Source organism: Plantactinospora endophytica, from assembly GCF_016862915.1.
GTDB lineage: Bacteria > Actinomycetota > Actinomycetes > Mycobacteriales > Micromonosporaceae > Plantactinospora > Plantactinospora endophytica.
In genome coordinates this window covers 1-44,578 of sequence record NZ_BONW01000040.1, presented here as the reverse complement: position 1 = coordinate 44,578, position 44,578 = coordinate 1, and the positions used below count along the sequence as shown (strand labels likewise).

Below are 44,578 nucleotides of genomic sequence, written 5' to 3'. Positions count from 1 at the left end.
GGAAGAAGGCCGAAGAGGGGAAGAAGGCCGAGGAGAGCGCCGAGCGCGCCGAGAAGCCCGAGTACTCCGGCGGCCACGAGAACGCCAGCGGGGAGTACAACGGCGGCGGGGACTACAAGAAGGAGAACGAGTACCAGGACTTCCTGCGGTACAAGGAGTACCAGGACTACCTCGAGTACCGCCGCTACAAGGAGAAGAAGTACGAGCCGGCCCCGGCGGAGAACGGGGCGTCCGGCACCGGGTCCGCACCGTCGGCCGCCGAGGGCGCCCCAGCGGCACCCGGCCCGTCGGCCGACGCGGTACCGGCGCCGTCGCCGGCGCCGTCCGCCAGCGGCCAGCCGCAGGGCTACCAGCCGCCGGCCGGGCAGCAGGCACCGGCAGCGCCGAACGGCACCGGCGGGATGACCCGGGCCGACGGCGGGCACGGCTGGGAGGAAGGCAAGAAGGCCGAGGACCCCAAGCACGGCTGGGAGAAGGCCGAGGAGAGCAAGGGCGGCTGGGACGACAAGAAGGCCGAAGACTCCAAGCACGGCTGGGAGAAGGCCGAGGAGAGCAAGGGCGGCTGGGACGACAGCGGGAAGCCCGAGGAGAAGAAGGCCGACGACAAGAAGGCCGAGGAGAGCAAGCCCGGCTGGACGGAAGATAAGAAGGCCGAAGACTCCAAGGGCGGCTGGGACGGCAAGAAGGCCGAGGACCCCAAGCACGGCTGGGACGGCAAGAAGGCCGAAGACTCCAAGGGCGGCTGGGAGAAGGCCGAGGAGAGCAAGGGCGGCTGGGAGAACGGCGACAAGAAAGCCGACGAAGGCCAACACGGCTGGGACGGCAAGAAGGCCGGCTTCGAGTACTGGGCCAGCGTCACCATCCCGTGGGACGCCAAGCCGGGCACGTACGAGCTCAAGGGCTCCTGCGGCGAGGGTGAACTGATCGTCGTGCCGACGGGCTGGGTCGACGGCGGTGACGGCGGGGCGACCTCCGACGACAGCGGCCGCCTGGCGGCGGCGGGTACGGGCATGCTCGGGTTGGCCGGGCTCGGCGGACTGGTGCTGCTACGTCGGCGCCGTACCGATGAGTCAGCAGCCTGACGCGACGGCGAGCGGTGTCGGCGGCCGTCACGGGAGACCGTGGCGCGTCGCCGGCGCCGGCCTCGTCGCGCTGCTCGCCCTGGTCGGTGCCGGTCTGATCGGTGCCGCACTCAACTCCCCTGATCCGCTCCGACCGCCGCAGCCGAGCGCCGGTGCGGCGCCGGACCGCCCGGCGGCGGTCAATCCGGCGACCCGCCCCGACCTCGACGCCCCGTCGCCCACGCCGGACGCCAGTGGTGGCGCCAGCGCGACGCCCGTACCGGCCGGGAGGGTGCTGACCAGGTCGGAGCCGATCAAGATCATGATCTCCAGGATCGGCGTGGACGCGACGATCATGCCGCTCGGACTCAACTCGGACGGCATGGTGCAGGTACCGCCGCTGGCCAAGGCGGAACTGGCCGGCTGGTACCAACTGGGTCCGACTCCGGGCGAGCCCGGCAACTCGGTGATCGTCGGCCACGTCGACTCGAAGGAGATCGGGCCGGCGGTGTTCTTCCGGCTCGGCGCCCTGCTGCCCGGGGACACCATCGAGGTGATCCGGCGGGACGGCAGCCTCGCCACCTTCGCGGTGGACGGCGTGAAGTCGTACCCGAAGCGCGCCTTTCCCACCGAACTCGTCTACGGCCCGTCGGAGGCTCCCGGGCTGCGCCTGGTGACCTGCGGGGGCGACTTCGACGAGCGGACCGGCTCCTATCCGGACAACATCATCGCCTTCGCCAAACTCGTCGGGTAACCGCGACGGCGACCATCCCGGCAGGTCCGGGCCTCGGGGGACAGCGGCGTGCCGCTGTCCCCCGGTCGTTCCGCGCGCCGACGGCATTGCCGATCCGGACATCCCTGACGTGAATGGCTCTCTACCACTCGAAGACGAGCTTTCAGAAGAAATACTCATAATCACGACATCAGTTCACAAACTAGCTAGCGTCGGCTCTGGCTCGGCGGGCCGTCGAGCAACCGAACGGGGAAGGAAGTGACGACATCTCATGGGTAGGAAGTTGTTGGGGAAGGTGATGGCCGCCGCCGGTCTGGGTGCCGTGTCCCTGCTGATCTGTGCGCCCGGAACCGCGCTTGCGGACGACGCCCCACCGAAGCAGGAGAACAAGGGCCGCATCTACACCGTGCCGAAGGGGGTGAAGCCGGGCCACAAGTTTAAGATCATTCTTGAGTGCGATCGCCCGGTGGAGCGGCCCTGGGTTTCGTCGAAAATCATCGGCAAGCTCTCGCTCAAGCGTGTGGCCGAGGACAACGTCCGGGTTCCCGAGGCACCACCCGGAAACGACGACCGGACCGACGGCGGCACGCAGCCGTCGCCTCCGCCGGCCAGCGGACAACCGGTGCCCCCGAACGGCGAGCGACAGGCACCACCGGCGGGCGGCGAGCAGTCGGCGGCACCCGGGGACACGCAGCCGGATGGCGCCGACACCGGGGAAGGTGCGGACACCGAGGAGGGTGCCGCCACCGAGGAAGGTGCCGACGAGCAGGTCGAGGGCGGCCAGGGTGCCCGGGCCGCGTACGGCGCCAAGGTCGTGTACTGGGCCTGGGCCAAGGCGCCGAAGGAGACCCGGCCCGGGCAGTACAAGGCGTCGGGCGAGTGCAACAGCACCGGCCGGATCGTGGTGCTGCCCCTGGGCTCCGTACCCGGTGGTGACGGTGGCGCCGCCAGCACCGACTCCACCCGGACCGCCGCCGGTGCGGGTCTGCTGGGAGCCGCCGCGATCGGTGGCTTCCTGCTGATCCGTCGGCGCCGTACCGATGGCTCACCCGCCTGACGTGCCGACCAGGCGCGCCGGCGGCCGACACGGGCAACCGTGGCGTGCCGCCGGCGTGACCCTGGTCGCCGTGCTCGCCATCGGTGGAACCGCGCTGCTCACCGCCGGTCTGAACCCGGCACCCACGCAGCCGCCGCAGCCCGCCGACACCGAGGCCGGAAGCGCCGAGGCGCTGCCACGGCCGGCGTGGGCCCGGGAGCCGACGCCCGGCCCCGGTGCGGCGGGCAGCGGCGGACCGGGGGCCGGCCAGCCGTCCGGACCGGTGGAACTGGCCCGGTCCGAGCCGGTCCGGATCAGCATTCCGAAGATCAGGGTGAACGCGAAGATCATCTCGCTCGGGGTGAACGACGACGGCACCGTCCAGGTGCCCCCGTTGAAACAGGCGCAGCTCGCCGGCTGGTACAAGCTGGGGGCCAGCCCCGGCGAGTTCGGCAACGCGGTGGTGGTCGGCCACGTCGACTCGGCCGCGACCGGCCCGGCGGTCTTCTTCCGGCTCGGTTCGCTGAAACGCGGCGAGCGGATCGAGGTCACCCGGAAGGACGGCGGCGTGGTCCGGTTCGCGGTGGACGCGGTGAAGTCGTACCCGAAGGCCGCGTTCCCGTCCGAGCTGGTCTACGGCGCCACGGACGCCGCCCGGCTCCAGGTGGTGACCTGCGGCGGCACCTTCGACCGCAAGAAACGCAGCTACCGCGACAACGTCATCGTGTCCGCCACCCGGATCCCCTGACCGGCACCCCGACGGCCACCGACGATCGGCCGGCGCGGAGCGTACCGGACCGACCGAGGCCGGACCGGTACGTCGCCGAGGTGTCCCCGGTCAGCCGGCCGCCGAGGTCCGCACCAGGGTACGGATCTGCCGCAGCAGTACGGAGAGCGCGGCCAGGTCGGCCCGGGACTCGTCGAACTCCCCCATCGCCTTGCGGGTACGCCCGATCGAGATCGAGTTGGACCGCTCCCACTCCTGCACCCGCTCGTCCGCTGGCAGGTCGGCGGAGGTACCGCCGAGCACCTCGGCGGTGAGCGCGGCCAGTGCGGCGTAGAGGTCGTAGCGCAGCGCCATCCGGGCCAGCGTCTGCCAGCGGTCCTCCCGGGGCAGCAACGAGATCTTCGACAGCAGCGAGTCGACCCGGAACCGGTCGGAGAGTACGAAGTAGACCGAGGCCACCTCGCCGACGTCCCGGCCGGTCGCGGTCGCCGTCTCGACCACGTCGAGCAGCCCGAAGCTGTACATCAGTCGGGTGGACCGCTCGGCCAACTCCCGGGACAGCCCGCGCCGTTCGCACAGGTCGACGTGCGCCTCCAGCGCCTCGCGTTCGCCACCGTAGAACAGGTTGCCCAGCTCGGGCAGGAGCCGGGAGATCCCGTCGCGCAGTCGGGCGATCTCGGCCGGTACGTCGATCGGCGAACGACGGTTCGTCACCAGCCAGCGTACGGCCCGGTCGAGCAGCCGCCGGGTGTCCAGGTAGACCCCGGTCTGCACCTCGGTCGGTACCCGGTTGTCCAGCGCCTCGACGTCGTCCCAGATCTCCCGGAGCCCGAAGACCTCGCGGACCACCACGTACGCCCGGATCACGTCCGCCGGAGTCGCGCCGCTCTCCTCCACCACCCGGTAGATGAACGAGATGCCGCCCCGGTTCACCGCCTCGTTGACCAGTACGGTCGTCACGATGTCCCGGTGCAGCCGGTGCTCCGGCATCCGGTCGGCGTACCGCTCGCGCAGCGGGGTCGGGAAGTAGCCGGTCAGCACCTCCGAGGTCCACTCCTCGTCGGGCAGCCCGTCGGCCAGGATCTCCCGCTCCAGCACGATCTTGACGTACGCGAGCAGCACCGCGAACTCCGGCGCGGTCAGCCCGGTGTCGGTGCGGGTGGCCAGCTCCTCGTCCGGCGGCAGCGCCTCCAGCTCCCGGTTGAGGTGGCCGGCCCGCTCGAAGTCGGAGATCATCCGCCGGTGCACCGGCAGCAGCGACGCCGCCTGGGCCAGTGCGTTGCCGATCGCCCGGGCCTGGTCGTAGTTGTCCCGGAGCACCAACTGGGCGACCTCGTCGGTCATCTCGGCCAGCAGCGCGTCCCGGTCCGGCACGCTCAGCTCGCCGTCGGCCACCGCCGCACCGAGCAGGATCTTGATGTTGACCTCGTGGTCCGAGGTGTCCACCCCGGCCGCGTTGTCGATGAAGTCGGTGAAGATCCGGCCGCCCGCCTGGGCGTACTCGATCCGGCCGACCTGGGTGAAGCCCAGGTTGCCGCCCTCGCCGACCACCCGGGCCCGCAGGTCCTTGCCGTCCACCCGGATGGCGTCGTTGGACTTGTCGCCGACCTCGGCGTTCGACTCCGAGGACGCCTTGACGTAGGTGCCGATGCCGCCGTTCCAGAACAGGTCGACCGGGGCGGAGAGGATCGCCTTCATCAGCTCCTGCGGCGACATCGACTCGACGTCGGCGCCGAGGTCGAGCACCGCGCGGACCTGCGGGCTGATCGGGATCGACTTCGCGGTACGCGGATAGATCCCGCCGCCTTCGGAGAGCAGCTCGGCGTTGTAGTCGGCCCACGACGAGCGCGGCTGGTCGAAGAGCCGCCGACGCTCCGCGTAGGACGATGCCGGGTCGGGGTCCGGGTCCAGCACGATGTGCCGATGGTCGAAGGCGGCCACCAGCCTGATGTGCTCGGAGAGCAGCATCCCGTTCCCGAAGACGTCGCCGGACATGTCGCCGACCCCGGCCACCGTGAAGTCCTGGCTCTGGGTGTCGATCCCCATGTCCCGGAAGTGCCGCTTCACCGACTCCCAGGCGCCCCGGGCGGTGATCCCCATCTTCTTGTGGTCGTAGCCGGCCGAACCGCCGGAGGCGAACGCGTCGGCCAGCCAGAAGCCGTTCCGGACCGAGATCTCGTTGGCGATGTCGGAGAAGCTGGCCGTGCCCTTGTCCGCCGCCACCACCAGATAGGGGTCGTCGGCGTCGTGCCGAACCACGTCCTCCGGCGGCACGATCTGCCCGCCGACCAGGTTGTCGGTCACGTCCAGTAGGGCCGAGATGAAGCCCTGGTAGCAGGCGACCGCCTCGTCCCGGTCGCCCGGCTTCTGCTTGAGCACGAAGCCGCCCTTGGCACCCACCGGCACGATCACGGCGTTCTTCACCATCTGCGCCTTGACCAGGCCGAGCACCTCGGTGCGGAAGTCCTCCCGCCGGTCCGACCAGCGGATACCGCCTCGGGCCACCGGCCCGAACCGCAGGTGTACGCCCTCGAAGCGCGGCGAGTAGACGAAGATCTCGTACTTCGGCCGGGGCGCCGGCAGGTCCGGCACCGCCTGCGGGTCGAGCTTGAACGCCACGTACGGCTTCGGCCGCCCGTCGGTGCGCCGCTGGTAGAAGCTGGTCCGCAGGGTCGCCTGGATCAGCGTCAGGTAGGAGCGCAGGATCCGGTCCTGGTCCAGGCTGCTCACGTCGTCGAGCTGCTGGTTGATCGAGGTGACGAGTTCCTTGCTCCGCAGGTTGCGTTCCTCGGCGGAGTAGCCCAGCGTCGGGGAGAACCGGGTCTCGAAGAGTTCCACCAGCGAGGCGGCGAGCTGCGGGTACGCGATGAAGGTGGACTCCATGTAGTCCTGCGAGAAGACCGTGCCGGCCTGCCGCAGGTACTTCGCGTACGCCCGCAACACCACCACCTGCCGCCAGGTGAGGCCGCCGCGCAGCACGAGTTCGTTGAAGCCGTCGACCTCGGCCTCGCCGCGCCAGGTGGCGGAGAAGGCGTTCTCCACGTGCGGGCGTACCTCGGCCAGGTCCCGGGCGCCGTCGGGCAGTTCGAGACCGAAGTCGTAGAGGTAGATCCGGCCGTCGATCCGCTCCACCTCGTACGGGTGCTCGTCGACCACCCGTACGCCGAGCGAGTGCAGCACCGGCAGGACGGCGGAGAGCACCATCGGCTCGCCGTACCGGTAGACCTTGAACCGGACGTCCTCGACGGCGGTGGCCGGGGCGGGGCCACCGGGGCGGGCGGCCTGCTGCTTGCGGAACATGTGCATCTCTAGCTGGCCGGGCTCCTCCAGCAGTTCGAGCTTGGCCAGGTCCTTCATCGCCTCGTACGGGGTGTGCCCGTCCTTGTAGCCCTCCGGAAACGCGTCGGCGTACCGGGTGAAGAGGTGTTTGGCCTGCTCGTCGCCGAGCTTGCGCTCCAGCACCAGCCGGTAGTCGTCGTCCCAGAGCCGGGTCGCGTCGGCGAGTTCCTCGGCGAGCAGGTCCGCGTCCACCTCGCCGGGCGGGCTGGCCGGGTCGGTCCGGACGATGAAGTGCACCCGGGCCAGCATCGACTCGGTGACCCGGGTGGTGTAGTCGACGCCGATCCCGTTCAGCTCGCGGAGCAGGATCTCCTGCATCCGCAGCCGGTTCTGCGTGGTGAACCGGTCCCGGGGCAGGTAGATCAGGCAGGAGATGAACCGGCCGTACCCGTCGCGGCGCAGGAAGACCCGGAGCTGGCGGCGACCCGCCATCCGGAGTACCCCGACGACGGCGTGGTACAGGTCGTCGGTCTTGATCTGGAACAGTTCGTCCCGGGGATAGGTCTCCAGGATCTGCAACAGGTCCTTGCCGGAGTGGCTGCGCGGGCTGAGCCCGGACCGGTCCAACACCTCGGCGACCTTCCGCCGGACCACCGGCAGCTCCCGGACGCTGGTCCGGTACGCCGCCGTGGCGAGCAGGCCCAGGAAGCGCCGCTCGCCGACCACCTCGCCGCGCTCGTCGAAGATTTTGAAGCCGATGTAGTCCAGGTAGGCCGACCGGTGCACGGTGGCCCGGGAGTTGGCCTTGGTGATGATGAGCAGCCGCTTCTCGGTCACCTTCTGGTGCGCCTCGGGCGTCATCGAGGAGAGTGCCCGGGGCGTGGTGGAGTCCTGCCGCAGGATGCCCAGCCCGGTGCCGAGCACCGCCTCCAGCGCCGACCCCTGCGCGGTCTGGGTCAGCCGGTATTCGCGGTAGCCGAGGAAGGTGAAGTGCTCGTGCGCCAGCCAGCGGAGCAGCTCCACCGAGTCGGTGATGTCCTTTTCGGGCACTGGCGGGCGGTTGTCCGAGGTCCGCGCGGCGGCCAGTTCGTCGGCGAGGGACAGCGCCCGCTGCCGCATCTTCGGCCAGTCCTCCACCGCCTCGCGTACGTCGGTGAGCACCCGCTGCAACTCGGCGCGCAATCGGTCCCGGTCGGCGGCGCCGCGTACCGGATCGATCTCTATCCGCATCCAACTCTCGACGAGGTCACCGTCGATCGCGTCGTCTGGTTCGACGTCGGCGGCGACCTCGGTCAGCCTGCCGAGCGGCTCCCGACGCACCACCACCAGTGGATGCACCAGCATGTGTACGTCGAGGTGGTGGCCGGTCAGCAGCGCCGTGATGGAATCCACCAAAAAGGGCATATCGTCCGTGACGATCTCGATCACGGTGTGCTGCTGGTCCGCGGCCGGCTCGTGGATCCGCAGCTTCAGCTCGCCCGGTACGCGCTGCTGGGCCAGATCCCGGTGGGCCTGGGCGGCGGCGAGCATCTCCGTCGGGGTGAACCCGATCAGCTCCTCGTCCGGGGCGAACCGCCAGAACCGGTCGACCAGGGTCGCCGCGTCGTGGTCGTCGCCGGCCAGCGCGACCGCCTGGGCCACCAGCCGCTCGGCGTTCGGCACCGGTTCGTCCAGGTCGGCGTCCTCGACGTCGTCGGCGAGGGCCTCCGGAGGCAGTCCGAGGTCGTAGAGGGTGTCGATGCTGGCTCCCGGCACGCCGGTCACGCCGGAGGCGAGTCGAGAGCCCGCCCCGTCGTCGTCGATCGCCGCGTCGTAGCTGTCGTCTCGGCCGGCATCCGCCGGCTGGAGAACGGGTTCCGGTGTGATCGCCGGACGCCGGTCCATCGTGCCACTCCCCTCGACCCACCACGCCGTGGGTCACTCTCCGCCCAGACTAGGCCCTACCGATACGCCCCTCTGTCGGTGGACCGGCGGCCGCATATCGGATCTTGAGTCTGTCCTTTCGTCCGTTGCGGGCACCCGACACGCCCGCCCCGGAGTACCCACGCACGCACGGCCATCACCCGATCCGCGCCGCCGGACACCCGCACCGACTGCCGACGAGCTGGGCAAACCTGCTCTGACCAGCACCGGAGCGCGTCGAAACGGGACGGCAGCGGGTGCTGTCCGGCGGGGTCGGGCAGCACCGGGGCAACGGCGATTCGGACCCGCGTACTACCGTCAGGCTGCCGCCGGAGCAACCGCCGGTGGTGCGCCGACCTGGAAGGTAACCGCGGCATGCGCTTTCCGAAATCCTCCCACCGCTCCCGTACCCGGCAAACCGCCCGACGCGGGACAGCCGTCGCGCTGACCGGCGTGGTGCTGGCCGCCGGAGCCCTGGCCGGCTGTTCGGAATCCGACGGTCCGGACCGTGCGGTCGACGCGTTCCTCACGGGATGGCGCGGCGGCGATCTCAACAAGGTCGGCTTCCGCAACCCGGCCGGCGAGCGGGTCCCGGCCGAGGAGGTGGCGGAGGAACTCAAGCAGCTCTCCGGCGAGCTGGCCAAGACGCCGCCGGCACTCCGCCAGGAGGGCGAGGCGAAGATCACAGAAGACACCGCGACCGCCACGGTACGGGTGGACTGGACGTTGCCCGGCGACACGCACTGGACGTACCCGTCGGAGATCCACCTCAAGCGTGCCGAGGACGACGAGTGGCAGGTCATCTGGGAGCCGAAGGTCGTCGAGCCGCGTCTGACCAGCGGTGACGAGCTGGCACTGCGCCGGCTCACCGCCAAGCGGGCGGCGGTGACCGACGGAGCCGGCAAGCCGATCGTGGCCCCCCGACCGGTGGTACTCGTCGGCGTGCAGCCGAGCGAGGTGACCGACGTACCCGGGCTGGTGAAGCAACTGGACACGGCGTTCAAGGCGATCCGGCCGCCGATCACCCCGCCGGTGGACCTGACCGACCTGCCGACCCGGATGCGGGAGGCCAAACCGGACGCCTTCGTCGACGTGGTGAGCCTGCGCCGCGAGGCGTACCTCCAGATCAAACCGCGCATCTATGACCTGCCGGGGACGAAGTTCCGCGACGAGCAGCGGGACCTTGCGCCGACCCGCGACTTCGCCCGGGCTCTGCTCGGTTCGGTCGACCCGGTGCAGGCCGACGACATGGCGGCCAACCCGGGGCTGTTCGAGGAGGGCGACCTGGTCGGCCACGGCGGGATACAGGGCCGCTACGACAAGCAACTCCGGGGCGGCGCCGGGATCGCGGTGATCGTCGCCAGCAAGCGCCCGGACGGCACGGTCACGCCGACCGGTACCGAGGTGTTCCGGCGCGAGCCGCAGCCCGGCAGCACCCTGAAGACCACTATCGACGTAACGACGCAGAACGCGGCCGACGACGCGGTACGCGGCTCCAAGCAGCGCGCCGCCCTGGTCGCGGTACGCGTCGGCGACGGCGCGGTGCTGGCTGCGGCAAACGGTGCCAGCGCCGAGAACCTCGCCTTCACCGCCCAGGTGCCGCCAGGCTCGACCTTCAAGATGGTCAGCACGCTCGGCCTGCTCGACCTCGGGGCGGTCAGCCTGGACGGGCCGGTCGCCTGCCCGGGAACGTTCACGGTCGACGGGCGGTCGTTCAAGAACTCCGACAACTTCGTCCTCGGCAACGTGCCGTTCCGGACCGACTTCGCGAAGTCCTGCAACACGGCGTTCGCCGCGCTGGCGCCGAGGCTGGGGCCGGACGGGCTGGCCAACGCCGGCCGGAGCCTCGGCCTGGAGGCGGAGTGGAAGCTCGGTGTCGATGCGTTCACCGGCAAGGTGTCGGCGGGCGGCTCGGCCGCCGAGCGGGCCGCCGCCGCCTTCGGCCAGGGCACCACCGTGGTCAGTCCGCTGGCGATGGCGGCGGCGACCGCCGGGGTCGCCCGTGGCCAGTGGCAGCAGCCGAAGCTGGTGCTGGAGCCGGCACCGGGTGCGGCGGCGCCGGCCGGACCGCAGTTGAAGGCCGGCTCGGTCGAGCCGCTCCGCACCATGATGCGCGAGGTGGTCACCAAGGGGACCGGCAGCGCGCTGGCGGACGTGCCGGGCGACCCGGTGTACGGCAAGACCGGCACCGCCGAGTACGACGACAACCCGGCGAACACCCACGCCTGGTTCGTGGGCTGGCAGGGGGACGTCGCGTTCGCCGTCTTCGTCGAGAAGGGCGGATCGAGTACGGCCACCGCCGTGCCGATCGCCGAGAAGTTCCTCCGCGCCCTCGCCTGAGCGGGCCGGGGCTGCCCGGACATGCGTCGGCCGGGGCGGTCGACGGGGAATTCCCCGGACCGCCCCGGCCGTCGTGCGGTGCGTCGCCTCAGCGGGCGAGCGCCAGACCCTGCTTGTCGGTGAACTTGCCGACCGCGATCACGATCAGGTCGATCAGCGTCCAGATGCCGAACCCGCCGAAGGTGATGATCATCAGGATGCCGGTGCCGACCTTGCCGACGTAGAACCGGTGCACCCCGATGGTGCCGAGGAAGAGGCAGAGCAGCAACGCGGCGAGCCAGGACTTCTCCCCGACGGCCGGGGCGGCGGATGTGGACATGGTCTATTCCTCTCAGGACATACAGGAAGGGTTGTGGTAGCACCGATCCGTGAGGATCGGCCCGAATCGTCCACGTCGAGGTGGTACGTCCGACGTGCACGCGCTGGCGCACATTACCGCAACCCGGTCTGGTCCGCTGTCCCGGTCAGCGACCATGATCAGGCGAAAGAACTCTGGGTCACCGGCCGGTACGGGTACCGCGCGGCAGACTGGCGACGAACATGTCGATCAGCCGCTCGTACGTCTCGTCCAGGTCCTCCGGCAGCCCGAAGCCGCCAGTGGCCTCCAGCGAGGCGAACCCGTGCGCGATGCTCCGGCCGCACCGGGTGGCATGGATCGCCGCCGAGTCGGTGAGACCGTATTCCCGCAGCGCGGCGAGGAAGACCTGCAACATCCGGGTGCCGGCGTCGACCATCGCCGGGTCGTGCAGCGGATCGGGCGGCACCGAGGCGTACCGGGCGGGGTGCTCGCGGACGTAGTCGCGGTAGGTGCGCAGCAGCACCGCCACCGCGTCGTCGCCGCTGCGACCGAGCACCGCCGCCACGAACCGGTCGGTCATCTCGGTGATCACCCGGATGCCGACCAGTGTCCGCAGCTCGGCGAGCCCGGCGACGTGCTTGTAGAGCGAGGGCGGAGCGACGCCGGTGCGTGCGGCGACGGCCGCCAGGGTCAACGCCTCGACACCCTGCTCGTCGATCACCTCGATCGCCGCGTTGACCACGGCCGTGGTGGAGAGTCCGACTCTAGGCACCGGGCGACCTGTGCCAAGCTTTCCCTGAGCGGCACGGCGTGCTATCTCCCATAGCCTAGAAGCTAGTGAGCATAGCCAGCACTGTCAACCGGAGCAGAACCGTCAACCGGAGCTTGGCGGTCGAAGTCCGTCGCGCGGCTCAGCTTCTCCCACCCGTCCAGGTCGGCCCGGAGCCGGTCGTGCTGGGCCCGGATGCTGTCCACCGCGTCGTGCCCGAGGGCCAACCGCAGCGGCGGCTCGGGCGCGTCGAGCACCTCCAGGACGGCGCGGGCGGCCTTCGCCGGGTCACCCGGCTGGGTACCGTCCATCCCGTCCACGGCCGCCCTGGTCAACCCGGTCGACACCCGGTACGCCTCGATCACCCCGGACCGGTGCATCCGACTCCCGCCGAACTCGGTACGGAACGCGCCCGGCTCGACGATCAACACCCGGACGCCGAACGGCGCGACCTCGGCGGCGAGCGCCTCCGACAGCCCCTCCAGGGCGAACTTCGCCGCGCAGTAGGCGCCGAACCCGGGCATGGTGACCTGGCCACCCATCGAACTCATCTGCACGATCGCGCCACCGCCCTGCCGGCGCAGGTGTGGCAGCACCGCCTTGGTCACCGCCACCGCGCCGAAGAACATCACGTCCAGCAGGGCGCGCAGATCCGCCATGGTCAACTCCTCGACGGCGCCGACGGACCCGTACCCGGCGTTGTTCACCACCACGTCGATCCGGCCGTACGCGGCGAGGGTCTCCGCCACCGCCCGGTCCACCGACGCCTCGTCGGTGACGTCGAGCCGGGCCGTCCGGACCCGGTCCGCCCCGGTCGCGGCGAGGTCGGCCAGCCGCCCGACGTCCCGGGCCGTCGCCATCACCCGGTCTCCGGCGGCCAGCGCCGCCAGCGCGAGATGGCGACCGAACCCCGCCGAGCACCCGGTGATCAACCACACCCGTTCCTGTCCTGCCACCGCCGACTCCTCCGTCTCGTCCCACCGGTTCCGTCTCGTCCGACCGGCTCGGTACCGTCCGGCGGGCGGTGCCGGGCGCCGTCCGGATCCCACTCTGGCCAGCGGGGCGACGATGTCGCCAACAGACATTCCCGGCGGCCATTACAGTCGGAGACTGTGACCCCTGAGCTGCGCCACCTGCGGTACTTCGTCGCGGTCGCCGAGCACCTGAGCTTCACCCGTGCGGCGGTCGCGCTGCGGGTCGCCCAGCAGTCGCTGTCGCAGCAGGTCGCCGTCCTGGAGCGGTCCCTCGGGGTGCGGTTGCTCGACCGGGACACCCGGGGCACCCGGCTGACCGAACTCGGCCGGCTGTTCCTGCCGGAGGCGCGCGCCGTCCTCGCCCGGGCCGACGAGGCCGTCGCCACCGTCGGGCGCGCGGCACGCGGCGAGATCGGCCGACTCAGCCTCGCCTTCCTGGTCTCCACCGCCAACTACATGCTGCCGCCGGTCGTCCGGGCCTTCCGGGAACGCTTCCCCGAGGTCGAGCTGACCACCGAGGACGTCACCATCGGCGACCTGGTGACCGGGCTGCGCGAGGGGCGATACGACGCCGCGTTCACCCGGCCGCCGCTGGTGGACGACCTGACCACCCGCACCCTGGTCACCGAGCCCGTCTGCGCCGTGCTGCCCACCGGGCACCCGTTGGCCGACCGGGCCGAACTGCACCTGCGCGACCTCGCGGCCGAGCCGTGGGTACTCACCTCGCCCGCCTCCTGGCCACCCTGGCACCAGAAGTACGACCGGGACTTCGCACGGGCCGGGTACGCGCCGGACGTCGTCGCCCGGGCCACCGGCGTACCCAACCTGCTCGGTCTGGTCGCCGCCGGCGTGGGAGTGTCCCGGCTCGCCAGTTCGGCACGGAGCCTGCGGCGTACCGGCGTGGTGTTCGTACCCCTGGTCGGCGAGCGGGCGGAGACGGTCGTGGTGTGGAACCCGTCGGTGGCGAAGCCGGTACTGCGGAACCTGCTCGACGTGGTCACCGAACTGGCCGCTGCGGTCGACCTGACGCGCGCCGGTTAGTCCGGGCTCGCTTCGCTGCCCCCACCGCCGGCCGGTGGAGGAACGCGTCGCACGCAGACTGTCGAGCTGCCCCGCCTGTGCGCCCACGCCGAGCGGAGGGTGGAGCCAGCCCGACGGCTCCCGGCCGTACGGTGAACGGTGCCCCGCTTGTGCACCCAGCTCGACAGGCAGCAGTCCGGGTACCCCGGTCGAGCGCGGGCCAGCACTCGACGGTTTCCGGTCGACCAGGCAGTGCCACGCACCGGCCGGCGACCAGGCGGGGCCACCTGGCGGACCAGGCACCGCCCACGACCTGCGGTCCGGCGGCCCCACCTGCCGGACCGGCCACCAACCGTGCGCCGGACCGGCCACCAACCGTGCCAGGTGGGATCAGGCGATCTCGGCCGTCGTACCGGACTCGGTGTCGTGCGCCGGCTGCTCGGTCGACCGGCCGGGCTCCCGCTCGGCGGTGTCGTCCGCGGAACGGGCAGCGGCTGCTGGACCACCACTCGGGGATGGATCGACGACCGGCTCCTCGGCAGCCTGCGGCGGCCGGCGGCGGAGCCGTCCCGGACCGGCCGAGGCGGGCGGACCGACCGCCTCCGACCAGCGTGCCGACAGCTCGGGCAGCTCCATCCGGGACCGCTTGGCGCCGTTCGCCCCGCTGCTGCCGACGATCGGATCCACGCCCGCCCGGTCCACCGTGTGATCCGGTTCGGCCGGCGGTTCCGGCACCGCCGGCTCGACAGCCGTCTCCGGTCCACCCGGGTCGTCCGGCAACGCTACGTCCGGCGGGGCCACGACCGGCAACGCTACGTCCGGCAACGCTGCGACCGGCGGAACCACGACCGGCAACGCCGCGACCGGCGGGGCCACGACCGGCAACGCTACGTCCGGCGGGGCCACGACCGGCAACGCTGCGACCGGCGGGGCCACGACCGGCAACGCTGCGACCGGCGGAGCCTCCCCGGTCGGCGGCATCGCCGGTCGCATGACCGGCGCAGCCAGCGCTGCGGGCACGGCGGGCGCTGCGGGCGGAACCGTCCGGGGTCCCGGAAGCGCCGGACCCCGCCCGGGAGCGGCGGGCCGGCTCGGGGCGAGCCGGGGCGGCACCGCCTCCGGCGCGGCGACCGGGGCCAGGCCGGCGACCAGCGTGTCGACGATCTCGGCGGCGTAGGCGCCCTCCGGGTCGTAGTCGGGGTCAAAGACGGTGATCTCGACGCCGAGGCAGTGCGGGGTGTCGACCAGCCCGGCCAGCAGCAACTCCAGCTCGGTGAAGGCGATCCCGCCCGGGTCCGGTGCGTCCACCGCCGGCATCACCGCCGGGTCGAGCACGTCGACGTCGACGTGTACCCAGTAACCGGCGCAGTCGGTCAACTGGTCGTGCGCCCACTGTGCGGTCCGGGCCGCCCCCTCCACCCGGAGCGCCGGCACCGGCCGGGTGATGATCCCGGCCGCCTGGAGGTCGAGCCGGTACTCGTCGTGGGCGCGGATGCCGAGCACCACCACGTCGATGTCCCGGAAGTACGGCCGGCGACCCTCGATCGCGGCCAGGTCGGCCTGCCCCCGCCCGGTGACCAGGGCCAGGTCCTCGCCGGCCGCCGCGCCGACGTACGACGCGTTGCCGGGGTGCCGGAAGTCCGAGTGGCCGTCCACGAACACCAGGCCGATCCGGCCGCCGACCGCCTCGCCCAGCCGGTGCATGGCGAGTGCCGAACCGAGCAGGATCGAGCAGTCCCCGCCGAGCACCAGCGGGAACTCACCCTGGTCGATGATGCCGCCGATCCGGTCGGCCAACTCCATCGAGTAGTGCGCGATGGAACCGGCGTGGCACACCCCGTCCCCGGGACGCCAGTCACCCGGGTCGTACCGGGGCGGGGTGAGGCAGCCGGCGTCCCGGGCGGCGAGCCGGGCGATCAGGTCGTGGTCACGCAGCGCGCCGGGCGCCTTGCCGCAGCCCGGCACCGACGTGGGGGTCGGCGGGCGCAGGCCCAGGTTGGACGGGGCGTCCAGGACGGCGATCCGGCGCATAGTGTGCTCCCGTCCGGTATCGCGGCTGCCAGGCCGGCACGCGCGCTGCTCGTACTGCCTATTGTCTAGAAGAGCGCACGCGAGAGCGCCCTCCGGGCGCTGGCCACCGCAGGATCGTCCGGACCGGCGATGGTGAACAGGGACACCAGGTGCTGCCGGGCAGCCTCCCGGTCATCGCCGGCCGTCCGACGGACCAGTTCGACGAGCCGGGCGTACGCCTGCTCCGCCAGACCGCTGAGCACCTCGATGTCGGCGGCGAGCAACTGTGCCGGTACGTCGTCGGGTGCCTTCTCGGCCGCGGCCAGCGCCGCCGCCGGGTCCGCACCGCTCACCCGGCGGGCCAGCGACACGTGCGCCAGCCCGGCCTCGGCCGCCGCGTCCGACGGCGCGTCCGAAAGGATCTTCTTGTACGCCCGCTCGGCCGCGTCCAGGTCACCGCTGATCAGTGCCTCGTCGGCCTCGGTGAGCCGGGGGTCCTCCGGGGTCTCCACCGACACCCCGCCGGCCTTGAGCACGGCGCCGATCCACTGCCGCAACTGCGCCTCGGGCACCACCCCGGCGAAGGCGTCGACCGGCTGGCCGCCCACCACCGCGTAGACCATCGGGATGCTCTGGATCCGGAACATCTGCGCGAGCCGTGGGTTGGCGTCCACGTCGACCTTGGCGAGTACCCACGCACCCGCGCCCTCGGCCGCGAGCCGCTCCAGCACCGGGGACAGTTGCTTGCAGGGCTCGCACCACTCGGCCCAGAAGTCGATCACGACCGGGGTGGTCAGGGAGCGTTCCAGCACCTCGGACTGGAACGTGGCCTCGGTGACGTCGATCACCGTGACGCCGCCCGCGCCCGCCCCGGGTGTGTTCGGCGGCGTCCCGCCGGGGATGCCGGGGCCGGCCGACGGGGTAGCTGCTGCCGCTGGCTTCGCGGGCGTCTGGGCGGCGCGCAGCGCGCCGAGGTCGACCGCGCCGCGCGTGAAGATCGACGAGGTGATCCGTGGGTCGCTCATGGTTCCCTAGTCTCGCACGCGGGTGCGCGAACCCCGCCCAACCGCCGCTGCCCGACAGATGCCAACCGGCAGCGCGACCGCCGGACCACCCGGCCGGGCCGGCCGGGTGTGCGAGGCTCAGAACCGGGCCGGCTCACGGTAGACGCCCCACTCGGCGCGCAGCGCGTCGCAGATCTCCCCGAGGGTGGCCTCGGCCCGTACGGCGGCCAGCATCGGCGGGATCAGGTTCTCGCCGGTCCGGGCGACCTCGACCATCCGGGCCAGTGCCGCCGTCACCGCCGCGTCGTCCCGGCCGGCCTTGCGGGCGGCGAGCACCCGCTGCTGCTCCAGCTCCACCTCGTGCGAGACGCGCAGGATCTCCAGCTCCTTGGCGACCGTACCGGTGTGGCAGTTCACGCCGACGATCTTCTTGTCGCCCTTCTCCAGCGCCTGCTGGTAGGTGAAGGCCGACTCGGCGATCTGGCCGGTGAACCAGCCGTCCTCGATGCCGCGCAGGATGCCGGAGGTCATCGGGCCGATCTGGTGCGGGCCCTCGCCGCCGAGTTGCCGGATCCGGGCGAAGATCTCCTCCGCCTCCGCCTCCAGCCGGTCGGTCAGCGCCTCGACGTACCAGGAGCCGCCGAGCGGGTCGGCGACGTTCGTCACCCCGGTCTCCTCCATCAGCACCTGCTGGGTACGCAGGGCGATCTCCGCCGACGAGTCGGTGGGCAGCGCGAGGGTCTCGTCCAGTGCGTTTGTGTGCAGCGAGTTGGTGCCGCCGAGCACCGCCGCCAGCGCCTCGACGGCGGTACGCACCACGTTGTTGACCGGCTGCTGGGCGGTCAGCGAGACTCCGGCGGTCTGGGTGTGGAAGCGCAGCCAGAGCGCCCGCTCGTCGGTGGCGCCGTACACCTCGCGGAGCCAGCGGGCCCAGATCCGCCGGGCGGCCCGGAACTTGGCGATCTCCTCGAAGAAGTCGACGTGCGAGTCGAAGAAGAAGCTCAGCCCGGGTGCGAAGACGTTGACGTCCAGTCCCCGGCTCAGCCCCAGCTCGACGTAGCCGAACCCGTCCGCCAGGGTGTACGCCAGCTCCTGCGCGGCCGTCGACCCGGCCTCCCGGATGTGGTAGCCGGAGACCGACAGCGGCTTGTAACGCGGGATCTCCCGGGCGCAGTACTCCATCAGGTCGCCGATCAGCCGCAGGTGCGGCTCGGGGTCGAAGAGCCACTCCTTCTGCGCGATGTACTCCTTGAAGATGTCCGTCTGGAGGGTGCCGTCCAGTGTGGAGATGTCGGCGCCCTGCCGCTCGGCGGCGACGAGGTACATGCAGAAGACCGGCACCGCCGGCCCGGAGATGGTCATCGAGGTGGTGACGGCGGCCAGGTCGATGCCGTCGAAGAGCACCTCCATGTCGGCGGCCGAGTCGACGGCGACGCCGCAGTGCCCGACCTCGCCGAGCGCCTGCGGATCGTCGGAGTCCCGGCCCATCAGGGTCGGCATGTCGAAGGCGACCGAGAGGCCGCCGCCGCCCGCGCCGAGGATCATCCGGTAGCGCTCGTTGGTCTGCCGGGCGTTGCCGAAGCCGGCGAACTGCCGGATCGTCCAGGTCCGTCCCCGGTAGCCGGTCGGATACAACCCCCGGGTGTACGGATATTCGCCCGGCCAGCCGATCCGGTCGAACCGGGGGTCGGCGGTGCCCTCGGGTGGTCCGTAGACCGGTTCGACGGGTAGCCCGGAGAGGGTGGTGAAGTCCGCCTCCCGCTTGCGTGCCGCGTCGTACCGGGCCTGCCAGCGGGCTCTCCCGGCGGCGATGTCGTCGGCGTTCATCGCAGGGGCCTCCTCGCGCTCTCGACTGAGCCCGAGTGTAGAGGGGAGCCCTGAACGATCGCTAAGGTAGCCCCGCGATCAAGGTACGGCGCCCGCGATCAGGGGATCTTCCGACGTCGAGCCGGTACGGTTCCGGGCGGAAGATCCCTGATCACGGCGATTGCGGCCGGGTCGGCCGGCGGACGGGCGCCCGCCCACCGCGCGGTCAGGCCCCGGCGGCCGGCGGGGTGTTCAGCTCGATGTCGTCCACCTTGACGTTCACCTCGGCGACCGTGAGGCCGTACTTCTCCACCGCCTCGATGACCTTCGCCCGGACCGCCTCGGTCACCTCCTGTACGACGTGCCCGGCCTCGATCACCAGCACGATCCTGATCGTCGCGCTGGTCCCCTTCACCTCGGCCGAGACACCCCGTCCGGCGTCGCCCACCTCGTCCAGGCCGACCCTGTCCAGCACACTGTTGAAGAACCGGGCGACGTCGCCACCGAGATCGGCGACACCGGGCACCGAGCGGGCCGCCGTACCGGCGATCTTCTCGATGACCTCTTCGGACACTTCGGTGCCGCCCCTCGGGGCCGCGGCGGGTGCCGCCGGTGCGGCACTCTCGGCGGCCTGGCCGGAATCGTTCTGAACCTCGGTCATTCTCGTCTCTCTCCCCTGGTCTCGACGGCCTGCACGGCGCCGTCGGCGTTGTCGGAGCCTATCCGCCCCGGGCGAACCAGCGGCGGACCTGACACATTCTCGGCTCTGTCGGGTCGGCCCCGCGATCCCACACGGCAATGGTCGGGCGGTGGTCGAGTCATGGTTCTCCGGTCGTGGTTCTGCGGCGGGAGGCAAGGAACGTACAAGACCGTCGGCCGTCGACGGGACAGGCTCGGTGCGACGACCGAACAGAGGAGGTTGCCCCATGACCGCTGCCGTCCCGACGGCCGGGCCGGAGCCGGCCCGGGTCCGCTTCGACACCAAGATCGCCATTCTGCTCCGGGACGACCTCGCCACCTGGCAACGGCTGAACGTGACGGCGTTCCTGACCAGCGGCGTCGCCGGGGCGGAACCGGAGTTGCTCGGCGCCGACTACCTGGACGCCGACGACACCCGGTACCTGCCGATGTTCAGGCAGCCGGTGCTGGTCTTCGCCGGCAGCCGAGACGTCCTGGTCGGGGCGCACCGGCGAGCCGTCGAGCGGGGCATGCGGGTGGCGATCTTCACCGAACAGCTCTTCTCGACCGGCAACGACCGGGACAACCGGGCCGCCGTACGGGCGGTCGGGCGGGACCGGCTCGACCTGGTGGGGCTGGCCGTGCACGGGCCGAGGAACGCCGTCGACAAGGTGTGCAAGGGCGCCGTGCTGCACCCGTGACCGCAGTGGCGGTCAGCCGTCGGAGAGGTCGAGCTGGTCGAGCAGTTCCCGGGCCGCCGCGTACGGGTCGAGGGAGCCGTCGGCCACCCGGGCGGCGAGCGCCGCGAGCGGCGTACCCGCGCGGAGCGAGCCCATCCGGTCCCGGAGGGTGCCGAGCGCGATCGCCTCGACCTCGGCGGCGGCCCGGGCCTCCCGGCGGCGACGCAGTTCGCCGTGCTCGACCAGCCAGCCGTGGTGCTTCTCGACGGCGGTGACCAGTTCGTCGATCCCCTCGCCCCGGGCGGCCACCGCACGCACCACCCGAGGGCGCCACTGCCCCGGGCCGCGCTCGCCCAGCGCGATCATCCCGTTGATGTCCCGCACGGTGGCGTCGGCGCCGTCCCGGTCGGCCTTGTTGACCACGAAGACGTCGGCGATCTCCAGGATGCCGGCCTTGACCGCCTGGATCGCGTCGCCCATCCCCGGCGCCAGCAGCACCAGCGTGGTGTCGGCCAGCGAGGCCACCTCCACCTCGGCCTGGCCGACCCCGACGGTCTCCACGAGTACGACGTCGCAGCCGGCCCCCTCCAGCACCCGGACCGCCTGCGGGGTGGCCGCCGCCAACCCGCCGAGGTGTCCCCGGCTGGACATGGACCGGATGTAGACCCCGGGGTCGGTGGCGTGGTCCTGCATCCGGACCCGGTCGCCGAGGATCGCCCCGCCGGTGAACGGGCTGGACGGGTCCACCGCGAGCACCCCGACCCGGTGGTCCCGGGCCCGCAGTGCCCGGACCAGTTCGTTGGTGGTGGTCGACTTCCCCACCCCGGGCGAACCGGTCAACCCGATCACCTGGGCCCGCCCGGTGTACGGCGCCAGCGCCGCCGCCACCTGCGGCAACAGTTCGTCACCGGACTCGACCAGCGTGATCAGCCGGGCCACCGCCCGGGGATCACCCGCCCGGGCCCGGTCGACAAGCATCGGCACGTCCCGGCTGCGCCGCACCGGACCGCCCCGGTCGGCCCCCGCCGACCCCGGCGATGCCGACCCGGCTGACGACTCCGCCGAGCCGCCAACCTGCTTCCGGCCGGCAGCCTGCTCCGGGCCGCCAACCTGCCCCGGGCCGGCAGTCTGCTTCGGGTCGCCAACCTGCTCCGGGCCGGCAGGCTGTGCAGCCGTCCGCTCGGGGACGGACGGTTCCGGCACGGCCGGCTGCGGGGCCGACGCTGCCGTCACTCCCGCCCGCCGGCCTGTCCCGGTACGCCGGCAGCCTGCCCCGGCGCGCCCGCCGGTCCCGGCACGTGCACGATCAGCGCGTCGCCCTGTCCACCGCCGCCGCAGAGCGCCGCCGCGCCCGTACCGCCGCCCCGGCGGCGCAGCTCCATCGCCAGGCTGAGCACCAGCCGGGCGCCGGACATCCCGATCGGGTGGCCCAGCGCGATCGCGCCACCGTTGACGTTCACGATTTCCGGGGAGACGCCGAGGTCCCGGGTCGACTTGACGCCGACCTGCGCGAACGCCTCGTTGATCTCGATCAGGTCCAGGTCGCCGACACCGAGCCCGGCCTTGCGCAGCGCGTGCTCGATGGCGTTCGCCGGCTGCGAGTGCAGCGAGTTGTCCGGACCGGCCACGTTGCCGTGCGCGCCGACCTCGGCCAGCCAGGTCAGCCCCAGTTCCTTCGCCTTGGCCTTGCTCATCACCACCACCGCGCAGGCGCCGTCGGAGATCGGCGAGGAGCTGCCGGCGGTGATCGTCCCGTCCGGGGTGAACGCCGGGCGCAGCCGGGCCAGCGAATCGGCGGTGGTGTCCGGGCGTACGCCCTCGTCCTCGCTGATCACCAGCGGGTCGCCCTTCCGCTGCGGCACCGTCACCGGGACGATCTCCTCGGCGAAGGCGCCGTTCTTCTGCGCGGCGGCGGCCCGCTGGTGGCTGGCGGCGGCGAAGGCGTCCTGTTCGGCCCGGGTGATCCCGTGCCGGGCGTTGTGCCGCTCGGTGGACTCGCCCATCGCGCAGCAGTCCCACGGATCGGTGAGGCCGTCCAGCGCCGTGTGGTCCTTCACCACGACGTCGCCGTACTTGTAGCCGGCCCGCTGACCGAGCAGCAGGTGCGGCGCGTTGGTCATCGACTCCATCCCGCCGGCCACCACGATGTCGAACTCGCCGGCCCGGATGAGCTGGTCGGCCAGGGCGATCGCGTCCAGGCCGGAGAGGCAGACCTTGTTGATCGTCAGCGCCGGTACGGACATCGGGATGCCCGCCTCGACGGCCGCCTGGCGGGCGGGGATCTGACCGGCACCGGCCTGGAGCACCTGACCCATGATCACGTACTGCACCTGGTCGGCGGGGACACCCGAGCGCTCCAGGGCGGCCCGGATGGCGATCCCGCCGAGCTTCGTCGCCGAGAAGTCCTTGAGATTGCCGAGCAGCCGACCCATCGGGGTACGGGCGCCGTTGACGATCACAGATGCCATGGGAACTGTCGCCTCCGGGGGGCCTGGCGGAGCGCCTTAACGTTGGTTAGGTCAGACTAGCCTGGTGGACATGGACAACCCGGACGGCCCCGCTGCCGACTATCTCACAGGCATCGGCCTGCTCGGCATCGACCACGTCGGGGTGGCCGTCTCCGACCTCGACGTGGCGATCGAGTTCTACCAGCGGGTCTTCGGGATGCGGTGCGTGCACACCGAGACCAACTCCGAGCAGGGGGTCCGGGAGGCGATGCTCCGGGTCGGCCCGACGCCGGCCGGCGGCTGCGTACAACTGCTGGCGCCGCTGACACCGGAGTCCACGATCGCGAAGTTCCTGGACCGCAGCGGGCCCGGGGTGCAGCAGGTCGCCTACCGGGTGGCGGACGTCGACGCCGCCTGCGCGGCGCTGCGCGACCGGGGCGTACGGGTGCTCTACGAGACACCGAAACGCGGCACCGCCGGCTCCCGGGTCAACTTCGTGCATCCCCGGGACGCCGGCGGCGTACTCGTCGAACTGGTCGAACCCGCCGCGTCGAGCTGAACCGGCCGTGTCCCCGGCCGTCAGGCCGGTCCGGTCCCGCTGGGACTTCGTCGCTGCCGTCAGGCCGGCACGGTGTCGTACGACTCGACCAGCTCGGCTGGCAGCGGGGTCAGGTCGGTGGCCCGACGGAAGTCGCCGAGCGTGGTACCGGTGCACTCGGAGTCGACGTTCCGGGCGCCGGCCCGGGCCCGCACGTCGGCCAGGTTGACCGCCCGGAAGTCGATGGAGAACCGGGTCCGGCCGGAGGTGTTCGGCACGGTGGTGTGCAGTTGCGCGCCGGAGAAGACCAGTACCCCGCCGGGCGGGGTGACCACCCGCAGGTCGGGCTCCCCCTCCAACTCCTGCTCCAGGCCGGGTTGCCGGCGGGTCTCGGCATGCACCTGCGCGGCGGCGGCGGTCCGGCCGTGCGCCACCCACTCGGCGTAGTTGTAGTCCCGGGAACTGTTCCGCACCCCGGTGTGGAAGTACCCCGGGTGGAAGGCCATCACGTTCGACTCCACCACGTCGTACACCGGCAGCCAGAAGTTGAGCTGGGACATCGGGGCGGAGAACCAGGTGTCCCGGTGCGACTCGAACTGGAGCGTCAGCCCCGCGTTCAGGTATTCGCTTGTCATCGAGCGCAGCCGGGGTACGTCGAAGTAGGTCTGCGCCGGGTCGGCCCCGAGGTCGGAGAGGAGTCCCCGGACGAGTTCCGCACTGCGCGGGTGGTTGATGAAGCTGGGCTTGAGGTCGGCCAGCACCCGTACGTAGTCCGGGCCGGCCAGGTGGTGCTGCGCCTCGGGCGGGAAGTGCGGTGCGAAGGCGGTCTCGGTCATCTGCCGGGCGAAGGCGATCAGCGCCATCGAGTGCGGCGTCGGCGAGTAGACGAACAGGTCCCCGGCGAAGAGCCGTTCCCGACGCTCGTCGTCGGACATCGGCGAGTCGAAGTGCAGCACCGTCACTGCGGCCTCCTGCGGTAGCTCCCGGTAGGTCTTTGCCCAGCGGGTCACGCTGGGGTGCGCAGCGGTCACGCTAGGCGGCCGGCCGGCGACCGGGAAGGAGCCGTCCGGTCGGGCCGGTACCCGTGTCGACAATCCGACTTCACGTTCGGCGCCCGGCCGGGAACACCCTGTGCACCGCCGCCGGCACATAGAGTCGGGCGATGCCACCCGCGCAGCCCGCCGCGCCCGCCGGGGCGTACGCCTCCTCGGCGCCGCCGTCGGCGCGTACCGGATCGTCCGGCGCACCGGCCGGAGCCGGTCCCCGGCCGCGGCCGTTCCGGTTCACCGCCGCGATGCCGGGGCTGGACCGGCCGGTGGCCCGGTGGCGCGACGAGATCCGCCGGATCGAGGGGCTCGGCTTCGACTCGGTCGCGGTCTCCGACCACTTCACCGGCGGCTGGGCGATGGACCCGCTGGTGGCGATGACCGTCGCCGCCGAGGCGACGACCCGGCTCCGGGTACTGGGCATGGTCTTCTGCAACGACTTCCGGCATCCGGTACTCCTGCACAAGGCGCTGGCCAATCTCGACGTCTTCTCCGGGGGCCGGGTGGAGTTCGGACTCGGCGCCGGCTGGCTCCGGGACGACCACGACGCGGCGGGCCTGCCCTTCGACCCTCCGGCGGTACGCGTCGCGCGGCTGGCCGAGTCGATCGAGATCCTGCTCCGGCTCTTCGGTGACAAGCCGGTCGACTTCACCGGGCGGCACTACCAGGTCAGCGGGCTGGCCGGGCTGCCGGAGCCGGTGCAGCGCCCGCATCCCCCGCTGCTGGTCGGTGGCGGCAGCCGGCGGATCCTCGAACTGGCCGGCCGGCACGCCGACATCGTCGGGATCAACCCCCGGCTCGCCCCGGACGTCGACCCGCTGGCCGCGCTGGCGGAGATGAGACCGGAACGCTTCGCCCAGAAGGTGGCCTGGGCCAGGGAGGCGGCGGCGACCGCCGGTCGGGATCCGGCCGACCTGGAGTTCCAGTCGCGGATGTTCGACGTACGGGTGCTGCACCGTGGCGTGGAGCACCGGGCGTCGTCCAGTCACGCCCGGCTCGTCGACCCGGCCGCGCTGGCCGCCTCGCCGTCGGTGTTGCACGGCGGTGTCGACGAGTGCGCCGAGCGGCTGCTCGCACTCCGCGAGCGGTACGGCGTCAGCTACTGGCACCTCGGCGGCAACCTGGACGCCGCCGCCCCGATCGTGGCCCGGCTGGCGGGACGGTGAACCCGTCGAATTCCGGCGGCGGAATCGATCCGAACCGGCGGTGCCGGCACCGTCCCGGAGTCCCGCGCCGACGCCGTCCGAAGGTCCCGCGTGGGCACTGTCCGGAGGGGTTCCGAGCACAGTAGATCTGGCAAAGAGAACCGCCGTCCGGCGGGTTGAGTTGACCTTGTGAACTGGGCGCGATAGTACGGCTCGGCCCTTGCGAAGCACCCCGGTAAGTCTGCAAGTATGTCCCAATGCCCCAGCAGCAGTCCTCCCCTCTCGCGTTCTTCGACAACGCGAACTCACAGCCAGACTTCACGGTCGCCCTGCGCGGCTACGACCGTGAGCAGGTCAACGGTCATCTGGGCCGGTTGAACGCCGCTCTGAACCAGTCCGAGCAGGCCCGCGCCGAGGCCGAGCAGCGGATGAACGACGCCCAGCGTCGGCTCCGCCAGGCCGAGCAGCGGCTCGCGTCGGTGGAGCAGAAGCTCACCGACACCAACAAGCAACTCGAAGAGAACAACCGCCCCACCCTCTCCGGTCTGGGCACCCGGGTCGAGCAGATCCTGCGCCTCGCCGAGGAGCAGGCGAACGACCACCGTGGCGAGGCCAAGCGCGAGTCGGAGGGCATCCTCTCGGCCGCCCGGCTGGAGGCGCGGGAGATCACCGACAAGGCGCGTGCCGAGGCCGCCGCGATGAAGGCCTCCGCCGAGCGGGAGGCGGGCAGCGTACGCACCGCCGCCGAGCGGGAGGCCGCCGAGGTCCGGGTGCAGGCCCGCCGGGAGGCGGACACCCTGCGCGCCGACGCCGAGCGGGAGACCAAGCAGCTCCGTACGGTCACCGCGCACGAGGTCGCCGAGCTGAAGTCCACGGTCGAGCGGGAGGTCGCCACCCTCCGGGCCACCGCCGAGCGGGAGATCACCCAGCAGCGGGCCAAGGCGGCCCGGGAGGCCGAGGAGAAGCGCGCCGAGGCGACCAAGCTGCTCACCGACGCCCGGGACAAGCGGGACAAGGACCTCCAGGCGCTGGAGCTCCAGCTCGCCGAGCGCCGGGAGAAGGCCGAGCGCGAGGAGTCGGAGCGGCACGCCGCGCAGGTGGCGCAGACCCAGAAGCTGGTCGCCGAGGCCGAGCAGCGGGCCCGGGCGGCGCAGGACCGCGCCAAGGAGATCGAGCAGCGCGCCGAGGCCCGCCGGGTGGAGTCGGAGCGGAACGCCGCCGAGACCATCGACAAGGCGAAGGCACTGGCCGACAAGACCCTCAACGAGGCTCGTGCCGAGGCGCACCGCCTGCTCACCGAGGCGCGCACCGAGGCCGACCTGACCACGCAGGCGGCCCGCCGCGAGGTCGAGGACCTCACCCGGCAGAAGGACGCCGTCACCTCGCAGCTCGGCCAGATGCTCTCCGGCCTGGCCGGCATCGTGCCGGGTGTGGGTGGGGCGCCGGCCGCCAAGGCCGAGCCGGCCAAGCCGGCCGCCGCCGCCGACAAGGACGAGGCGGAGGAGCGGGTTCCCGCCGACACGGCGAGCTGATCCGACGACGACGGTCGCGGGTCGGGCTGCGGGGCAGCAGCACGGCAGGGGCCGTACCGGAGTTTCCGGTACGGCCCTGTGTGCTGCCCGGCGTACGGCCCGACAGGTCGGATAATGTCCCGACCGGTGAGCTTCGTCCCATCAGCCCCGCCGGGTATCGCCGCAGAACTGGGCGACCCGTGTGAGGATGGGAGTATGTCGCACGGCGAGGAACTGTTTGCCCTGAACGGGGATGTGGCTACGGAGCCGAGCTTCGAGCCGGCCTTTCGGGGCTACGACAAGGGGCAGGTGGATCGGTACGTCGCTCGCGCCGAGAACGATATCGCCACCCTGGCGGCCCAGCGTGAGCACGCGTACAGCCAGATCCACAATCTGGCCGGCCAGGTCGAGGTGCTGCAACGCGACCTGACGGCGGTACGACGGCAGATCGGCGTGGTGGACCGGGCGTCGTTCCGGCACCTCGGTCCGGTGGTCGAACAGATCCTGACGCTCGCCGAGGAACAGGCCGAGATCATCCACCGGGACACCCTCCAGGAGATCGAGGCTCGGCGGGCCGAGGCGGAGCAGGTGCTGGAGGATGCCCGCCAGCAGGCCGCCGACGCGCTGCGCGACTTCGAACTCGCCCTCGCCGCCCGCCGGGCGGAGGAGGAGAAGCTCAACACGGCCCGCCGAGCCGAGGCGGACGCCGCCGTCACCGCCGCCGCCGAGGAGGCCACCCGACTCCGCGAAGCCGCCCAGGCCGCGTTCGAGAAGGCCAAGCAGGAGGGTTCCGAGCTGCGCAACCGGGCCGCCGAGGAGGCGAACCGGCTGCGCGAGGCCAGCCAGGCGGCGCACGCCAAGGCGGTGCAGGAGGCCAAGCAGCTCCGGGACACCGCGGAGCAGGAGGCGAACCGGCTCACCGAGCTGACCGCCGCCCAGGCCCAGGAGCTGACCGAGCGGACCGAACGGGAGAGCCAGCAGGTCGTCGAGCGCGCCCGCCAGGAGTCCGCGCGGTTGCGGCACGCGGCCCAGCACGAGGCCAACCGGCTCCGGGACGCCGCCCAGCAGGAAGCGACCCGGCTGCGCGAAGCGGGGCAGGCGGCACACGTCAAGGCCCAGCAGGAGGCGCAGCGGCTCACCGACGCGGCGGCCCAGGAAGCCGACCGCATGATCGAGATTGCCAAGCAGGAGGCGACCCGGCTGCGCGAGGCCGGCCAGGGGCTGCACGCGAAGGCGAAGCACGAGGCCACCCAGCTCCGCGAGGCCGGGCAGGCGGCGCACGCCAAGGCGCAGCAGGAGGCGGCCCGGATCAACGAGGAGACCGCCGAGTACGTCCGGAAGTCCCGTGCCGACGTCGAGGAGTACGCCCAGAAGGTGCGGGCGGAGACGCAGCAGGAGCTGGGCGCCTGGCGGGCCGGTGTCGAGCAGGAGATCAACCGGCGTACCACCGCCGCCGAGCAGGAGATCGCCGCCCAGCGGACCGCCGCCGAGGAGGAGCTGAGCGCCGGCCGGTCCGCCCTGGAGGAGGAGCTGGCCGCCTACCGGGCCGGTGCCGACCGCGAGTTCAACCAGCGCAAGGCCGAGCTGGAGCAGCAGTTCGAGGCTCGGCAGACCGAGCTGGAGCAGCAGCTCGACGCGCGGCGGACCGAGCTGGAGGAGTCGTACGAGACCCGTCGGGCGGAGATCGAGGGCGGCGCCGACCGGGTCCGCCAGGAGGCCGACGAGTACGCCGCCCGGGTGCGCGGCGAGGCCGAGGAGAAGGCCGCCGAGATCCGGCGGGAGGCCGAGGAGCGGCTCGCCGAGCTGCACCGGCAGGCGGAGGAGCAGGCCAGCACGTCCCGCCGCCAGTTCGAGGAGTACATGGCGACGGCGCAGCAGCACCTGGCCACCACCCAGCAGCACCTGGCCAGTACGCAGCAGGAGGCGGCGGCCGGCCGGCAGCAGTTGGCCGAGGTGATGCAGGAGATCGCCGAGGCGCAGCAGTCGCTCGCCGACATCCGGCAGGAGACGGTGGCCTCCCGGCAGGAGTCCGACCGGATCCAGCGGCAGCTCGCCGCCGCGCAGACGCAGCTCGCCGGCGAGCAGGACCGGTTGACCGGCACGGAACAGTCGGCCCAGCAGGCGGAGCAGCAGTTGGCACAGGCCGAGGCCGACATGCAGCAGATCGTCGAGGCCGCCGCCGAGCAGGTCGCCGCCGAGCAGACCGGGGCGTCCGGCGAGACGTCCGGGACGTCCCGGGTGACCGAGCCGGTGACCGCCGGCGCCGACGGCGGCGGCATCGAGGGCGAGCCGACCGTGGCGGCGGTGCCCGGCACCGGCGGCCGGGAGCCGATGCCGACCCGGATCACCAGCACCGGCGACTCCGGCAAGCGCAGCGGCAAGCCGACCGTCGAGGACCAGGGCACCAAGTCGAACAAGGTGACGGTCGACTCCGAGTAGCTTCCGCCGCCGGTACGGGCCGGCGCGCAGGCACCGGCCCGTACCCCGGGCTCGACTCAGAAGCCGGGCGTCACCTTGAACCACGTGCTCTGGCCGGTCTTCGGCAGCACCGTGCCCTCGACGTCGGCGCCCGCGTCGACGCGTACCGTCGCCGTCCTGGTGTCACCGCCGGTCTCGGTGATGAACGGGAAGACGATGCGGCGGCCCTCGCCCGGGGCTAGCGGGTTGGTGATGCAGACCTCCCGGTCCGGGCGCCCGTGGCCGATCGGGCAGTCCCACGACCAGATCGCGTGCTCGGCGTGGTCGGCCCCGTTGTTCAGGAAGGTGATCATCGGGTACTGGATCGTCTTCCTGGTCGGGTTGATGATCGTCACCGTGGTGGTGCCCCGGCGCCACCCGTCCGCTTCCAGCGGCCCGTACGCCAGGTCGGTCGCGCTGATCCCGAGCCGGGTGTTCGCCGGCCGGTCCGCCGGAGCCGCCGATGCCGCCGCCGGAGCCAACGCGCCGAGCGCCATTCCGACCGTCACCGCGATTGCCCCGGCCCGGCGCCGTCCTGCGATCGTGCTGTTCATTCGTCCTCCTCTGCCGGCCCCCTGTCGGAGCCACGCCGGTAACACATCCCGGGTGGACGGATCGTTGCGGCGATTGTTGTCAGGAAGACGTCACCCGGTCAGGACCCGATCGACACCTGGAGGGTCGCCGGTCAGGAGCCGATCGACACCTGGAGGGTCGTCTGGTTGCCGGTGTTCGGCAGCACCGTTCCGTCGCGGTCGGCGGCGGCGTCGACCCGTACCGTCAGCGGTCGGCGTGGCCAACGGCCGGAGTCGGCCCACCGAGCTTCCCCATCACGTCCACGGATCCTGCCCGCCAGCGTCCCGGGGCGGACCGCGACGACGTAACACGTGCCGGGGACGGAGATAGTTGTGGACTTCCGGGATAACCTCGGCCGGGACCATCGGCGGGGAGGTCGGAATGGGCAGCGAGCATCCAGCGGCGCACGGCGAACGGCAGGACGACCCGGCCGGTCCGGAGATCACGGCCGGCGCGGCGCCGACGACCGCCGGTACGCCCGAGCCGGCTGATCCGGCACCGGCCGCAGCACCGCGTCCGCGAACGGAACCGCCCGCCGGCGACGCCGCACCAGACGGGGAACACCTCGTCGGCGAGGCACCCGGTCGGTTCGGTCGGCCCGGTCAGCCGCTGCGGCTGAGCCCGTTCCTGGTCGGGCTGACCGGCGGGCTGGGCGTGCTGCTGGCGTACGCGATATTCCTCGCCGTCCGCAACGCGGGCTCGGTGCTGGTGCTGGTCTTCATCGCGCTCTTCCTGGCGATCGGGCTGCATCCGGCGGTGGTCCGGCTGCGCTCGTGGGGGCTGCCCCGGGGGCTGGCCGTGGCGACTGTGACGTTGACCCTGCTCGCCGTTATCACCGGCGCGGTGTACGCGCTGGTGCCGCCGATCGTCAGCCAGACCGGCGAGCTGATCGGGCAGGTGCCCGACTACGTCACCGAGCTGCGCCGCAACGACACCGTCAACGACCTGATCGTGCAGTACGACCTGACCGGCAAGATCGAGTCGGCGGCCACCACGGAGAACATCACCCGGGCCCTGGGCGGGGTCTTCGGGGCCGCCGGGTTCATCTTCGGCGCGGTCTTCAACATCGTCACCGTGATCGTGCTGACGATCTACTTCATGGCCACCTTCGACCGGCTCCGCGACCTCGGCTACGGCCTGGTCCCGTCGACCAGGCGGGACCGGGTACGCCTGATCGGTGACGAGATCCTGGCGAAGGTCGGCGCGTACATGGTGGGTGCGCTCGCCATCGCCCTGCTGGCCGGGGTGAGCACCTTCGTCTTCGCCGTCGTCGTCGGCCTGGCGTACCCGTTCGCGCTCGCGGTGGTGGTGGCGATCTGCGACCTCATCCCGCAGATCGGCGCGACCATCGGAGCGGTGGTGATCACCCTGGTCGGGTTCGCCACCGACGTGCCGACCGGAATCGCCAGCGCGGTCTTCTTCCTGGTCTACCAGCAGGTGGAGAACTACCTGGTCTATCCCCGGGTGATGCGGCGGTCCGTCCAGGTCAACGACGTCGCGGCGATCGTCGCGGCGCTGCTCGGGGTGGCCCTGTTCGGGGTGATCGGCGCGCTGGTCGCGATCCCGGCGGTGGCGGCCATCCAACTGGTGCTCCGCGAGGTGGTGCTGCCCCGGCAGCAGCACCGCTGACCAGCAACTTCTGTCCGCAATCCGTCTGAATCGAGAATAGTAACCGCTTCGGCACGGCTTGTAGTATTCATTCATGGCCAGCAGGTCGAGACGGTCGGAACCGCACCCCTCCTGACCTGGGAAGGTGCTCCGACCGCGGCGATCGCGTCGACCCGGGGGGAGTTGGCGCGGGCGGGCCGGATCGGCGGCGGGCGGCCTTCGTAGCGCACGAACTGTGGCCCCTGGCCGTGTGCGACGCGCCCGTGGGGGGTAGCCGTGACCGACGCCAACGCCGCTCCTCCGATCGAGCCAGCAGATCTCGTCCGCCGCCCGGACCGCACCCGGCGCCGGGCGACCATCGTCGGGATCTTCAGCCTCACCGCCCTCCTCCTCGCCGCCAGCGGCTATCTCGTACTCACCGTCGCGGGTCAACCGGTCCGGGCCGCGCCGATGGTGCTCGACCAGCCCGCCTCCGTCCTCTGGGGACGGACGATCGACCGCCCGGTCGAGGTCGCGGCCAACAACGTCACCATCCGGCGGGTCAAGATTCGCACCGGCGGTACCGCCGCCGTCGTGATCCGGTCCGGCGTGGTCGGCACGCTGATCGAGGACACCCAGGTCCAGTGCACCTCGGCCGGGACCGACGGGATCGTGCCCGGCGGGTACTCGGCGTTGCGGGTCCGGGTCAACGGCTGCCGCCAGGCGTTCGCGCAGCGCGAGGGGAGCACCGCCACCATCGTCGAGTCCTTTGTCGACGGACGGCCGTACGGCGAGGCGACGCCGACCAGCCCGACCGTGCCGATCCCGCCGCCCGACCCCGACTCCCGGGCGATGGCGCAACGCCCGCCGTACGCGCCCGCGGCGGCGCCGCCGACCCCGATCACGTACTGGCCCGGTCCGACCACCACGGGAGTGCCGGTCGGTACGGCGCTACGCAACTCCGGATCGCTCAGCCTGCGTACGGCGGGGCAGGTGGTGACCGGGCTGAACATCGTCGGCTGCGTCACCGTCTCCGCCGCCAACGTGCAGATCCTGCGCTCCCGGATCACCTGCAACAGCACCACGTACTCGATCCGGACCCTGGCCGGGGCGACCAACCTGCTGGTCCAGGACGTCGAGATCAACGGCATGGCGAAGAACTCGGCCTCGATCTGCTGCGGCGACTACACGTTGCGCCGGGGCAACGTCTACAACATGATCGACGGGCCCCGCCTGGCCAACAACACCCGGATCTTCGACTCGTACATCCACAGCCTGGCCCGGATCGCCGGCTCGCACAACGACGTGTTGCAGAGCACCGGCGGCAACAACATCATCGTCCGGCACAACACGCTGCTGTCGTACAACCCGGTGACCCGGGACCCGTTCAACTCCTGCCTCACCATCGGCTCGGAGACCAGCCCGTCGCTGACCAACCTGACCTTCGAGGACAACTACTGCAACGGCGGCAACTACTCGATCGGGATCAGTCCCCGGCTGGTCGGCTCCAACATCCTGTTCCGGAACAACAAGTACGGCCGCGACTACCGTTTCGGGGTGGTCTCCGGCTGGAACCGGGCCGGAGTCATCTGGGAACGGGCCACCAACGTCTACTTCGACAACGGCCTACCGGTGGTCTGAGCCGGGTCAGCGGCGCTCGAACCGGCCTGAGCCGGGCCAGCCTGAGTCGAACCGAGCTGAGTCGGACCGGCCTGGGCCGGCGGCCGGTACGGGTCCAGCGCGGCCGGCTCGCGCAGCCGCTTGCGACCGATCCGGCGCAGCGTGCCGAGGGTGGAACGAAGTTTCTCGACCGTCGACAGGTGCCGCCACCAGATGCCGGCCATCGGCAGGTTACGCAGCCGGGGCGTCATCAGGCCGGCCGCCCGCAGCGTGGTGAGCCGCCCCCAGACCGCGCCCCGGGCCCGGAGCAGGTTCGGCTGCGAGGCGGGCAGGATGTCGGCGGCCACCGGAGTCAGCACCAGCGTGCCGGCGGCGATGGCGGCCTCGACCAGCCGTACGCCGCGCTCGGTGCGGGCCAGCACCAGGGACTGTCCCGGATCGTCGCCGGTCGGCCTGTACCACGGGTCGCCGACCGCCACGTCGGCGAACTCGCCGGTGTGGTCGGCGCAGAGGTAGCAGCGCCACTGCCGGTGCTTCTGCAGAATGTCGCCCCACGACTCGGCGTAGCTCAGCTCGCGCCGCCGCTCCGGCGGGTCGTCGGTGAGCCGGGCCCGGGCCGAGCCGGGCCAGCCGGCCCCCCGGTAGTGCACCGACTCCAGCCGGGCCGGGTCGGCGACACCGAGCCGATCCAGCATCTCCAGGGTGCCCCGGGTGGTCGGAGTGCCGGCGCAGAAGATCGCGATGGTCAGCCCGAGCTTCCGGTCCAGCTCCGGCCGGACCTGCCGGGCCATCCGGACCGCCGCCACGTCGCACGGCTTGCCGACGAAGACGCACGGCCCGTCGGCCGACTCGACCAGGTCGAGCCGGTCGCAGGGGCTCGCCGGGGCGTACCGGGAGCCGGCGTTGGCCAGCAGTTCGGCCGGGGTGCGGGACAGCCGGGTCTCGTTCAGGTACGGCACGTCGGCCCGGGCGCCGATGTGCAGCACCCCGGCCATCCCCTCGCCGGTCAGGCAGTGTCCGGCCAGTGCGGTCGCCACCCCGCCGCTGGAGCCGGCGTACCTGATCGACGGGTCGGCCGCGTACCCCTCCCAGATCGCCCGGACCGGTCCCCAGGCCGGGCGCAGCGCGGCGATCTCGCCCGGCGCCGGCCGGCTGCCCTCGTGCCCCAGCCGCACCCCCGGGCAGCAGTCGAGTGCCGCCGTCGCGCCCCTGCCGTTCGCCCCGACCGGGGTGATCGGCAACGGCCGGCGGCCGTGGTCGAGCACGTCGACCATCCGCACCTCGTCCGGGGCCAGGTACGCGCAGACCCCGCAGCCGGTGCAGAGCTTGCCGGCGGCGACGTCGTGCACGGTCCGGGGCCGGACCATCAGCGCACCTCGGTCGGCGCGCGACGGTCCCGCTCGGCCCGGGCCAGCGTCACGAACTCGTCCATCTGCGCGGACGCCCGGCCGACCGCCGCCGGAGTCCGGATCGCCAGCTCGGCGGCGGTCTCCGCCCGACCGGTCCAGGAGGTCCAGAGCACGTCGAGCAGTGCGTCGTCGGGCAGTCGCCGGGCGTCGGCGACGTGCCGCCGCTGTCCCACGCTGGCGAAGACGCCGCGCGCCTTGTCGCTGTACGCCACCACCGCCGCCGGTACCGCCGAGGAGAGCGCCGCGATCGTCGCGTGCATCCGCATCCCGCAGAACCAACTCGTGTGCGCGATCACCCACTTGCTCTGGTGCGGGTCCAGGCCGGACGGGGCCAGCGCGATCCGGTCGCCGTACCGGGGGGCGAGTGCGGCGTAGAGCCGTTCGCTGGCCACCCGGTCGTCGTCGGCGCCGTTCGGGGTGAGCACGTGCGGCACGATGATCACCCGGGTGTCCGACTGTTCCAGCAGGCGTTCGCAGAGCCGGTTGGCCACCTCCGAGGTGTCCCCGGCGAGTCCGAACTGGACCCGGCCCTCCGGTCGGGACATCAGCCCGCTGACGTTGATCCCGGCCACCGGACCCGGCTCGGCCTCGAACCACCCGGTCAACCGCTGGTACGCCGGCTCGTCCGGCACCCTCGGCTCCAGCGCGAACGCGACGTCGACGCCCTCCCGGTGCCGCCTCGGGTCGAGGTCGGGGCCGAGCAGGTCGGCCAGCGCGGCGAAACTCTCCGGATCACGTGCCCACGCCGTACGGGCGCCCCGGACCAGGACCGCCGCCTCGGCCCGTAGCCGGGCCGACCGGAACGGCCCGTACGTCTGCGGCAGCAGCACCAGCGGACGGCGCCGGAGCAGCGCCAGCCGCTTCGGCCAGGCCACGGTACGGAACCGGTGCTCGCCGTAGATGTCGCTGAAGCTGTCTCCGCCGCTGACGTCCAGCACCACGTCGGCGGCGTCGATCCGGGCCAGTCCGGCGTTGCCGAGCCCGCCCAGCGCCGCACTGATCCGCATGTTCAGATAGGACTCCGGGCGGTGGTAGCGGCGCGAGTGCCGGGCACCGGCCAGCGCGATCGGCACCGGCCGACCGGCCACGAAGGTGTGCCCGGCGCGCTGCCCCCAGCCGTCGTCGAAGACGGTGACCTCGGCGCCCGGTTCGCGGGCCAGCAGCCCGCCCAGGGTCGCTGCCCGCAACGCCCCGACGCCCAGGTTCAGGTGCGCGCCGGGCACCCCGAACAGGCAGGCCGACACCGGTCTGGTGCGGACACCGGGCTCGGTCTTCTCGCTCGCTTCGGTCACTGCTCGATCACCGCTTTCTCGCACCGGAACGCCTCGGCGTACCGGGACCGGCACTCCATCCCCCGCAGCCGGGCCAGCCCGAGGAACACCTCGTCGTCCCACCAGTCCCGGGCCTTCTGGGACGGATAGCTCGCGTGCAGCAGCTCCACCTTGCGGCGTATCCGCTGCTCGGTCAGGGGCAGGTAGACGTTGCGCCGGCCCAGGTCGCCGTCCCACTTGGGGATCTCGTAGTACAACACCGTGGCGTCCCGAAACGACGTGGGCACCAGGGCGGCGAGTGTGTGGTGGTCCTGGTGCGCGTCGTCCGGGCTGGGCGCCAGCACCAGGTCGGCGGCGAGGGTGGCGGCGGCGGCGTTCACGATCTCCTTCGCCTCCCCCCACCGGGCCGGCACCCGCCCGTCCGGCAGGTCGTGCAGGGCGAAGCTGAGCCGAGCGTCGGGCAGGAAGGCCGCAGCCGCCGCGCGGGCCTCGGCCTGCCGGGCGGGAACGCCGGTGAGCAGCACGTAGTGCACCCGGAGCCCGGGTACGTCGCCGAGGGCGAGCAGCAGGCCGCCGGCCCCGATCTCGATGTCGTCCGGATGTGCCCCGAGCAGCACCACCGAACGGGCGGCGGAGAGGCGCAGCGGCATCATCAGCCGGTCAGTCCCAGGTCACGGGGTGCGGCGGCGCTGCCGGCGGCGGCGAGTACCGGCTCCAGGGTCGCCGGTCGACGGCCCCGGTTCCGGTTCGGGTCCCAGAGCATCCACGGGCAGCGGGCCGAGTGGTAGAGCTGCTCCAGCTCGGCCCGGTCCTTGAAGGTGTCGGCGGCCCGCCAGAACCCGGTGTACCGCTGGGCGATCAGCCGCTGCGCCGGCAGCAGCCGGTCGAACGCCTGCGGCACCATGTCCTCGCCCTCGCGGAGCACGTCGAAGATCTCCGGACGCAGGATGAAGTAGCCGCCGTTCTCCCACTGCATCAGCTCGCGGATCGGGCGTACCCGGGTGACCTGGTCGCCGGGGGCGATGTCGATGACGTGGTGGGTGGACTGCACGGGTACGGCGAGCAGGCTGGCCACCGCGTCGGTGTAGCGGAACCGGTCGATCATCTCCGGCAGCGGCGCGTCGGTCAGCGTGTCCGCGTAGTTGGCCAGGAACATCGGCTCGTCCTCGACGTACTTGCGGACCCGCATCAGCCGCTCGCCGATGCTGGCACCGAGGCCGGTGTCGATGAAGGTGATGTTCCAGTCGGTGATGTCGGCGGAGTGCAGGCGTACGTCCCGGCCGTGCATGGCGAGGCTGAAGTCGTTGGAGAGCGTCTCGTCGTACCGGAGGAAGTAGTCCTTGACCGCGACGGCGCCGTAGCCGAGGCAGAGGATGAAGTCGGTGTGCCCGAAGTGGGCGTAGTACCGCATCACGTGCCAGAGCAGCGGACGGTCCCCGATCATCGCCATCGGCTTCGGTGCGGAGGCGGCGTCCTCGCGCATCCGCATCCCCAGGCCGCCGCAGAAGAGGACGACCTTCACTCAGACCACCTCCAGGGCGGGGATCGGGAAGACCAGTCGCCCGCCCCAGTGCCGGACGTAGGCGAGTTGCGCGGAGATCTCGGTACGCAGGTTCCACGGCAGCACGAGTACGTAGTCGGGGCGGTCCTCGGCGATCCGTTCCGGTGGATGGATCGGGATGTGCGTCCCGGGCAGGAACTTCCCCTGCTTGTGCGGGCTGCGGTCCACCGTGTACTCCACCAGGTCGGCGCGGATGCCGCAGTGGTTGAGCAGCGTGTTGCCCTTGCCCGGGGCGCCGTAGCCGACCACCCGCAGGCCCTGGGCCCTGGCGGTGAGCAGGAAGTCGAGCAGTTCCCGCTTGATGTCGAAGACGGCGTCGGCGAAGCCGAGGTGGCCGGCGACGGTGTGCAGCCCGGCCTCGCTCTCGGCGTCCAGCACCGACTTGACGTTGCCGGACGGCTCCCCCGCCGCCGCTGCCGGCCGGGCGTGCAGCCGCAGCGAGCCGCCGTGCGACGACAACTCGTCCACGTCGATCACGATCAGGCCGGCGGTGGCCAGCGCCCGCATCGCCGTCCGCAGCGTCAGGTATTGGTAGTGCTCGTGGTAGATGGTGTCGTACTGCCGGCGCTCGATCAGCCGAAGCAGGTGCGGCACCTCGCAGGTGACCAGCCCGGTCGGCTTGACCAGCGCGGCCAGTCCGGCGGTGAACCCGATCAGGTCGGGTACGTGCGCGTAGACGTTGTTCGCCGCCACCAGGTCGGCCCGGCCGTAGCGCTCGGCCAGCTCGGCGCCGGTCTCGGCGCCCAGGAACCGGGTCTCGGTCCGGATGCCCCGGCGCCGGGCCACCTCGGCGACGTTGCCGGCCGGCTCCACCCCGAGCACCGGCACCCCCTTGGCGACGAAGTGCTGGAGCAGGTAGCCGTCGTTGCTCGCCACCTCGGTCACCAGCGAGTCCGGCCCGAGACGGAGCGCCTCTGCCATCGTGTCCGCATATCGCCGGGCATGTGCCACCCACGAGTCGGAATACGACGAGAAATAGGCATAGTCGGAGAAGATTTCCTCTCCGGACACGTACGCCGGAAGTTGCACGAGCAGACAGTTCGAACAGATTCGTACGTGCAGCGGATAGAAGGTCTCCGCCGAATCGAGCCGGTCCGCCGACAGATAACTCTCGCAGAGCGGGGACATGCCCAGGTCGACGAAGGTTTCGGTCAATACCGCCGCACACAGCCGGCATTTGGCATCGGTCATGCCCCACCCACCCCGATATGATCGGAATACCGGCGCGGCGCCCGCCCGCCTGCGCGCCACGCTAACCAGCGCTCCGGCGCGACCGGAGTGGTTGAGTAAAAAGTCCGACAATAGCCCGCCCGGTCAGGGGGCCACCCATAAACTCGCCTTCTCACCCGGGCGACGACGGGAGCTTTGCCGTGCGTGTTCTCGTGACCGGCCACCATGGTTACCTCGGCAGCGTACTCACCCCGATGCTGGGGGGCGCCGGGCACGAGGTGACCGGGCTGGACACCGATTACTACTCCGACTGCCTGCTCGGTCCGGCACCGGCCGCCGTACCCACGATCAGGATGGACCTGCGGGACGTCCGGCCGGAGGACCTCGCCGGGTTCGACGCGGTCTGCCACCTCGCCGCGCTCTGCAACGACCCGATCGGCAACCTCAACCCCGAGCTGACCTACGAGATCAACCACCGGGCGACGGTACGGCTGGCCGAGGCCGCCAAGGCCGCCGGCGTGACCCGGTTCCTCTTCTCCTCCTCGTGCAGCCTCTACGGGGCGGGCACCGACGACCGGCCGCTGGACGAGACGGCCGGCTTCGCGCCGGTCACCCCGTACGGCGAGTCGAAGATCAAGGCCGAGCAGGACCTCGCCGCGCTCGCCGACGACGACTTCTCCCCGGTGTTCCTGCGCAACGCCACCGCGTACGGCTTCTCGCCCCGGCTCCGTGGCGACCTGGTGGTCAACGACCTCACCGCGCACGCCCTGCTCACCGGCGAGGTACGACTGCTCTCCGACGGCTCGGCCTGGCGCCCGCTGGTGCACGCCGAGGACATCTGCGCGGCCTTCCTCGCCCTGCTCGACGCACCTCGGGAGACGGTGCACGGCCGGGCGTACAACATCGGGGTCAGCAGTGAGAACTACCTGATCCGGGACGTGGCCGAACTCGTCGCCGAGGTGGTGCCCGACTCCCGGGTCACCTTTGCCGGTGGCGCCTCGGCGGACACCCGGAACTACCGGGTGAGCTGCGACCTGGTCGCCGCCGAGGTGCCCGGCTACCGGCCGCGCTGGACGGTGCGCAAGGGCATCGAGGAGCTGGTCGAGGCGTACCAGCGGTACGGGTTGACCATCGAGGCGTTCCGGGGCGAGCGGCACCAGCGGCTGCGCCGGATCCGGGCGCTCACCGAGGCCGGTCACCTCGACACCGAACTGCGCTGGAGGGGGCAGTGACCCCTGCCGGCAGCTCCGGCGGTCGGCAACCGGTGCACCGGTGCACGGCCTGCGGGCGGCACGACCTGGTGCCCTTCGCCGACCTGGGCGAGATCCCGGTCTACTGCGGCGTGCACTGGGCCAGCCGGGAGGAGGCGCTGGCCAGCCCGCTCGGCCGGATGTGGCTGGCGTACTGCCCGGAGTGCGGGTACGTGCGCAACCTCGCCTTCGATCCCGCCGTTCTGGTCTACGACACCACCATGGACACCAACCTGCACCACTCGCCCGCGTTCGGCGTCTTCTCCGCGGAGCTGGTCAAGCACCTCGCCGGGCGGTTCCCGCTGCGCGGCGGCACGGTGCTGGACGTCGGCTGCGGGCAGGGCGAGTTCCTCCGCGAGCTGTGCCACGTGGCCGCCTGCCGGGGCGTCGGCTACGACGCGATGTACGCCGGCCCGACCGGCCCGGACCCGTCCGGCGCGACCTTCGTCCGGGGCCACGCGCGGCTGGACGCCGACACCCCGCCGTTCGACCTGGTCACCTCCCGGCACTGGTTCGAGCACCTGGACGACCCGTACTCCTTCCTCGTCCGGCTGCGCGAACTGGCCGGCGACCGGCCCGCCTACGGCTACCTGGAGGTGCCGGACGCCGGCTACGACCTGGCCACCGCCGGCTGGGAGGTGATCTACCCGCACGTCTCCTACTTCGACGGGTACTCGCTGCGCCGGATCGTCGAGCGGGCCGGTTGGCGGATGCTCGCCACCGGCCGGCTCTTCGCCGGGATGTTCCGCTACGTGGAGATCTCGGTGAACGCGCCACCGCCGGTGAACGGCACCGAACTGCCCGGGGGCGAGTCGCCGGGACCGGTCGACCGGGACCGCCAGCTCGCCTCGATCGCCGGCTTCGCCGAACGGCACGCCGCCGAACGGGAGCGCTGGCGGAGCACCATCGACCGGCTGGTCGCCGCCGGGGACCGGCCGGTGCTCTGGGGAGCGGGTTCGCGCGGGGTGCAGTTCCTGCACCTGGCCGACCCGGACCGCCGGCTCGCCGCGGTGGTGGACGTCAACCCGCGCAAGTGGGGCCGCTACCTCCCGGTGACCGGGCACGAGGTCAGCGATCCGGCCACCCTCGCCGGCTCGGGTACCCGGTCGGTGATCATTACCAACCCGGCCTACCGGGACGAGATCGACGCCGCGCTGCGCCAGCTCGGCGTACGGGCCGAGCTGCTGGTCGCCTGAAGCGGAGGAGACGATGGAGCCAGCACCACGGGTGAGTCTGGGCGTACCCCTCTACAACGCCGAGCGCTACCTCGAAGGCTGCCTCGACGCCCTGCTCGCCCAGGACTACCCCGACTTCGAGATCATCATCAGCGACAACGCCTCCACCGACCGGACCTGGGAGATCTGCCAGCGGTACGCGGCGCGGGACCCGCGCATCCGGCTGTACCGCAACCCGCGCAACTTCGGCGGGCACGTCAACTACGCCCGGGTGGTGGAACTGGCCCGGGGCGAGCTGTTCAAGTGGGTGGCGTACGACGACGTCTGCCTGCCGGCGTACCTCGGCACCTGTGTGGCGGCGCTGGACGCGGCCGGGCCGCACGCCGTACTCGCCTATCCGCGTACGGTGCTGATCGACGAGGCCGGCGAGGTGATCGGCCCGTACGCCGACCGGCTGGACCTGCGCGACCGGCGACCGTGGCGGCGGGTGGCCGGAGTGGCCCGGAACATCAACCTCTGCCACGCGCACTTCGGGGTGTTCCGGATGTCGGCGCTGCGCCGGACCGGGATGATCCGCCCGTTCCTCTCCTCCGACTACACGCTGATCGCCGAGGTGGCCCGGCTCGGCGAGATCCACGAGGTGGCCGAGCCGCTGTTCCTGCGCCGGATGCACGGCGCCTCCACCCGGCAGGCCAAGGACGCCACCCCGGCCTCGGCCCTCGCCTGGTTCGGCCAGACGGGCAAGCGGGTCCGGGCGCCCCGGCTGCGGATGCTCGCCGAGACGCTGCGCACCCTCTCCACCGGCTCCGAGCCGCTCGGCACCCGGCTCAGTTCGGCGGTGGCGTTCCTGGCCACCTGGTGGGCCCGGCGGGTCCGGGTCCGGCTCGGCCGGCTGCGCAGGCGGGTACCCGCCTGGCTCGGCCGGCTGATCCGTCGGCGTACCAGCACGGCGAAGGGCAGCGCATAGGGTGGCTGCCGTACAACCCGCCCGGACGACTCCGGAGCAGCCAGCCAGCATCCCGGCAGACCCGGAGTCGCCCCCGTCGGGCGGTACCGGCCGGCTGCGCTCGGCGATCGGCTGGTCGTACGTGCTCACCGCCGGCCGGATCGGCTCGTCGATCCTGGTCACCTTCCTGCTCGCCCGACTGCTCGGGCCGAGCGAGTTCGGGCTGGTGGCGATGGCCACCGTCTTCATCACGGTGGCGCAGACGCTGATCCAGCAGGGGCTGGTCTCGGCGATCGTGCAGCGGGACAAGCTGACCCCGGAGCACCTGGACGGCGCGTTCGTGGTGCTGGTGCTGGCCGGGCTGGTGATCGGAGGTCTCACCGCCGCCGCCAGTCCACTGTGGGCACTGGCCAACCGGGCTCCGGAACTGACGACGATCTGCGTGGCGCTGTCTCCACTGGTGCTGTTGCAGGGGCTGTCGATCGTGCCCGAGGCGGTGTTGCGGCGGGAGTTGCGGTTCCGGGCGGTGGCCATCCGTACCCTGCTCGCCTCGCTGCTCAGCGGCGCCGTCGGGGTGGCCCTGGCGCTGGCCGGGGCCGGCATCTGGGCCCTGGTGGCGCAGCAGTTGGTGAACGCGGCGGTCGGCCTGGTGGTGCTCTGGTGGGTCTGCCCATGGCGGCCGAGCCGCCGCCCCCGGCTCTCCGGGATCAAGGACCTGCTGGTCTTCTCCGCCCACTCGGCCAACGCCGGGCTGGGCCTGATGCTCAGCTCCAAGGCGGACGTCATCTTCACCGGCCTGTTCTTCGGGCCGGTGGCGACCGGGATCTACCGGCTGGCGGCCCGGCTGCCGGACATGCTGGTCGACGTGACGGTCCGGTCGCTCCAGCAGGTGGCGCTGCCGTCGCTGTCCCGGTTGCAGCGGGACCGGGCCGCGCTGGCCGCGCACCTCAACCAACTCCAGCATCTCGGCGCGCTGGCCGGGCTGCCGGTGCTCGGCGTACTCGCGGCGACGGCGCATCCGCTGGTCACGCTGCTGGGTCCGCAGTGGGCCGGCACCGAGGTGCCGCTCCGGCTGCTCTGCCTGTTCGGCGCCGTCAACGTGTACGGGGTGCTGCTCGGTCCGGCGCTCCAGGCGATCGGCCAGCCGGGCAAGCTCGCCGCGATCCTCTGGACCCGGGGGGTGCTCGGGGTGGCGACGCTGGCCGCCGTCGGCACCCTGTTCACCGGGTACGGCGACGTGGCCGAGGCGACCGCCGTGGCGCTGGCCGGGGTGGGCATGCAGCTCGTGGTGACCGCCGCAGCGGTCTGGGTCACCGTACGCCGGGCCGCGCAGGCGTCGATCGCGGCCTTCCTCACCCCGACGGTGCCGGCGGTACTCGCCGCGGTGGCCGCCGCGCTGGTACCGCTGGCGGTGGCCCGGACCGGCCTGGACACCGGCCCGGTGGTCGAACTGCTGGTGCTCGGCGGGACGGCGGGGCTGGTCGCCGGAGTGCTGCTCTGGGCCACCGACGCCCGCCTGCGCCGGCTGGTCCTCGCCCGGCTCCCCCGGCGCTGACGAACCGAACCGACCCGTCCACCGGTACCGCTACCAGTGCCGGCCGTCGGGCAGGTCGGCCAGGCCCGGCGCGGAGAGGTGCGCGACCTGGTACCGCTCGGTGGCCTCCTCCTGCTCCGGCACGCTCCCGTTCCAGAGCACCAGCCGCAGCAGTTGCCAGTGTCGCGGGTCGACGGCGAGGACTGCGGTGTGCACGTTTGCGCGTCCGGCCAGGGTCGCCAGCTCGGCGATCTCCCGCTCGACCCGGTCGGCCAGCCCCAGGCCGGTACCCTCCGGGTCGGCGTCGGCCGGGATCGCGGTGAGGCGGCGCGAGGCGGCGCTCGGCACTGTCTCCCGGGCCGGGCCGGCGAACGTGGCCAGGCCGGTCCAGTGGCCGACGACGGGCCGCCCGAAGTCGCGGACGATGCCCTGGAAACCGCCGCCGCCGACCAGGAACTGGGCCATCGCCCCGATGTCGTGCCAGAGGTAGAACGGGGCGTACTCGTTGACCGGCGAGCCGTCCACGCCACGTTCCCGGATCAGGTACGCCTTCAGGGCCAGGCCGGCCCGGTCGTCGAGCAGGTGCCCGAAGTCGGCGACCCGCTTGCGGATGATCCGCATGTCGTAGTCGGCGGGCAGGGTGATCTCGTACTGCTTGGCGTACATCTGGTGCCCCTGTCGTCCGGTGCTGGGTGCGGCGCGGCGTCGCCTGTACATACCAGCAGACGCGGGCGGCGGTCGGGCCGCCACCACCTGCCGCCGGCCTGCCGCCGGCCTGCCGGCATACCTGTCCGACGGAGACTGTCGAGCTGCCCCGCCTGTGCACCCGCCACGCCGGCCCGGCCGCCCGATACCGCAGCAAGGGCGTGCCCCGGCTGTGCACCCAGCTCGACAGTCTGCGGCGGAGACATCTGCCGGCCCTGCTCGTCGCCCGGCCACCCCAGGCCGCCGCGCCGCCCGCCCCCGATTCGGCCCCGACCCGGTCCGGGCTCAGTCCGCCGGTCCGGCAATCACAGTCGGG

General features: G+C 72.1%; 34 protein-coding genes and 1 pseudogene. 17 read left to right on the top strand and 18 right to left on the bottom strand.

The genetic code is table 11. The annotated features are described in order from the left end of the window. The 4 genes from Pen02_RS33475 to Pen02_RS33460 form a co-directional block, all read left to right on the top strand. A partial coding sequence (locus Pen02_RS33475; RefSeq protein WP_203870182.1) for a hypothetical protein occupies positions 1 to 1,082 on the top strand: 1,082 nt, incomplete at its 5' end. Then, positions 1,066 to 1,815 carry a class F sortase gene (locus Pen02_RS33470; protein WP_203870181.1) on the top strand — a complete coding sequence of 250 codons (750 nt, stop codon included), beginning with the start codon at positions 1,066 to 1,068 and terminating at the stop codon, positions 1,813 to 1,815. The genes Pen02_RS33475 and Pen02_RS33470, both read left to right, overlap by 17 nt. Before the next feature lie 250 nt (positions 1,816 to 2,065). After that, on the top strand, positions 2,066 to 2,851 hold the full coding sequence (locus tag Pen02_RS33465) for a hypothetical protein (RefSeq protein ID WP_203870180.1): 786 nt from the start codon (positions 2,066 to 2,068) through the stop codon (positions 2,849 to 2,851). A 1-nt stretch (position 2,852) separates the two neighbouring features. Then, positions 2,853 to 3,578, top strand: coding sequence for a class F sortase (locus Pen02_RS33460; RefSeq protein ID WP_203870179.1), 726 nt, complete (start codon positions 2,853 to 2,855; stop codon positions 3,576 to 3,578). A 90-nt stretch (positions 3,579 to 3,668) separates the two neighbouring features. Here the strand turns inward: Pen02_RS33460 and Pen02_RS33455 are convergent, their stop codons facing one another. Beyond that, a complete protein-coding gene (locus tag Pen02_RS33455; protein WP_203870178.1) occupies positions 3,669 to 8,720 on the bottom strand; it encodes an NAD-glutamate dehydrogenase in 5,052 nt (1,683 codons plus the stop codon). A 393-nt stretch (positions 8,721 to 9,113) separates the two neighbouring features. Between Pen02_RS33455 and Pen02_RS33450 the strand changes: the two genes are divergently transcribed. Further along, entirely contained in the window at positions 9,114 to 11,078 is a 1,965-nt protein-coding gene (locus Pen02_RS33450) for a penicillin-binding transpeptidase domain-containing protein (protein WP_203870177.1), read from the top strand. 88 nt (positions 11,079 to 11,166) lie between these two features. Here Pen02_RS33450 and Pen02_RS33445 read toward each other — a convergent pair whose 3' ends face one another. From Pen02_RS33445 to Pen02_RS33435, 3 genes are all read right to left on the bottom strand, one after another. After that, positions 11,167 to 11,397: a TM2 domain-containing protein gene (locus Pen02_RS33445; RefSeq protein ID WP_203870176.1), complete on the bottom strand. Its 231-nt coding sequence runs from the start codon at positions 11,395 to 11,397 to the stop codon at positions 11,167 to 11,169. Positions 11,398 to 11,575: 178 nt separating this feature from the next. Then, a complete protein-coding gene (locus Pen02_RS33440; RefSeq protein ID WP_203870175.1) occupies positions 11,576 to 12,148 on the bottom strand; it encodes a TetR/AcrR family transcriptional regulator in 573 nt (190 codons plus the stop codon). 62 nt (positions 12,149 to 12,210) lie between these two features. After that, positions 12,211 to 13,101 (bottom strand): oxidoreductase, encoded by an 891-nt coding sequence (locus tag Pen02_RS33435; RefSeq protein WP_239141724.1) that lies wholly within the window; start codon positions 13,099 to 13,101, stop codon positions 12,211 to 12,213. Between the two features lie 156 nt (positions 13,102 to 13,257). On the opposite strand from Pen02_RS33435, the gene Pen02_RS33430 reads away from it, so the two are divergent. Next, positions 13,258 to 14,160, top strand: coding sequence for a LysR family transcriptional regulator (locus Pen02_RS33430; protein ID WP_203870173.1), 903 nt, complete (start codon positions 13,258 to 13,260; stop codon positions 14,158 to 14,160). An 876-nt stretch (positions 14,161 to 15,036) separates the two neighbouring features. Here the strand turns inward: Pen02_RS33430 and Pen02_RS33425 are convergent. The 4 genes and pseudogenes from Pen02_RS33425 to Pen02_RS33410 form a co-directional block, all read right to left on the bottom strand. Then, positions 15,037 to 16,170: pseudogene (locus Pen02_RS33425) on the bottom strand (arginase family protein); the annotation flags it as partial. Positions 16,171 to 16,235: 65 nt separating this feature from the next. Beyond that, the gene (locus Pen02_RS33420) at positions 16,236 to 17,174 is read right to left on the bottom strand and encodes a tetratricopeptide repeat protein (RefSeq protein ID WP_203870172.1); all 939 of its coding nucleotides are present in this window, start codon (positions 17,172 to 17,174) and stop codon (positions 16,236 to 16,238) included. Between the two features lie 117 nt (positions 17,175 to 17,291). Then, positions 17,292 to 18,980, bottom strand: a complete 1,689-nt coding sequence (gene icmA, locus Pen02_RS33415; protein ID WP_203870171.1) for a coenzyme B12-dependent isobutyryl-CoA mutase large subunit — start codon at positions 18,978 to 18,980, stop codon at positions 17,292 to 17,294. Positions 18,981 to 19,185: 205 nt separating this feature from the next. Then, on the bottom strand, positions 19,186 to 19,620 hold the full coding sequence (locus tag Pen02_RS33410; protein ID WP_203870170.1) for an Asp23/Gls24 family envelope stress response protein: 435 nt from the start codon (positions 19,618 to 19,620) through the stop codon (positions 19,186 to 19,188). 265 nt (positions 19,621 to 19,885) lie between these two features. Here Pen02_RS33410 and Pen02_RS33405 point away from each other — a divergent pair, with 265 nt between their 5' ends. Continuing rightward, positions 19,886 to 20,338: a DUF2000 domain-containing protein gene (locus tag Pen02_RS33405; RefSeq protein WP_203870169.1), complete on the top strand. Its 453-nt coding sequence runs from the start codon at positions 19,886 to 19,888 to the stop codon at positions 20,336 to 20,338. Between the two features lie 12 nt (positions 20,339 to 20,350). Here Pen02_RS33405 and meaB read toward each other — a convergent pair whose 3' ends face one another. Together meaB and Pen02_RS33395 are read right to left on the bottom strand one after the other, a co-directional pair. Continuing rightward, on the bottom strand, positions 20,351 to 21,295 hold the full coding sequence (meaB, locus tag Pen02_RS33400; protein ID WP_203870185.1) for a methylmalonyl Co-A mutase-associated GTPase MeaB: 945 nt from the start codon (positions 21,293 to 21,295) through the stop codon (positions 20,351 to 20,353). A 251-nt stretch (positions 21,296 to 21,546) separates the two neighbouring features. After that, positions 21,547 to 22,785: an acetyl-CoA C-acetyltransferase gene (locus Pen02_RS33395; RefSeq protein ID WP_203870168.1), complete on the bottom strand. Its 1,239-nt coding sequence runs from the start codon at positions 22,783 to 22,785 to the stop codon at positions 21,547 to 21,549. 70 nt (positions 22,786 to 22,855) lie between these two features. Here Pen02_RS33395 and mce point away from each other — a divergent pair, with 70 nt between their 5' ends. Then, a complete protein-coding gene (gene mce, locus Pen02_RS33390; protein ID WP_203870167.1) occupies positions 22,856 to 23,323 on the top strand; it encodes a methylmalonyl-CoA epimerase in 468 nt (155 codons plus the stop codon). Positions 23,324 to 23,382: 59 nt separating this feature from the next. On the opposite strand, the gene Pen02_RS33385 is transcribed toward mce, so the two are convergent. Further along, the gene (locus tag Pen02_RS33385; protein WP_239141722.1) at positions 23,383 to 24,312 is read right to left on the bottom strand and encodes a phytanoyl-CoA dioxygenase family protein; all 930 of its coding nucleotides are present in this window, start codon (positions 24,310 to 24,312) and stop codon (positions 23,383 to 23,385) included. Positions 24,313 to 24,464: 152 nt separating this feature from the next. Here Pen02_RS33385 and Pen02_RS33380 point away from each other — a divergent pair, with 152 nt between their 5' ends. The 3 genes from Pen02_RS33380 to Pen02_RS33370 all read left to right on the top strand — a co-directional run bounded on the left by Pen02_RS33380 (position 24,465) and on the right by Pen02_RS33370 (position 29,443). Then, on the top strand, positions 24,465 to 25,514 hold the full coding sequence (locus Pen02_RS33380) for a TIGR03621 family F420-dependent LLM class oxidoreductase (protein WP_203870166.1): 1,050 nt from the start codon (positions 24,465 to 24,467) through the stop codon (positions 25,512 to 25,514). Between the two features lie 236 nt (positions 25,515 to 25,750). Continuing rightward, complete coding sequence (locus tag Pen02_RS33375) at positions 25,751 to 27,025, top strand: coiled-coil domain-containing protein (protein WP_203870165.1); 1,275 nt, start codon at positions 25,751 to 25,753, stop codon at positions 27,023 to 27,025. A gap of 195 nt (positions 27,026 to 27,220) precedes the next feature. After that, positions 27,221 to 29,443, top strand: a complete 2,223-nt coding sequence (locus Pen02_RS33370) for a hypothetical protein (RefSeq protein ID WP_203870164.1) — start codon at positions 27,221 to 27,223, stop codon at positions 29,441 to 29,443. 56 nt (positions 29,444 to 29,499) lie between these two features. On the opposite strand, the gene Pen02_RS33365 is transcribed toward Pen02_RS33370, so the two are convergent. Then, the gene (locus tag Pen02_RS33365; protein ID WP_203870163.1) at positions 29,500 to 30,015 is read right to left on the bottom strand and encodes a hypothetical protein; all 516 of its coding nucleotides are present in this window, start codon (positions 30,013 to 30,015) and stop codon (positions 29,500 to 29,502) included. 400 nt (positions 30,016 to 30,415) lie between these two features. Between Pen02_RS33365 and Pen02_RS33360 the strand changes: the two genes are divergently transcribed. Both Pen02_RS33360 and Pen02_RS33355 read left to right on the top strand, forming a co-directional pair. After that, positions 30,416 to 31,663 (top strand): AI-2E family transporter, encoded by a 1,248-nt coding sequence (locus tag Pen02_RS33360; protein ID WP_203870162.1) that lies wholly within the window; start codon positions 30,416 to 30,418, stop codon positions 31,661 to 31,663. A gap of 255 nt (positions 31,664 to 31,918) precedes the next feature. Beyond that, positions 31,919 to 33,262, top strand: a complete 1,344-nt coding sequence (locus tag Pen02_RS33355; protein ID WP_203870161.1) for a glycoside hydrolase family protein — start codon at positions 31,919 to 31,921, stop codon at positions 33,260 to 33,262. Here the strand turns inward: Pen02_RS33355 and Pen02_RS33350 are convergent. From Pen02_RS33350 to Pen02_RS33330, 5 genes are read right to left on the bottom strand one after another with little or no spacing between them, the layout of a single operon-like run. Continuing rightward, positions 33,232 to 34,608 (bottom strand): Coenzyme F420 hydrogenase/dehydrogenase, beta subunit C-terminal domain, encoded by a 1,377-nt coding sequence (locus Pen02_RS33350; RefSeq protein ID WP_203870160.1) that lies wholly within the window; start codon positions 34,606 to 34,608, stop codon positions 33,232 to 33,234. The genes Pen02_RS33355 and Pen02_RS33350 overlap by 31 nt on opposite strands. Continuing rightward, entirely contained in the window at positions 34,608 to 35,942 is a 1,335-nt protein-coding gene (locus Pen02_RS33345; protein WP_203870159.1) for a polysaccharide pyruvyl transferase family protein, read from the bottom strand. The genes Pen02_RS33350 and Pen02_RS33345 overlap by 1 nt, the downstream gene beginning before the upstream one ends. Then, positions 35,939 to 36,574, bottom strand: a complete 636-nt coding sequence (locus Pen02_RS33340) for a PIG-L deacetylase family protein (protein WP_203870158.1) — start codon at positions 36,572 to 36,574, stop codon at positions 35,939 to 35,941. The genes Pen02_RS33345 and Pen02_RS33340 overlap by 4 nt, the downstream gene beginning before the upstream one ends. After that, positions 36,574 to 37,443: a glycosyltransferase family protein gene (locus tag Pen02_RS33335; protein WP_203870157.1), complete on the bottom strand. Its 870-nt coding sequence runs from the start codon at positions 37,441 to 37,443 to the stop codon at positions 36,574 to 36,576. The genes Pen02_RS33340 and Pen02_RS33335 overlap by 1 nt, the downstream gene beginning before the upstream one ends. After that, positions 37,444 to 38,673, bottom strand: coding sequence for a class I SAM-dependent methyltransferase (locus Pen02_RS33330; RefSeq protein ID WP_203870156.1), 1,230 nt, complete (start codon positions 38,671 to 38,673; stop codon positions 37,444 to 37,446). A 179-nt stretch (positions 38,674 to 38,852) separates the two neighbouring features. On the opposite strand from Pen02_RS33330, the gene Pen02_RS33325 reads away from it, so the two are divergent. The 4 genes from Pen02_RS33325 to Pen02_RS33310 are packed head-to-tail and all read left to right on the top strand — an operon-like array spanning position 38,853 to position 43,578. Then, positions 38,853 to 39,884: an NAD-dependent epimerase/dehydratase family protein gene (locus Pen02_RS33325; RefSeq protein WP_239141720.1), complete on the top strand. Its 1,032-nt coding sequence runs from the start codon at positions 38,853 to 38,855 to the stop codon at positions 39,882 to 39,884. Continuing rightward, positions 39,881 to 41,098, top strand: coding sequence for a class I SAM-dependent methyltransferase (locus tag Pen02_RS33320; RefSeq protein ID WP_203870155.1), 1,218 nt, complete (start codon positions 39,881 to 39,883; stop codon positions 41,096 to 41,098). Before Pen02_RS33325 ends, Pen02_RS33320 begins: the two co-directional genes overlap by 4 nt. Positions 41,099 to 41,111: 13 nt before the next feature. Next, positions 41,112 to 42,044 carry a glycosyltransferase family 2 protein gene (locus Pen02_RS33315; RefSeq protein WP_203870154.1) on the top strand — a complete coding sequence of 311 codons (933 nt, stop codon included), beginning with the start codon at positions 41,112 to 41,114 and terminating at the stop codon, positions 42,042 to 42,044. A 1-nt stretch (position 42,045) separates the two neighbouring features. Beyond that, positions 42,046 to 43,578 carry a lipopolysaccharide biosynthesis protein gene (locus Pen02_RS33310; RefSeq protein ID WP_203870153.1) on the top strand — a complete coding sequence of 511 codons (1,533 nt, stop codon included), beginning with the start codon at positions 42,046 to 42,048 and terminating at the stop codon, positions 43,576 to 43,578. A gap of 30 nt (positions 43,579 to 43,608) precedes the next feature. Here Pen02_RS33310 and Pen02_RS33305 read toward each other — a convergent pair whose 3' ends face one another. Continuing rightward, positions 43,609 to 44,223: a DUF4865 family protein gene (locus Pen02_RS33305; RefSeq protein WP_203870152.1), complete on the bottom strand. Its 615-nt coding sequence runs from the start codon at positions 44,221 to 44,223 to the stop codon at positions 43,609 to 43,611. Positions 44,224 to 44,578: the final 355 nt, after the last annotated feature.

What these genes read in the sequence shown, in the direction of transcription:
- Pen02_RS33470 (WP_203870181.1), top strand. Translation starts at nt 1,066, where the DNA reads ATGAGTCAGCAGCCTGACGCGACGGCGAGCGGTGTCGGCGGCCGTCAC.
- Pen02_RS33465 (WP_203870180.1), top strand. Translation starts at nt 2,066, where the DNA reads ATGGGTAGGAAGTTGTTGGGGAAGGTGATGGCCGCCGCCGGTCTGGGT.
- Pen02_RS33455 (WP_203870178.1), bottom strand. Translation starts at nt 8,720, where the DNA reads ATGGACCGGCGTCCGGCGATCACACCGGAACCCGTTCTCCAGCCGGCG.
- Pen02_RS33450 (WP_203870177.1), top strand. Translation starts at nt 9,114, where the DNA reads ATGCGCTTTCCGAAATCCTCCCACCGCTCCCGTACCCGGCAAACCGCC.
- Pen02_RS33445 (WP_203870176.1), bottom strand. Translation starts at nt 11,397, where the DNA reads ATGTCCACATCCGCCGCCCCGGCCGTCGGGGAGAAGTCCTGGCTCGCC.
- Pen02_RS33420 (WP_203870172.1), bottom strand. Translation starts at nt 17,174, where the DNA reads ATGAGCGACCCACGGATCACCTCGTCGATCTTCACGCGCGGCGCGGTC.
- icmA (WP_203870171.1), bottom strand. Translation starts at nt 18,980, where the DNA reads ATGAACGCCGACGACATCGCCGCCGGGAGAGCCCGCTGGCAGGCCCGG.
- Pen02_RS33410 (WP_203870170.1), bottom strand. Translation starts at nt 19,620, where the DNA reads ATGACCGAGGTTCAGAACGATTCCGGCCAGGCCGCCGAGAGTGCCGCA.
- Pen02_RS33405 (WP_203870169.1), top strand. Translation starts at nt 19,886, where the DNA reads ATGACCGCTGCCGTCCCGACGGCCGGGCCGGAGCCGGCCCGGGTCCGC.
- meaB (WP_203870185.1), bottom strand. Translation starts at nt 21,295, where the DNA reads ATGCTTGTCGACCGGGCCCGGGCGGGTGATCCCCGGGCGGTGGCCCGG.
- Pen02_RS33395 (WP_203870168.1), bottom strand. Translation starts at nt 22,785, where the DNA reads ATGGCATCTGTGATCGTCAACGGCGCCCGTACCCCGATGGGTCGGCTG.
- mce (WP_203870167.1), top strand. Translation starts at nt 22,856, where the DNA reads ATGGACAACCCGGACGGCCCCGCTGCCGACTATCTCACAGGCATCGGC.
- Pen02_RS33380 (WP_203870166.1), top strand. Translation starts at nt 24,465, where the DNA reads ATGCCACCCGCGCAGCCCGCCGCGCCCGCCGGGGCGTACGCCTCCTCG.
- Pen02_RS33375 (WP_203870165.1), top strand. Translation starts at nt 25,751, where the DNA reads ATGCCCCAGCAGCAGTCCTCCCCTCTCGCGTTCTTCGACAACGCGAAC.
- Pen02_RS33370 (WP_203870164.1), top strand. Translation starts at nt 27,221, where the DNA reads ATGTCGCACGGCGAGGAACTGTTTGCCCTGAACGGGGATGTGGCTACG.
- Pen02_RS33365 (WP_203870163.1), bottom strand. Translation starts at nt 30,015, where the DNA reads ATGAACAGCACGATCGCAGGACGGCGCCGGGCCGGGGCAATCGCGGTG.
- Pen02_RS33360 (WP_203870162.1), top strand. Translation starts at nt 30,416, where the DNA reads ATGGGCAGCGAGCATCCAGCGGCGCACGGCGAACGGCAGGACGACCCG.
- Pen02_RS33350 (WP_203870160.1), bottom strand. Translation starts at nt 34,608, where the DNA reads ATGGTCCGGCCCCGGACCGTGCACGACGTCGCCGCCGGCAAGCTCTGC.
- Pen02_RS33340 (WP_203870158.1), bottom strand. Translation starts at nt 36,574, where the DNA reads ATGATGCCGCTGCGCCTCTCCGCCGCCCGTTCGGTGGTGCTGCTCGGG.
- Pen02_RS33330 (WP_203870156.1), bottom strand. Translation starts at nt 38,673, where the DNA reads ATGACCGATGCCAAATGCCGGCTGTGTGCGGCGGTATTGACCGAAACC.
- Pen02_RS33315 (WP_203870154.1), top strand. Translation starts at nt 41,112, where the DNA reads ATGGAGCCAGCACCACGGGTGAGTCTGGGCGTACCCCTCTACAACGCC.
- Pen02_RS33305 (WP_203870152.1), bottom strand. Translation starts at nt 44,223, where the DNA reads ATGTACGCCAAGCAGTACGAGATCACCCTGCCCGCCGACTACGACATG.